The 57093-nt window shown below is 46.5% G+C and carries 64 protein-coding genes (2 of these 64 running past the window's edge); 45 read left to right on the top strand and 19 right to left on the bottom strand.

The features are described 5' to 3' along the window. The 9 genes from AB447_RS13545 to rok form a co-directional block, all read left to right on the top strand. Positions 1-408, top strand: partial view of a flavodoxin gene (locus AB447_RS13545; protein WP_048353043.1) — the 3' portion only. Its footprint begins 69 nt before the window's first position; the window shows 408 of its 477 coding nt (coding positions 70-477); its start codon lies beyond the left edge, outside the window; the stop codon is at positions 406-408. After that, positions 398-1291, top strand: a complete 894-nt coding sequence (locus AB447_RS13540; protein WP_048353044.1) for a WD40/YVTN/BNR-like repeat-containing protein — start codon at positions 398-400, stop codon at positions 1289-1291. The genes AB447_RS13545 and AB447_RS13540 overlap by 11 nt, the downstream gene beginning before the upstream one ends. A 19-nt stretch (positions 1292-1310) precedes the next feature. Beyond that, the gene (locus AB447_RS13535; RefSeq protein ID WP_048353045.1) at positions 1311-1763 is read left to right on the top strand and encodes a flavodoxin; all 453 of its coding nucleotides are present in this window, start codon (positions 1311-1313) and stop codon (positions 1761-1763) included. A 108-nt stretch (positions 1764-1871) separates the two neighbouring features. Continuing rightward, the gene (gene dapD / locus AB447_RS13530) at positions 1872-2582 is read left to right on the top strand and encodes a 2,3,4,5-tetrahydropyridine-2,6-dicarboxylate N-acetyltransferase (RefSeq protein ID WP_057957607.1); all 711 of its coding nucleotides are present in this window, start codon (positions 1872-1874) and stop codon (positions 2580-2582) included. Positions 2583-2650: 68 nt separating this feature from the next. Further along, a complete protein-coding gene (locus tag AB447_RS13525) occupies positions 2651-3775 on the top strand; it encodes an N-acetyldiaminopimelate deacetylase (RefSeq protein ID WP_048353046.1) in 1125 nt (374 codons plus the stop codon). A 65-nt stretch (positions 3776-3840) separates the two neighbouring features. Beyond that, positions 3841-4086, top strand: coding sequence for a YkuS family protein (locus tag AB447_RS13520; protein WP_048353047.1), 246 nt, complete (start codon positions 3841-3843; stop codon positions 4084-4086). Positions 4087-4311: 225 nt separating this feature from the next. Further along, positions 4312-4854 (top strand): biofilm-specific peroxidase AhpA, encoded by a 543-nt coding sequence (gene ahpA / locus AB447_RS13515; protein ID WP_048353048.1) that lies wholly within the window; start codon positions 4312-4314, stop codon positions 4852-4854. 87 nt (positions 4855-4941) lie between these two features. Continuing rightward, a complete protein-coding gene (locus AB447_RS13510; protein ID WP_057957606.1) occupies positions 4942-5400 on the top strand; it encodes a TlpA family protein disulfide reductase in 459 nt (152 codons plus the stop codon). Between the two features lie 549 nt (positions 5401-5949). Further along, positions 5950-6534, top strand: coding sequence for a transcriptional regulator Rok (rok, locus tag AB447_RS13505; RefSeq protein ID WP_048353049.1), 585 nt, complete (start codon positions 5950-5952; stop codon positions 6532-6534). 134 nt (positions 6535-6668) lie between these two features. On the opposite strand, the gene AB447_RS13500 is transcribed toward rok, so the two are convergent. Then, positions 6669-7625: a coiled-coil domain-containing protein gene (locus AB447_RS13500; RefSeq protein ID WP_048353050.1), complete on the bottom strand. Its 957-nt coding sequence runs from the start codon at positions 7623-7625 to the stop codon at positions 6669-6671. A 152-nt stretch (positions 7626-7777) separates the two neighbouring features. Here AB447_RS13500 and AB447_RS13495 point away from each other — a divergent pair, with 152 nt between their 5' ends. The 6 genes from AB447_RS13495 to moaD all read left to right on the top strand — a co-directional run bounded on the left by AB447_RS13495 (position 7778) and on the right by moaD (position 12013). Next, complete coding sequence (locus AB447_RS13495; RefSeq protein ID WP_048353051.1) at positions 7778-8365, top strand: molybdenum cofactor guanylyltransferase; 588 nt, start codon at positions 7778-7780, stop codon at positions 8363-8365. A gap of 118 nt (positions 8366-8483) precedes the next feature. Beyond that, on the top strand, positions 8484-9497 hold the full coding sequence (locus tag AB447_RS13490; RefSeq protein WP_048353052.1) for a MoeB/ThiF family adenylyltransferase: 1014 nt from the start codon (positions 8484-8486) through the stop codon (positions 9495-9497). An 18-nt stretch (positions 9498-9515) separates the two neighbouring features. Continuing rightward, positions 9516-10808 carry a molybdopterin molybdotransferase MoeA gene (locus AB447_RS13485; protein ID WP_048353053.1) on the top strand — a complete coding sequence of 431 codons (1293 nt, stop codon included), beginning with the start codon at positions 9516-9518 and terminating at the stop codon, positions 10806-10808. Continuing rightward, the gene (gene mobB, locus AB447_RS13480; RefSeq protein WP_048353054.1) at positions 10775-11311 is read left to right on the top strand and encodes a molybdopterin-guanine dinucleotide biosynthesis protein B; all 537 of its coding nucleotides are present in this window, start codon (positions 10775-10777) and stop codon (positions 11309-11311) included. The genes AB447_RS13485 and mobB overlap by 34 nt, the downstream gene beginning before the upstream one ends. Then, complete coding sequence (locus tag AB447_RS13475) at positions 11290-11787, top strand: molybdenum cofactor biosynthesis protein MoaE (protein ID WP_048353055.1); 498 nt, start codon at positions 11290-11292, stop codon at positions 11785-11787. The genes mobB and AB447_RS13475 overlap by 22 nt, the downstream gene beginning before the upstream one ends. Continuing rightward, the gene (moaD, locus tag AB447_RS13470) at positions 11780-12013 is read left to right on the top strand and encodes a molybdopterin converting factor subunit 1 (RefSeq protein ID WP_048353056.1); all 234 of its coding nucleotides are present in this window, start codon (positions 11780-11782) and stop codon (positions 12011-12013) included. The genes AB447_RS13475 and moaD overlap by 8 nt, the downstream gene beginning before the upstream one ends. A 32-nt stretch (positions 12014-12045) precedes the next feature. Here moaD and AB447_RS13465 read toward each other — a convergent pair whose 3' ends face one another. Next, positions 12046-12426 (bottom strand): Rok-like winged helix domain-containing protein, encoded by a 381-nt coding sequence (locus AB447_RS13465; RefSeq protein ID WP_048353057.1) that lies wholly within the window; start codon positions 12424-12426, stop codon positions 12046-12048. A gap of 263 nt (positions 12427-12689) precedes the next feature. Between AB447_RS13465 and AB447_RS13460 the strand changes: the two genes are divergently transcribed. The 11 genes from AB447_RS13460 (at position 12690) to lepB (ending at position 25415) form a co-directional block, all read left to right on the top strand. After that, positions 12690-14447 (top strand): ABC transporter ATP-binding protein, encoded by a 1758-nt coding sequence (locus AB447_RS13460; RefSeq protein ID WP_048353058.1) that lies wholly within the window; start codon positions 12690-12692, stop codon positions 14445-14447. A gap of 42 nt (positions 14448-14489) precedes the next feature. Further along, positions 14490-16277: an ABC transporter ATP-binding protein gene (locus tag AB447_RS13455; RefSeq protein WP_048353135.1), complete on the top strand. Its 1788-nt coding sequence runs from the start codon at positions 14490-14492 to the stop codon at positions 16275-16277. A gap of 84 nt (positions 16278-16361) precedes the next feature. After that, positions 16362-17042, top strand: coding sequence for a YknW family membrane protein (yknW, locus tag AB447_RS13450; protein ID WP_048353059.1), 681 nt, complete (start codon positions 16362-16364; stop codon positions 17040-17042). Between the two features lie 3 nt (positions 17043-17045). Then, positions 17046-18176 carry an efflux RND transporter periplasmic adaptor subunit gene (locus AB447_RS13445; protein WP_048353060.1) on the top strand — a complete coding sequence of 377 codons (1131 nt, stop codon included), beginning with the start codon at positions 17046-17048 and terminating at the stop codon, positions 18174-18176. After that, entirely contained in the window at positions 18176-18865 is a 690-nt protein-coding gene (locus AB447_RS13440; RefSeq protein WP_048353061.1) for an ABC transporter ATP-binding protein, read from the top strand. The genes AB447_RS13445 and AB447_RS13440 overlap by 1 nt, the downstream gene beginning before the upstream one ends. Next, positions 18862-20052 carry an ABC transporter permease gene (locus tag AB447_RS13435; protein WP_048353062.1) on the top strand — a complete coding sequence of 397 codons (1191 nt, stop codon included), beginning with the start codon at positions 18862-18864 and terminating at the stop codon, positions 20050-20052. Before AB447_RS13440 ends, AB447_RS13435 begins: the two co-directional genes overlap by 4 nt. A gap of 143 nt (positions 20053-20195) precedes the next feature. Then, positions 20196-20849, top strand: a complete 654-nt coding sequence (gene yknW / locus AB447_RS13430; protein WP_048353063.1) for a YknW family membrane protein — start codon at positions 20196-20198, stop codon at positions 20847-20849. Positions 20850-21128: 279 nt separating this feature from the next. Continuing rightward, positions 21129-21884, top strand: coding sequence for a DeoR/GlpR family DNA-binding transcription regulator (locus tag AB447_RS13425; protein WP_046132248.1), 756 nt, complete (start codon positions 21129-21131; stop codon positions 21882-21884). After that, positions 21881-22792, top strand: a complete 912-nt coding sequence (gene pfkB / locus AB447_RS13420; RefSeq protein WP_048353064.1) for a 1-phosphofructokinase — start codon at positions 21881-21883, stop codon at positions 22790-22792. The genes AB447_RS13425 and pfkB overlap by 4 nt, the downstream gene beginning before the upstream one ends. A gap of 13 nt (positions 22793-22805) precedes the next feature. Beyond that, the gene (locus tag AB447_RS13415; protein WP_046132246.1) at positions 22806-24695 is read left to right on the top strand and encodes a PTS fructose transporter subunit IIABC; all 1890 of its coding nucleotides are present in this window, start codon (positions 22806-22808) and stop codon (positions 24693-24695) included. 159 nt (positions 24696-24854) lie between these two features. Then, entirely contained in the window at positions 24855-25415 is a 561-nt protein-coding gene (lepB, locus tag AB447_RS13410; protein ID WP_046132245.1) for a signal peptidase I, read from the top strand. Positions 25416-25458: 43 nt separating this feature from the next. Here the strand turns inward: lepB and AB447_RS13405 are convergent, their stop codons facing one another. Next, positions 25459-25728 carry a hypothetical protein gene (locus AB447_RS13405; protein WP_046132244.1) on the bottom strand — a complete coding sequence of 90 codons (270 nt, stop codon included), beginning with the start codon at positions 25726-25728 and terminating at the stop codon, positions 25459-25461. Positions 25729-25740: 12 nt separating this feature from the next. Then, a complete protein-coding gene (locus tag AB447_RS13400; RefSeq protein ID WP_057957605.1) occupies positions 25741-25983 on the bottom strand; it encodes a hypothetical protein in 243 nt (80 codons plus the stop codon). 161 nt (positions 25984-26144) lie between these two features. Here AB447_RS13400 and AB447_RS13395 point away from each other — a divergent pair, with 161 nt between their 5' ends. Next, positions 26145-27764: an ABC-F family ATP-binding cassette domain-containing protein gene (locus AB447_RS13395; RefSeq protein WP_046132242.1), complete on the top strand. Its 1620-nt coding sequence runs from the start codon at positions 26145-26147 to the stop codon at positions 27762-27764. Positions 27765-28207: 443 nt separating this feature from the next. On the opposite strand, the gene AB447_RS13390 is transcribed toward AB447_RS13395, so the two are convergent. From AB447_RS13390 to mreBH, 3 genes are all read right to left on the bottom strand, one after another. After that, positions 28208-29440 carry an aminopeptidase gene (locus tag AB447_RS13390; RefSeq protein ID WP_048353066.1) on the bottom strand — a complete coding sequence of 411 codons (1233 nt, stop codon included), beginning with the start codon at positions 29438-29440 and terminating at the stop codon, positions 28208-28210. A gap of 89 nt (positions 29441-29529) precedes the next feature. After that, positions 29530-29661 carry a protein YkpC gene (locus AB447_RS25835; protein WP_096891714.1) on the bottom strand — a complete coding sequence of 44 codons (132 nt, stop codon included), beginning with the start codon at positions 29659-29661 and terminating at the stop codon, positions 29530-29532. 73 nt (positions 29662-29734) lie between these two features. Next, positions 29735-30742 carry a rod-share determining protein MreBH gene (gene mreBH, locus AB447_RS13385; protein WP_048353067.1) on the bottom strand — a complete coding sequence of 336 codons (1008 nt, stop codon included), beginning with the start codon at positions 30740-30742 and terminating at the stop codon, positions 29735-29737. 308 nt (positions 30743-31050) lie between these two features. Here mreBH and AB447_RS13380 point away from each other — a divergent pair, with 308 nt between their 5' ends. The 4 genes from AB447_RS13380 (at position 31051) to ade (ending at position 35444) form a co-directional block, all read left to right on the top strand. Next, positions 31051-31338: an AbrB/MazE/SpoVT family DNA-binding domain-containing protein gene (locus tag AB447_RS13380; protein ID WP_048353068.1), complete on the top strand. Its 288-nt coding sequence runs from the start codon at positions 31051-31053 to the stop codon at positions 31336-31338. Between the two features lie 189 nt (positions 31339-31527). Continuing rightward, the gene (locus tag AB447_RS13375) at positions 31528-32850 is read left to right on the top strand and encodes an ATP-binding protein (RefSeq protein WP_048406291.1); all 1323 of its coding nucleotides are present in this window, start codon (positions 31528-31530) and stop codon (positions 32848-32850) included. 86 nt (positions 32851-32936) lie between these two features. Next, positions 32937-33602 carry a potassium channel family protein gene (locus AB447_RS13370; RefSeq protein ID WP_048353069.1) on the top strand — a complete coding sequence of 222 codons (666 nt, stop codon included), beginning with the start codon at positions 32937-32939 and terminating at the stop codon, positions 33600-33602. Positions 33603-33725: 123 nt separating this feature from the next. Next, the gene (gene ade, locus AB447_RS13365; RefSeq protein WP_048353070.1) at positions 33726-35444 is read left to right on the top strand and encodes an adenine deaminase; all 1719 of its coding nucleotides are present in this window, start codon (positions 33726-33728) and stop codon (positions 35442-35444) included. A gap of 48 nt (positions 35445-35492) precedes the next feature. Here the strand turns inward: ade and rnjA are convergent, their stop codons facing one another. Continuing rightward, on the bottom strand, positions 35493-37160 hold the full coding sequence (rnjA, locus tag AB447_RS13360; RefSeq protein WP_048353071.1) for a ribonuclease J1: 1668 nt from the start codon (positions 37158-37160) through the stop codon (positions 35493-35495). 4 nt (positions 37161-37164) lie between these two features. Beyond that, positions 37165-37374, bottom strand: coding sequence for a DNA-dependent RNA polymerase subunit epsilon (locus AB447_RS13355; protein ID WP_048353072.1), 210 nt, complete (start codon positions 37372-37374; stop codon positions 37165-37167). 399 nt (positions 37375-37773) lie between these two features. Between AB447_RS13355 and AB447_RS13350 the strand changes: the two genes are divergently transcribed. Next, entirely contained in the window at positions 37774-38547 is a 774-nt protein-coding gene (locus AB447_RS13350) for a Cof-type HAD-IIB family hydrolase (protein WP_048353073.1), read from the top strand. Between the two features lie 39 nt (positions 38548-38586). Here the strand turns inward: AB447_RS13350 and def are convergent, their stop codons facing one another. Together def and AB447_RS25255 are read right to left on the bottom strand one after the other, a co-directional pair. Then, on the bottom strand, positions 38587-39141 hold the full coding sequence (def, locus tag AB447_RS13345; RefSeq protein WP_048353074.1) for a peptide deformylase: 555 nt from the start codon (positions 39139-39141) through the stop codon (positions 38587-38589). Positions 39142-39260: 119 nt separating this feature from the next. Beyond that, positions 39261-39392: a YjcZ family sporulation protein gene (locus AB447_RS25255; RefSeq protein ID WP_082142453.1), complete on the bottom strand. Its 132-nt coding sequence runs from the start codon at positions 39390-39392 to the stop codon at positions 39261-39263. A gap of 260 nt (positions 39393-39652) precedes the next feature. Between AB447_RS25255 and AB447_RS13340 the strand changes: the two genes are divergently transcribed. The 5 genes from AB447_RS13340 (at position 39653) to lpdA (ending at position 45719) form a co-directional block, all read left to right on the top strand. After that, positions 39653-40324 (top strand): YkyA family protein, encoded by a 672-nt coding sequence (locus AB447_RS13340; protein WP_053071224.1) that lies wholly within the window; start codon positions 39653-39655, stop codon positions 40322-40324. A gap of 398 nt (positions 40325-40722) precedes the next feature. After that, the gene (gene pdhA / locus AB447_RS13335) at positions 40723-41838 is read left to right on the top strand and encodes a pyruvate dehydrogenase (acetyl-transferring) E1 component subunit alpha (RefSeq protein ID WP_046130602.1); all 1116 of its coding nucleotides are present in this window, start codon (positions 40723-40725) and stop codon (positions 41836-41838) included. A 3-nt stretch (positions 41839-41841) separates the two neighbouring features. Further along, positions 41842-42819, top strand: coding sequence for a pyruvate dehydrogenase complex E1 component subunit beta (gene pdhB, locus AB447_RS13330; protein WP_048353075.1), 978 nt, complete (start codon positions 41842-41844; stop codon positions 42817-42819). 154 nt (positions 42820-42973) lie between these two features. Next, the gene (locus AB447_RS13325) at positions 42974-44302 is read left to right on the top strand and encodes a dihydrolipoamide acetyltransferase family protein (protein WP_048353076.1); all 1329 of its coding nucleotides are present in this window, start codon (positions 42974-42976) and stop codon (positions 44300-44302) included. Positions 44303-44306: 4 nt separating this feature from the next. Next, a complete protein-coding gene (gene lpdA, locus AB447_RS13320; protein WP_046130605.1) occupies positions 44307-45719 on the top strand; it encodes a dihydrolipoyl dehydrogenase in 1413 nt (470 codons plus the stop codon). Between the two features lie 32 nt (positions 45720-45751). Here lpdA and AB447_RS26870 read toward each other — a convergent pair whose 3' ends face one another. Further along, entirely contained in the window at positions 45752-45982 is a 231-nt protein-coding gene (locus AB447_RS26870) for a hypothetical protein (protein WP_231592128.1), read from the bottom strand. A gap of 544 nt (positions 45983-46526) precedes the next feature. On the opposite strand from AB447_RS26870, the gene AB447_RS25250 reads away from it, so the two are divergent. Continuing rightward, the gene (locus tag AB447_RS25250; RefSeq protein ID WP_082634653.1) at positions 46527-46646 is read left to right on the top strand and encodes a GapA-binding peptide SR1P; all 120 of its coding nucleotides are present in this window, start codon (positions 46527-46529) and stop codon (positions 46644-46646) included. A gap of 50 nt (positions 46647-46696) precedes the next feature. On the opposite strand, the gene AB447_RS13310 is transcribed toward AB447_RS25250, so the two are convergent. Continuing rightward, on the bottom strand, positions 46697-48169 hold the full coding sequence (locus AB447_RS13310) for an aminotransferase class I/II-fold pyridoxal phosphate-dependent enzyme (RefSeq protein ID WP_048353078.1): 1473 nt from the start codon (positions 48167-48169) through the stop codon (positions 46697-46699). Between the two features lie 219 nt (positions 48170-48388). On the opposite strand from AB447_RS13310, the gene AB447_RS13305 reads away from it, so the two are divergent. Continuing rightward, entirely contained in the window at positions 48389-48664 is a 276-nt protein-coding gene (locus tag AB447_RS13305) for a UPF0223 family protein (RefSeq protein WP_046130610.1), read from the top strand. Positions 48665-48701: 37 nt separating this feature from the next. Here AB447_RS13305 and AB447_RS13300 read toward each other — a convergent pair whose 3' ends face one another. After that, on the bottom strand, positions 48702-49337 hold the full coding sequence (locus tag AB447_RS13300) for a YktB family protein (protein WP_048353079.1): 636 nt from the start codon (positions 49335-49337) through the stop codon (positions 48702-48704). A gap of 242 nt (positions 49338-49579) precedes the next feature. Here AB447_RS13300 and AB447_RS13295 point away from each other — a divergent pair, with 242 nt between their 5' ends. From AB447_RS13295 to AB447_RS26865, 4 genes are all read left to right on the top strand, one after another. Further along, positions 49580-49768 (top strand): hypothetical protein, encoded by a 189-nt coding sequence (locus AB447_RS13295; protein ID WP_048353080.1) that lies wholly within the window; start codon positions 49580-49582, stop codon positions 49766-49768. A gap of 142 nt (positions 49769-49910) precedes the next feature. Continuing rightward, entirely contained in the window at positions 49911-50705 is a 795-nt protein-coding gene (locus AB447_RS13290; protein WP_048353081.1) for an inositol monophosphatase family protein, read from the top strand. Beyond that, positions 50698-51159, top strand: a complete 462-nt coding sequence (locus AB447_RS13285; RefSeq protein WP_057957604.1) for a GNAT family N-acetyltransferase — start codon at positions 50698-50700, stop codon at positions 51157-51159. The genes AB447_RS13290 and AB447_RS13285 overlap by 8 nt, the downstream gene beginning before the upstream one ends. Before the next feature lie 101 nt (positions 51160-51260). After that, a complete protein-coding gene (locus AB447_RS26865) occupies positions 51261-51728 on the top strand; it encodes a zf-HC2 domain-containing protein (RefSeq protein ID WP_241494776.1) in 468 nt (155 codons plus the stop codon). Positions 51729-51765: 37 nt separating this feature from the next. Here AB447_RS26865 and AB447_RS13275 read toward each other — a convergent pair whose 3' ends face one another. Further along, a complete protein-coding gene (locus AB447_RS13275; RefSeq protein ID WP_048353082.1) occupies positions 51766-51954 on the bottom strand; it encodes a YlaF family protein in 189 nt (62 codons plus the stop codon). Between the two features lie 155 nt (positions 51955-52109). Between AB447_RS13275 and typA the strand changes: the two genes are divergently transcribed. Next, on the top strand, positions 52110-53948 hold the full coding sequence (typA, locus tag AB447_RS13270) for a translational GTPase TypA (RefSeq protein WP_048353138.1): 1839 nt from the start codon (positions 52110-52112) through the stop codon (positions 53946-53948). Between the two features lie 57 nt (positions 53949-54005). Further along, positions 54006-54335, top strand: a complete 330-nt coding sequence (locus AB447_RS13265) for a YlaH-like family protein (protein ID WP_048353083.1) — start codon at positions 54006-54008, stop codon at positions 54333-54335. Positions 54336-54349: 14 nt separating this feature from the next. Here AB447_RS13265 and AB447_RS13260 read toward each other — a convergent pair whose 3' ends face one another. The 4 genes from AB447_RS13260 to AB447_RS13245 all read right to left on the bottom strand — a co-directional run. Beyond that, the gene (locus tag AB447_RS13260; protein ID WP_048353139.1) at positions 54350-54862 is read right to left on the bottom strand and encodes a MarR family transcriptional regulator; all 513 of its coding nucleotides are present in this window, start codon (positions 54860-54862) and stop codon (positions 54350-54352) included. 71 nt (positions 54863-54933) lie between these two features. Next, positions 54934-56430, bottom strand: a complete 1497-nt coding sequence (locus tag AB447_RS13255; protein ID WP_048353084.1) for a monooxygenase — start codon at positions 56428-56430, stop codon at positions 54934-54936. A gap of 143 nt (positions 56431-56573) precedes the next feature. Beyond that, the gene (locus AB447_RS13250) at positions 56574-56780 is read right to left on the bottom strand and encodes a YlaI family protein (protein WP_048353085.1); all 207 of its coding nucleotides are present in this window, start codon (positions 56778-56780) and stop codon (positions 56574-56576) included. A 117-nt stretch (positions 56781-56897) separates the two neighbouring features. Continuing rightward, positions 56898-57093 carry the final stretch of a YhcN/YlaJ family sporulation lipoprotein gene (locus AB447_RS13245; protein WP_057957603.1) on the bottom strand. Its footprint extends 419 nt past the window's final position, so only the last 196 of its 615 coding nucleotides appear in the window; its start codon lies off the right edge, out of view; it ends in the stop codon at positions 56898-56900.

Below are 57093 nucleotides of genomic sequence, written 5' to 3'. Positions count from 1 at the left end.
GATACATTGATCGAGCATTCCGTTGATGTCACATATTTGGAGATAGACGACGCAGACATCGATCTGCTGCCTGAATATGACTACATATTGATCGGCACATATACATGGGGCGACGGGGATCTTCCTTATGAAGCGGAACCGTTTTTTGAAGACGTCTCCTCGCTCGTTTTAAAAGGGAAAAAAGCGGCATGCTTCGGTTCGGGGGATTATGCGTATCCGCGGTTCTGCGAGGCGGTAAACACGTTTTGCGGCATGCTGGAAAAGACGGGGGCCGACCTTTTTCCTGAAACACTCAAAATCGAGCTGGCGCCTGAAACAGACGAGGATATCGAATGCTGCAAAGAATTTGCGCTAAGCTTTCTCAGATGGGCGAAACACGAGAGCGGGTTAGAGTCCCATGTTTCATAAAGGAGCAACAGCGGTCGCCTCTTCAAGGCGCTCAGGTTATTTTGTAGCCGTAAAGCGGGAAGGTATCTTTCATTACTCGTGTGAACAAGGCTGGAAAAAGCTATTTCAGCTAAAAAGTAAAATTTGTTCGATCGCATATGTCGGCCGCTATGTTTTCGGAGCGGGAGAATCAGGGGTCATCATCAGGTCGGCTGATGAGGGAAAAACGTGGACGATGTCGAGCTTTCCGACAAATGCAACGATATGGTCCATCACGGGCAGGAGCGACGGATTCGTATGTGCACACGGAAAGCATTGCATCTATACGTCAGATGATTTCGGCGCATCCTGGAACATCATCAAGCCGTTTTCGGACTTGGCCGCTCCGCCCGTTATCAGATCGCTGTGCATTCATGGGAACCGCCTGTACATCGGGACGCAAATTCATCATGAAAACGGCGGAATATGGGGTTGCGATTTGGAAAAAGGGACCGTTTATATGGTGAAAAAAGAAGCGGACCGCATGACGGCCTCCATGATTATTTTTGGCGGGGAATGGCTCGTTTGCGCGATGGGATCAAAAAAAGGGAAACGCGGCGCTGTCGAAATTCTGAACATCCATACAAACGCGGAACAGCGGATCTGTGCCGATATCGTCGAAAAAGAAGAATCCTTTCTCGATGTATCAGAGAACAACGGCGTCATTTATGTAACATCAGCACAGGATCATAACAAATATTCGAGAATCTATCAGCTCGATTTCTTCGAGCGGGAACTGAAATGGTTCGACACGATCAAAGGTCACGGTTTCGGAGTGGCCAATCAAAAGGAGCATTTCTTTTGCGCCGGCCTTTACGAATGCAAATGTGTCAAGCCTTTTGAACAGCCTGTAATCGCACACTAATATATCTGGAGGAATCAGAATGGGAAACGTTTTGCTTGTTTATGCCAGCATGTCGGGAAACACCGAAGCGATGGCGGACTTGATTGAAAAAGGCCTTTTGGAGGGCGGAGCCGAAGTCGACCGTCATGAAGCGATGGATATTGATGCATCGCTGTTCAACGATTACCGCCATATTGTATTAGGCGCATACACATGGGGAGACGGAGACCTTCCCGACGAATTTTTGGACCTTTATGAGGAAATGGAAGACCTTGATTTCAGCGGCCGGACATTTGCCGTTTTCGGTTCGGGTGACACGTCCTATGAGCATTTTTGCGGCGCCGTCGACATTCTTGAGAAAAAAATCGCAGAGCTCGGGGGAGAGATCGCACTCCCGTCCGTCAAAATCGAGATGAATCCGGAAGGCGAGGAAGAAGCGATGCTGCTCGAATTCGGCAGGGCTTTTGCAGGGAAGGCAGGGGTGAAACAATAGCGCCTGCCGCCGTTACAGCCGATTTTTCGACAGGCTCTTTTTTTTCTTGTCTTTAAATCTTACCTTTGATACAGTAATGGGGTAGACAAGAGAAGGAGGACGTACATAATGAAAATGATGGATGCAAATGAAATTATTTCATTTATTCAAAATAGTAAGAAATCAACGCCTGTCAAAGTGTATGTAAAAGGCGATCTTGAAGGAATCGACTTCGGCGCTTCGGCACAGCCTTTTATTACAGGAAACACCGGCGTTGTATTTGGAGAATGGGATGAAATCAAAGCGGCCCTTGAAGCGAACAAAAGCAAAATCGCAGACTATGTCGTCGAAAACGACCGTCGCAATTCCGCCATTCCGACACTTGATTTGAAAAACATCAAAGCGCGCATCGAACCGGGTGCCATTATCCGAGATCAAGTGGAAATCGGCGATAATGCCGTAATTATGATGGGAGCGTCCATCAACATCGGTTCTGTCATCGGAGAGGGAACGATGATCGACATGAACGCCGTGCTCGGCGGACGTGCAACGGTTGGGGAAAACTGCCACATCGGAGCGGGAGCTGTGCTTGCCGGCGTTATCGAGCCGCCTTCAGCAAAGCCTGTCGTGATTGAAGACGATGTTGTCATCGGCGCTAACGCCGTCGTTTTAGAAGGCGTAACAGTCGGAAAAGGAGCGGTCGTAGCCGCTGGAGCCATCGTAATCGAAGATGTCGCGCCTTACACGGTAGTCGCAGGAACGCCTGCGAAAAAAATCAAAGACATCGACGAAAAAACGAAAGGCAAAACGGAAATTAAACAGGAATTGCGTCAGCTGTAAGAAGCGGCATCAAAGCGTGCGTGGATGTAACAATCCACGCCTTTTCGTATATCTGGGAGGTTAAAAAGATGAACTTGGAGCATTTGACAGCCATTCGAAGGGATCTGCACCAAATTCCCGAGCTCGGATTCCAGGAATATAAAACTCAGGGCTATATTCTCGACCATTTACAAAAGCATCCCGAGAACAGGCTTGAGATCGAAAAGTGGCGGACAGGGCTGTTTGTTAAAGTGAAGGGTACGGCACCCGATAAGATTTTGGCTTACAGAGCCGATATGGACGGGCTTTCGATCCGCGAAGAAACAGGCTATTCCTTTTCTTCCGTCCATCAGGACAGGATGCACGCATGCGGCCACGATTTTCATATGACGATCGCGCTGGGGCTTATCGATCATTTCGTGCATCATCCCGTCAAGCAGGATCTTCTGTTTTTGTTCCAGCCGGCGGAAGAAGGTCCTGGGGGAGCCGAACCGATGCTTGAGAGCGGCGTTTTCAAAAAATGGGAGCCGAGCATGATCACCGCGCTGCACATCGCACCAGAGCTTCCGGTCGGCACGATTTCGACAAAAAGCGGACTCCTTTTTGCCAATACGTCGGAGCTTGTCATTGAGCTTGAAGGAAAAGGCGGGCATGCGGCATATCCGCACCTTGCCGAAGACATGGTAGTGGCGGCAAGCTCGCTGGTCACCCAGATGCAGTCGATAGTGGCCAGAAACGTCGATCCTCTTGACAGCGCGGTCATTACGATCGGCACAATCAGGGGAGGGTCTGCTCAAAACATCATCGCCCAGGAAGCGAAGCTTGAAGGCACCATCAGAACGCTGTCGCCTTCATCGATGGAGCGGGTGAAGACAAGAATTGAAGCGATGGTCAAAGGCTTGGAGACAGCTTATCATTGCAGAGGAAAGGTCAGCTACCCGGCGGCCTATCATCAGGTTTACAATTCCGGCGACTTAGTCGAAGACTTTATGCGTTTTGTAGCCGAAAAAGGGCTTGCCAAAGTCGTCCGTGCAAAAGAAGCGATGACGGGAGAAGACTTTGGCTATATGCTGAAAAAATATCCCGGATTTATGTTCTGGCTCGGCGTCGATTCCCCGTACGGACTTCATCATGCGAAGCTTACGCCGAAAGAGGAAGCGCTCGAAACGGCGGTCCGCGTCATGACAGCATATTTATCCGAGCAGGCCGATTAAATCCTTTAAAGACCGGTATAAAATCGCGGCAAAGGTGGCATCTTAGATGATGGAGGTGTTTCTTCATGTCGAAAAAAATCGGAATTGAACAATCTTTATCAGATGTCGAAGCCGCACTAAAGGAAAAAGGATATGATGTTGTATTAATGAAAACGGAAGATGATGCAAGGGGCTGTGACTGCTGTGTTGTAACTGGCCTGGATTCCGATATGCTCGGAATTTCTGACACGATGACCGGAGCTTCTGTCATTCAGGCATCAGGCTTAACCGCAGATGAGATCTGTGAGCAGGTTGACCGGAAGTTTCATTAATAGACGTTAAAACCGAAGTGTCATGCTTCGGTTTTAGCTTGTTTTTGCAGATGGGGAAGCCTGTGGTGCTAATTTAAATTCATTATCAATTAAAATTGACTAAAAAAACGGTTGACGCTATAATTGATTATGTGATGTTATTAACTAAATGAGAATGCATCATTTGCATTCTCATTTTGGATATGGGTAGCAGAACCCAAAAATATCATTGGAGGGATACATAAAATGGCAGAACGCATGGTAGGTAAACAGGCGCCCCGCTTTGAGATGGAGGCAGTGCTTCCTAACAAGGAATTCGGAAAGGTAAGCCTTGAGGAAAATATGAAAAACGACAAATGGACTGTCCTTTTCTTCTATCCAATGGACTTTACTTTCGTATGTCCGACGGAAATTACGGCAATGTCCGACCGCTATGACGAGTTCGAAGATCTTGATGCAGAAGTGATCGGTGTATCAACTGACACGATCCACACTCACCTTGCCTGGATCAACACAGACCGCAAGGAAAACGGACTTGGACAGCTGAAATATCCGCTTGCAGCTGATACAAATCACGAAGTGTCCCGCGAGTACGGCGTGCTTATCGAAGAAGAAGGCGTCGCTCTTCGCGGACTGTTCATCATCAACCCTGAAGGTGAAATGCAGTATCAAACGGTTTTCCATAACAACATCGGCCGCGATGTTGACGAAACATTGCGCGTTCTTCAAGCGCTGCAGACAGGCGGACTTTGCCCGGCAAACTGGAAGCCTGGCCAAAAAACACTTTAATGCCGTCTCCTGGAATGGAATCGGATTGGAAAGGTCTAACATTTGTTAGGCCTTTTTCATCGAACAAATGAAAATGGAGGAAAAAACATGAAATTACGTCAGCCTATGCCGGAGCTTACTGGCGCAACAGAATGGTTTAACGGAGAAGTGTCAAAAGAGGAGCTGATCGGCGAAAAGCCGACGCTGATTCATTTCTGGTCAATCAGCTGCCATTTATGCAAAGAAGCGATGCCGCAGGTCAACGAATTCCGCGACCGCTACAGCGATAAATTAAACGTAGTAGCCGTGCATATGCCGCGTTCCGAAGATGACCTTGATATCAATAAAATTAAAGAAGTGGCCGCTGAACACGATATTACACAGCCGATATTTGTCGACAGCGAACATAAATTAACGGATGCGTTTGAGAATGAATATGTGCCGGCTTATTATGTGTTTGACAAAACAGGACAGCTTCGCCATTTCCAGGCGGGAGGCAGCGGAATGAAAATGCTCGAAAAACGCGTGAACCGTGTTCTTGCCGAATCAGAGCAGGCTGCTGAATAAAAATAAAAAAACCCCGTTTTTTTTGGGGTTTTTTATTTATCCGGGTGCTTCCGAAAAAAATTTCAAAAAAAAATTCCGCATTCAGCCTCTCTTATCAAATGAATCATTAGCCTCTTTCAGTTGATTTCAATGAGTCTAATTACCTGTTTTTAATGAAGCGTTATATTGCCCGTCCCCTGTCCATTCATGTATGCCATTTCGACACGAAGTGTCAACCAATTTAGAATATTCTGGATTTATAAGCCCTATAGATCACTGTTTTCTCACACTTTCCAGTACGTGCGGATCGGTATATTCAGTTGCTTAATTATGTTCATCTCAAAAGTAATTTTCTAGGTTTCTTCATCATTTACCATATTTCGACATAAGAGGTGAGATAGGCCGATGTACTGCAAAAAACCCCATGGATTCAACCTTCACAGAAATTTAGTTCTATTTTCTTAACGGGAAACAACAGTAGAAAAACGAAAAAATAATTGATAAAATTAGTTTGGTAATCTAATATTTTTATTAGAGGGTTATTTATTCTGATAGGAGGGTAAAAACGGTATGTTTAACGAGAGGGAAGCATTGCGTTTACGATTGGAGCAGCTAAATGAAGCTGAGGTTAAGGTCATTAGGGAGTATCAAATTGAGCGTGACAATATATATGCAAAGCTGCGTGAATTGGATCGCCCATCCAGCTTTAATAACGATACAAAAAAAGATTTTCGCACAGAGCGAAAAACCGAATCGCTCCCTGTTTTAGCTGAATTAGCTGCACAGGAGATGAAAAGCTATCAGCAGCAACAAATGCAGACATCTCAAAAAACTCAGCAGCAGACTTCTCCGCAAGCCTCCGCACTGCCTGCCGGAATTCCAGACGGTACAACGCGGCGCAGAAGGGGGACGGCACGTCCGGGTTCAAAAGCTGCAAAACTGCGTGAAGCGGCGATTAAAACGTTGAAGCGTCACAATGCGGCGATCAAAAGCTCCGAACTTCAAAAAGAAATTGAAAAAGAAAGCGGGCTTGAAATTCCGAATATGACAACCTTCATGCAAAGTCTTATTAAAATGTATCCGGAAGTCAAAAAACCATACCGCGGTCAATATATATTAGAGGGAGACATCTCTACCGAAACAGAAAAGCAATAGTTTTATCCTTAATTTCTCAGATAGCGCTTGCATTGATAAGGATAAGGAGAGCGGCTAAACAGGCCGCCGTGTTCTTAAAACTGCTTGAGTCAATTCTCAAGCAGTTTTATCCATTTATTCCCTTAAAGTTTCGTTCAGTTTAAAGGATTCGTTTCTTTATCCTTACGTTTTATTTTATAGACCCACTTTTGAGGAGGGGTCTCTTCTTTATACTGTTTTTTCCATTCTTCAATTTTATGTTCCATGATGCTGTCGTTTTTATGAATGGTGCTCAGCTGCTTTTGCAGAATATCGACTTGTTCTGTCACGGATTGAAGAACCTCTTCAACCTGTTCTGAACGCTCAAACAATGCGCTGTCCTGCTGCGCTTCCTTCTTCGTTTGATGATATGCGTCAATATCGGCAAAATGAGAAGCGATCCACTTGTCGCTTTCATCAAGCTGCCTTTTGTACGAAACGATCGTTTCGTAAAACAGCGTTTCCTTCGTTTTTTCCGCCTCTGCAATCCGGTTTTTCATATCGATCATCCGCTCTTTTAATAAACTTACGTCAGCTTCGATTTGTTTGAGCTGAAAACTTTTGGCCTGAAGATCGTCTTTCAGGAGGGCATTTTCCTTTGCCAGTTTTCCGAGTTCTTCTTCCTTTTGAAGCCTCATCTTTTTTTCTGTTTCTGCATGATGCTTTTCGGCTTTGAATTGCCGATAGAGACTTTTGTTTTCCTCCGCGGCTTTGACATTTGTTAAATGAAGGCGGTGCTTTTCTTCTATTTCCTGCTTTCTCTTCAATGTTTCATTTTGAAGCAGCTCCTGCAGCGTCACGATTTTTTCGAGCAGTCCGCTTTTGATGCTGTACAGCTCTTCATCCGCCCCGTCCTGTTTGTTTGCCAAAACCCGCTGCAATTCCAATGTCAGCTGCTCAAGCTCCTGTTTCATCGCGTTGTTTTCTTTATTAAGCTTTCGGTTTTTTTGATAAAAATAGCTTGCTTCAAGCTCATGAATCAGCTGATGGCATCTGGCAACTTCCGCCTTTAAAAAAAGATTTTCCTGCGACAAATCATGGAAAAAAGGCAGCGAACCTGATGGTTTTTTCATGGTGACCCAGCCTCCTAAAGAAGTTACAACTACAATATGCAAAATTTGAACAGCTCATGCTTTCGAAAACTGTCTTTTACAGACTTGTTCCTTTTTCGTATGTTTTGCTATGATTTTCACTGAAACGTCTATCAGAACGAAGGAGGGAAGCGATGAAGCCCGTTCATGTCATATTGGCAGGAGGATTATCGAGCCGTTTTGGGGAACCGAAAGCATTTGCCTTATGGAAGAACAAACCCCTCTATCAGTGGTGCAAACAAGCTCTCGGGGGAGAAGCGCTCATATTGAGCCGTCCGGAGCTTACCGGGCGTTTTAAAGCCAGTGGAGAAACAGCGGTTCTTGAAGATGCTGAGCCGTTCAAAGGGAAAGGGCCCCTGGCCGGTATATATACGGCCATGTCGTGTGAAGAAGGGGATATTTATACCGTTTTAGCCTGTGACACGCCCCTTATCCGGAAAGAGACTGTCGCCGCTTTGAAACAGCTGATCGGTACAGGAGCAGATGCGGTTGTGCCTGTCGCCGGAGGAAGGGCGCAGCCGCTTGCAGCGGTCTATCATAAAAGAGTCAAACAAACGATCTATGAGCAGCTTTGTCGCGATCAGCTGAAAATCAGCGATTTCCTCTCGCAGATTTGTGTAGAGTACGTTGAAGCAGGCGAAATCGGGGCGAAGAAAGACGAATTTACAAATGTCAATAAAAAGTCGGATTTAGAAAGAATAGAACCGTTTCGCTTTGAATGAACCGCTTTTATCAAAGCTTTCAAGAAGCCTCCGGACGGTCAAGCGGTAAAATAGAAAGAGATTTTTACAGCGGAAAAGTGATATGATACTAAAAAAGACAGCAAAGGAGATTCCCCTGATGGATGAACGGTATTCAAGACAAATCAGATATCAAAACATCGGACAGGCAGGGCAGGACAGAATTAAAAAAAGTCATGTTTTGATAGTCGGCGCCGGAGCGCTCGGCACGTCTGCCGCTGAAGGGCTGGTGCGCGCAGGCGTCGGTGATTTGTCGATCATTGACCGCGATTACGTGGAATGGAGCAATCTGCAAAGGCAGCAGCTCTATACGGAAAAAGACGCGGAAAACCGCTTGCCGAAGGCGATCGCAGCCCAAAACCGCCTGGCACAAATTAATCGAGATGTCAACTTGCATACATATGTTGCAGAAGGCAACGCCGAAACGCTGAAGTCTCTCATTGAAGAGGCGGATGCCGTCATTGATGCGACTGACAATTTCGAGACGCGCATGATCATCAATGACCTCGCACAACAGACGGGCACTCCCTGGGTGTACGGCGCTTGCGTCAGCAGCCAGGGGATGTACATGACAATCGTTCCCGGGCGCACGCCCTGTCTCGCCTGCCTGTTTGAAGAAATTCCGGTCGGCGGGGCGACGTGCGATACATCGGGAATCATTTCGCCGGCCGTACAAATGGTCTCAGCTTATCAGCAGGCTGAAATATTAAAGATCTTGACCGGTAAGGAAGGAGCGCTTCAAACCGCTTTTGTGACCTTTGATTTATGGATGAACACCCATTTTGAGATGCGGATCAGCAGGAATGAAGAATGCCCGTCATGCGGTCATGCGCCGGTTTATCCCCACCTTTCGGATAGAAGCCAAAAGAAAGCGGACGTGCTGTGCGGAAGGGAAACGGTCCAGATCCGCAGCGAAGCGCTAAAACGCCTCCCGAAAGAGGAGCTCGCCGAAAAGCTCGCCGCGATCGGGAAAGTTGACATAAATGAGTATCTGCTTCATGTCGCATATGAAGCGTTCAGAATCGTCATTTTTAATGACGGGAGGGCGCTTGTTCACGGAACGAACGATATCAAGGAAGCCAATTCAGTATTAGCCAGACTGATCGGAATGTAGCAACAGGAGGTTTTTTGAATGATCGAAAAAAGAACGCCCATACCGGTTTATGAAGCTGCAGCGCTCGTGTCGCGGCACCATAAACACGGAGAAATAGAATGGGTTCATCTTGAAGAAAGTCTGCACAGATATTTAGCGGAGGATGTAACGGCTGATCACGATGTGCCGGCATTTGACCGTTCACCATATGACGGCTTCGCAGTCAGGGCGTCCGATACGGCCGGCGCCTCCCGGGAACATCCGGTGCGATTCGAAGTCATTGATCACATCGGTGCGGGTGCTGTTTCCGAAAAAACACTCGGGCCTTTTCAAGCGGTCAGGATCATGACAGGAGCGCAAATACCTGAAGGCGCAGATGCGGTTGTCATGCTGGAACTTGTGAAAACCTACAGTGAAGGCGAAAAACAGTATATGGAGCTGAAGCGTTCTTTTCAGCCTGGAGACAATATTTCAAAAAAAGGTGAAGACGCTGAAAAAGGCTCAGTCCTGTTAATGAAAGGAACGAGAATAACGTCCGGAGTGATCGCTTTGCTTGCGACTTTCGGCTATGCATCGGTACCGGTCGTGAAAAAGCCGGTGATCGGTATCATCGCCACCGGGACAGAGCTGTTGAATGTCAGCGATCCTCTCGTTCCCGGGAAAATCCGCAACAGCAATGCAAGCATGGTTATGGCGCAAGTCGAAGAAGCGGGAGGTACCCCCCTATATTTAGGGAAAATTTCGGATGATTTCGAGGAAAGCTTTGACGCTGTGAAAAAAGCGCTTGAAAAAGTTGACTTTCTCATTACAACCGGAGGAGTTTCCGTCGGGGATTTTGATTTTTTGCCCGCTATTTATGAGAAGCTCGGCGCAGAAGTGTTATTTAATAAAATCGCGATGCGTCCGGGAAGCGTGACGACTGTTGCTCATTTGGACGGAAAGCTGTTATTCGGGCTTTCAGGAAATCCGTCGGCGTGCTTTGTCGGATTTGAGCTGTTTGTAAAGCCTTCCGTCAGAACCTGGCTTCTCGATCAAAAGCCGTATGCCTTATGCGCTGTAGCCGTATTAAGCAGGGATTTTCCGAAGCCGAATCCGTTTACCCGCTTTGTGCGTTCTTTTGTTTCGGTCAAGGACGGAATGCTCCAGGCAGAGCCTGTCGGCTTGGATAAATCGAGTGCGGTCACCTCGCTGGCGGATGCCAATGCACTCGTCGTCCTGCCGGGAGGTACGAGGGGCTATGAAGCCGGAAGGCGTGTACATGTTCTTTTATATCGGGATGAGAACGGGAGTGAACAGCTGTGGCCGGAAATGTTCCAATTCTCCAGATCGTAGGCTACCAAAACAGCGGCAAGACGATGTTTATCGAACGGCTCACGGAAAAGCTGGAGCGGCTCGGCGTAAAGGCCGCATGCTTGAAGCATCACGGACACGGTGGAGAGCCCGACTCCTTTTCGGAAGGAAAGGACAGCGACCGTTATTTGCGTGCGGGAGCGGCGGTTTCCGGAGTTGAAGGCGCAGGTGTTTTTCAGCTGACAGCACGCGGAAGCTGGACGCTTGACAAGCTGATTTCTGTCTACCGTTTGCTGTCAATTGACTGCCTCTTAATCGAAGGTTTTAAAGAAGCGCCTTATCCAAAGATCGTGATGGCCAGACATGAAGAGGACCATCAATTGATCGAACAATTGGAAGGGGTACGCGCTGTTATTTATCAGCGCGGCGAACCGCCTGCACCAAAGCCGGACGTACAATCCTTCCATATCGAAGATCCGGCTGCCATATCATTCATATTACACCATTTAAAGGAGGAAGGCGTTTGTCTGAACGATTTATCATAACAGCGAAGCCGATCGTGATCGAAGATGTCGTAAAAAAAGTCGAAAAAAGGGAAGCGGGGGCGATTACGACGTTTATCGGCACTGTGAGGGAATGGACAAATGGAAAAAAAACACTTTATCTTGAATATGAAGCATACGTCCCGATGGCGGTTAAAATGCTTTCTCAAATAGGGGAAGAAATCAGCGGAAAATGGCCGGGAGCGACTGCGGCGATTACCCACAGGATCGGCAGGCTGGACATATCCGAAGCCGCGGTCGTCATCGCCGTCTCTTCTCCTCACCGTAAAGCGGCATATGAAGCGAACGAATATGCGATTGAACGGATCAAGCAGATCGTTCCGATTTGGAAAAAAGAGCATTGGGAAAACGGGGAATCCTGGATCGGCGATCAGCTTGAAACGACAGCTTATCCGGATGGCAAACCAGACATCGAAGCGGCGGCTTCGGCAAAGAAAGAGGTGTTAAAACATGATTAAAATTCTCCTGTTTGCCGGCCTTGCGGAACAAGCCGGGACGCAGAGCATCACGGTGGACGACGAGAAAACGACAACAGACCGCATCAAGGCATATTTAAAAGAAACATACCAGCTTCAGGGAATCGAACGGGCAATGATCGCCGTCAATGAAGAGTACAAGAGGGGTGAGAGCGACGTAATGTCAGGTGACACAGTCGCTTTTATTCCGCCGGTAAGCGGCGGGTGAAGAAACAGGTGCGGCAACCGGTTATGCATAAGCTATAACCGGTTGCCGTTTTTATCGGAGGAATTCCCAAGGTAAAGAAAACAGCCGCGCCGCTCTTTCGAAATGTTCGGTTCTAATTTTTGGATCAGCTCATAAAGCTCACTAATGCGGTGAACGTTAAAATTGGTCCGTTCTCTCAGCTTCATTTTAAGCTCTTTCGTCGTCACGATTTTTCCTTTCTGCTGTTTAATAATTTCCACGCAATGTGCTGCATAATACTCTTTATTGGAACGTCTATGTCGATGGATTTCCCTGTCAAGCTCACCGAGCCTGGCATAGATTCCTTCTCGTTCTTTTCTGAAGTCTTTCCAGATTTTTTGTTCCAATTCACCTAAGAGGAGAAGCCGATTTTTTAAAGCCTCTCGTTTCGACATTGCAATCAACTCCGTCATTTATTATTCGATAATATTTTCTACTATTTTACATCATTTTCCTCCATTCATCAAAAAATTTCCTTTCTCTTTTTATAAAAACTTGGAAAAATATATTTTTAGATACCGAGGGGATTTCCAGCATGAGAGGTAAAATGTTTACATAATAAGTCTGAATTTTTTAAAATCGGTGGAATTTCATTTCGGAAACCGATATATTAGATGATGTGTCCTTGTTTACATGAATTGGAAAGGAGCTGATGCGAATGGAGTCCCTAAAAAAACTAAAAGCCTTTTATTGGCCTTATAAAAAAATGTTTGTATGGTCGCTGTTTTCGATGCTTTTGCTGACAGCGATCACCGTCATCTATCCGATCATGCTTCAGATGACGATTGATGAAGTGATCCTCGGCGGCCGCTATGGCTTAGTGATTTGGATCAGCCTTGGCTTTATTGCCGTGATGGCGGTTAAGGGCGTTGCGACGTTTTTTCATCAATATCTCGGCGATATGTTCGGCATTCAATCTGTATACCGTTTGCGAAAAGAGCTGTATGCAAAGCTTCAGAGGCTGCCGTTTACGTATTATGACAGCGCAAAAACGGGTGATTTGATGTCCCGTCTCACAGCAGATGTCGAAGGTATCAGATTCTTTTTATCGTTTGGTTTTTCAGAAGCCATCAGGTTTGTGCTGCTCGTGACGCTCAGCTTATCCGTCATGTTTTCCTATTCTGTCCCGCTTTCGCTTGTCACCATTGCCTCTTTGCCGTTTTTGGGAGCAGCAGTCTATCGGTTCGACAAAAAAGTACACCCCGCATTTCGACATATCAGAAAATCCTTTGCCAGATTAAATACGAAAGTTCAGGAAAATATCAGCGGCATGAATACCGTCAAATCATTATCAAAAGAAGATTTTGAGATTCACAAATTTACCGATTCGAATGAACACTTTCAAACCAAAAGCTTGAATGCTTCATTGATCATGTCGAAATTCTTCCCTTTGATGGAGTTTATCGGAAATATTTGTCTCATAGCGCTTCTCTCATTCGGCGGCTGGCTTGTCATTCAAAACAGCCTGCAGCCGGGGGAGCTCGTCGCTTTTTTCAGCCTTGTCAATTACATGATGTGGCCGATTATGAACCTCGGTTATGTGATCAACTTGTTTTCACAGGCAAAAGCATCAGGAGAGCGTTTGTTAGAGATTCTTGACGCCGATGAGGATATAACCGACCGCGCTCACCCGAAGGAAACCGGCCGGCTTAATGGTGATGTCGTGTTCAGCGGCGTGACCCTCCAATATTCGGAAGGAAACGCTGACGCTTTGCACGAGGTGTCTTTTCAGGCTCCGCGCGGAACGACGATTGGATTAATCGGGGGTACCGGCTCGGGTAAGAGCAGCGTCGTACAGCTCTTAAGCCGTTTTTACGAGCCGACATCAGGAACGGTCACAATCGACGGAAAACCCCTTTCCCATTACTCCTTAAAGATGCTCCGTTCCAACATCGGGATTGTGCCCCAGGAATCGTTTTTATTTTCGTCGACCATACGGGCGAACATTTCTTATGGCAGACCGGATGCATCGATGGATGACATCATCGAAAGTGCGAAAAGGGCCCAGGCCCATGATTTTATCATGGAGCTTCCGGATCGGTATGACACCATGCTTGGCGAAAGGGGGCTCGGGCTGTCGGGAGGGCAGAAACAGCGGATTGCGATAGCGAGAGCGATCTGTCTCAATCCGAGCATTCTGATTCTTGATGACTCGACAAGCGCCGTCGATATGGAGACGGAGCACCGGATTCAGCTTGCGCTCCGGGATGTAATGCGCGACCGGACGACGTTTATTATCGCCCATCGGATTTCATCCTTGAAGCATGCTGATGAAATACTCGTCCTTGATAAAGGCGTTGTCAAAGAAAGGGGAACGCATGAAGAACTATTAAGACAAAACGGTTTGTACAAACGGATTTTCGATTTGCAGTATAAAGACCAAAATATTCTGAATGAACCGCATGTTGCGCGATAGGAGGTTTTGCCCTTGGAAAATCATGCGAAAAAACAAACGCTCATGAACCGGTTTTATTATTCCTCAGATCAAATCATTGAAAAGCCTTTTAACTGGTCGCAAATGTGGCGTTTGCTCAAATATTTAAAGCCTTACCGCAAAAACCTGCTCCCCTTGTCTTTTCTGACGGTGATGATCGCCGCCGCTGTCAGGCTGACGGTGCCGATTTTGATCGGCGTCTATGCGCTTGACAAAGCGATCGCAGGCAAGGACATGAATCTCTTATTGATCTTAATATGCGTCATCAGCCTGATGTACTTGATCAACTACGGAGCGAATGTCTTGAGAATCCGCTGGATGAACATGCTCGGGCAGCATGTCATTTACGATCTCAGGCAGCATTTGTTTACACATGTTCAGCGCCTTTCACACCGCTTTTTCGATGAACGTTCGGCAGGCTCCATTCTTGTCCGGATCATGAATGATATCAATTCCCTTCAGGAGCTGTTTACGAGCGGGGTCATCAATTTGCTGATGGATATCTTGCTTCTTCTTGGCATTATCGTCATTTTGTTTTCGCTCAGTCCCGAGCTGACGATTGCAATCATGATTACGCTGCCGGTCATGTTTTTTATCTCTACTAATCTGCGCAGAAAAATCAGGCGTTCATGGCAAAAAGTCCGCCTAAAGCAATCAAAGCTGAACTCCCATTTAAATGAAAGCATCCAAGGAATCCGTGTTACACAGGCTTTTACACAAGAAAAAGAAAACATGATGTATTTTGACGGCGTAAACGGCGAAAACCTTGAGTCCTGGCGGGAAGCAACGAAAAAAAATGCGACATTCCGACCGCTCGTGGAAATGACAAATGCGGTCGGAACGGCGATTTTAATTTGGTACGGTTCAAGTCTAATCATAAATGAAACGATAACGATCGGCGTCTTTGTGTCTTTTGCCTTTTACCTCGGGATGTTCTGGGAACCGATATCAAGGCTGGGGCAGGTGTACAACCAGCTTTTGATGGGGATGGCTTCATCCGAACGGATTTTTGAGTTTCTTGATGAAAAGCCGATTGTAGCTGATAAGGAAGATGCGGCCCAAATCAAGCAATTAAAAGGCGCCATATTATTTGAAAAGGTCGAATTCTCATACGACGGGAAACGAAAAGCGCTTCACAGCGTATCATTCGACATTCCGGCCGGAACGTCGCTGGCGCTTGTCGGGCATACGGGGTCAGGCAAGACGACGATCGCCAGCTTAATCAGCCGGTTTTACGACGCCACCGGGGGAACGGTGAAGGTGGACGGAATTCCGATAGCCGATATATCGCTGTCTGATCTTCGTTCACAAATCAGCGTCGTTCTTCAGGATACATTTATTTTCTCAGGAACGATCATGGAAAATATCCGGTTCGGCCGCCCAAACGCAACGGATGAAGAAGTCATCAAAGCGGCAAAAGCCGTCAGCGCTGACGCGTTCATTGCGGAGCTTCCGGAAGGGTATGCCACAGAGGTGGAAGAACGCGGCAATATGCTGTCGGCGGGCGAAAGGCAGCTAATTTCATTTGCGAGAGCGCTTTTGGCAGATCCGCGCATTCTCATTCTTGATGAGGCGACGGCCAGCATTGATACAGAGACGGAAGTGAAAATTCAGGCGGCGTTGAAAACCTTGTTAAAAGGGCGAACGGCGGTTATGATCGCCCACAGGCTTTCCACGATAAGAGACGCCGATAAAATCATCGTGCTTGATCATGGCAAAAAAATGGAGGAAGGCAGCAATTCGGAATTGATGGAAAAAAGGGGAATTTACTACGAGCTTGTCAAAGCACAATATCATTTGCTGAAAGTATGACAGTTGCGTATTAACGGAAAAAATGAAACTTTTGGCTGGAAGATTCGTACTCATATTCAGAAAAAACTATTGGAGGTATTGCGAATGGAAGCGAATTTGGAAAAAAATCCGGTTAAAAGTCCCTCGATATTTGGAATTCTTACGAGTCCCGGCGAACAATTTGAAAGAATCAAAACAAAGCCGGCAATATGGGGACCGCTGCTTCTCGTACTCGTTTTAACCGTAGTTGGTGCAGTGTATACGGCTGTGGGCACTAATTATGACGCGATTTTTAAAGAGTCCGGATTAACGGGTGAGGAACTTGAAATTGTCAGACCACTTGCGGTGGGCGGAGCCATATTCGGCACAATATTTATACAAATCGCAACCGTTTTTATTGCTCCGCTTATTTATTGGCTCTGCGTCAAAATATCCGGCGGTACGACAACTTACCGGAACATGCTGTCTTTAAACCTTTTCATTATGTTTATTTCCTGCATCGGCTTACTGATCAACGGACTGTTCTTATATTTTACCGACTCAACTTCACTGTACAATGTAACATCGCTTGCGAGCATCATTCCGGCTGAGCAGCCTCTTGCAAGTATTTTAAATATCTTTGAAGTATTCTCGCTTTGGGGGTATGTTTTGCTGGCTGTCGGCCTTGAAAAAGTAGGGGGAATCTCCAAAAAATCAGCGTGGATCAGCGTAGCTGTCTTGTTTGGAATTCTTTTGTTATTCTCAGTCGCATCCGGATTTTTTGATGCAATGTCGGCGGGTGCATAGAAGATGAAGAAAATATTGATCGGAAGCGGTATAGTTGTGATTGTCGCTCTATTTATCGGTTTTAATTTGTACCGGTCAGCTGCTCAAACCGGCGGCAGCGCCGGTGCCGAATTCAAAACCGGTAAGCTGGAGAAAAAGGAGATAGCGGCAACCGTTATGGTTCCCGGTAAGTTAAAGTTTGAAAATGAACAATTTGTTTTTTATGAGGCGGATAAGGGAGATCTCGATCAGATAAAAGTAAAAGAAGGGGACAAGGTCAAAAAAGGAGCGGTCCTCTTAACCTATACGAATGAACAGCTGAAGCTGGAAAAAGAAAAAAATGAATTGGCGATAGAATCTAGTCAGCTCAAACTCAAGCAAATCAACGAAAAGAAAAAAGCATTAAGCAAAAAAGAAAAAGAGGCCGGCGGGCAAGGAGCCGGCGAACAATTTGATTCTCAGCGATCTGAGCTTGATATGGAAGAAAAAACGGCGAAACTCGAGTTGCGGCAGTATAATCTGGAGAAGAAATCACTTGAGCGCCAATTGAGTGACCTTGAAGTCCGCAGCGAAATTGAAGGAACTGTCATTTCCGTCGAAAGGGAAGCGGCATCTAAAAAATCCGAGGTTCAGGAGCCGGTTATACATATTGGCAATACTGATCGTCTCATCGTTGAAGGTGCATTGTCTGAATACGATACGCTGAAGGTGAAAAAAGGCCAGAAAGTGGCGTTGACATCAGACGTCATTCAGGATCATGAATGGAGAGGAAGGGTTGCAGCTGTCGGTCTTGTGCCCGAAAGGCAAAACGAAACAGCGGCTGCGGGGGCTTCTGAAACGGAGCAAGCCGTACAGTATCCGCTCAAAGTTAAAATCGCCGGTCGGCTCCCTCAAGGAAAGCCCGGATTTAAATTGATCATGAATATTGAAACAGATAAGCGTAAAGCGAATACGCTGCCTGCAAAAGCTGTCAAAAAAGAAGACGATCAGTACTATGTCTATACGGTAAAAGACGGCAAGGCAACACGTGTCGACGTAAAGATCGGTGAAACGGTGGATAACCTCATCGAAATAAAGGAAGGCATTTCACCGGATGATCAAGTCATTTTAAATCCTTCAGACGATTTGACTGACGGAACGGATGTGAGAGTCTGATGATTCAGCTTTCCAATGTGACAAAAAGTTATCATATCGGGAAAGAGACATTTGATGTCCTTCATTCCATTGATGTCGCCATTGAACAGGGAGAGTATCTTTCGATCATGGGGCCGTCCGGTTCAGGAAAATCAACGCTCATGAACATCATTGGCTGTCTTGATCGCCCAACGTCAGGTATGTATAAGCTGGACGGAGAAGATATTTCTTCTTATAAAGATAAGGAACTGGCGGCGGTCAGAAATCGATCGATCGGCTTTGTGTTTCAGCAGTTTCAGCTTTTGCCAAGGCTTAACGCTAAAAAGAATGTAGAGCTTCCGATGATTTATGCAGGCATCGGCAAAAAAGAGAGGCAGGAACGGGCCGAAAGGGCTTTAGAAAAGGTTGGACTAAAAGACAGAATGCTTCACATGCCGAATGAACTATCCGGTGGGCAAAAACAGCGGGTGGCAATTGCCCGCGCCATTGTGAATGAACCAAAGCTGGTTTTGGCTGATGAACCAACCGGAGCTTTAGATACGAAAACGAGCATTTCGATCATGGAGCAATTTTCCGAATTGAATTCCGAAGGTACGACGATCGTATTGGTTACACACGAACCGGAAATAGCAAATTATACGAACCGTATGATTTTGGTGCGCGACGGCGAAATCGTCTCTCCTGAAGGACAAAGGAGAGTGGGGGAATGAGCCTTTTGGAAAATGTGCAGATGGCTCTAAGCTCTGTGTTGGCTCATAAAATGCGGTCAATCTTAACGATGCTCGGAATCATAATCGGCGTCGGTTCGGTTATCGTCGTTGTAGCCGTCGGACAAGGCGGGGAGCAGATGCTCAAACAGTCTATCAGCGGTCCCGGCAATACAGTGGAATTATATTATTCACCGAGCGAAGAAGAGCTTGCCAGCAATCCTGCCGCTTATGAAGCAAGCTTTACAGAAGCCGATATTAACAGTTTAAAAGAAATTGAAGGAGTTAAGCAGGTTGTCGCTTCAAAAACAGAAAGTATGTCTGCCCGCTATCGCGAAGAGGAAACCGATTCTTCAATCATCGGTATTAACAGCGGGTATATGGATGTCAACTCATTGGACATAAAAGAAGGCAGAGGGTTTACCGAAAATGATTTTCTATCGGGAAAACGGGCGGGGATCATTTCTGAAAAATTGGCAGAGGAACTGTTTGACAAAAAATCGCCGCTTGGTCAGGTCGTATGGGTAAACGGACAACCCGTTGAAGTGATCGGTATCCTAAAAAAAGAAACCGGACTGCTTTCGTTTGAGCAGAGCGAAATGTATTTGCCGTTTACGATGATGAAAATGTCATTTGGCACGAGCGACTACAGCAATGTGTCCCTTCAGGTGCAGTCCGCTGATGATATCAAGGCGGTCGGTGAAGAAGCCGTGCAGCTGATGAATGACCATCACGGAACTGAAGATTCTTATCAAGTCATGAACATGGAAGAAATCGCAAAAGGCATCGGCCAAGTCACAACCATTATGACGACGATCATTGGTTCAATTGCCGGCATCTCTCTGTTGGTCGGAGGGATCGGTGTCATGAATATCATGCTTGTATCCGTAACTGAACGCACCAGGGAAATCGGGATCAGAAAATCCCTTGGAGCAACGCGGGGACAGATCCTCACCCAGTTTTTGATTGAATCGGTTGTTTTGACCCTGATTGGGGGACTGATCGGAATCGGGCTCGGATACGGAGGAGCTTCACTCGTTTCTCTTTTGGCAGGGTGGCCGTCCCTCGTTTCTTGGCAGGTTGTTCTCGGCGGGGTCTTATTCAGCATGGTAATCGGCGTCATTTTTGGAATGCTTCCGGCAAACAAAGCAGCCAGATTAGATCCGATCGAGGCTTTGCGCTATGAATAAACGAAAAGACCGTTTGACGAGCGGTCTTTTTTTATTGGAATTTAAAACAAAATTAAGCTGATTTTAATAAAACTTAGTCTGATAAATGTTAGACTGGGTATTGTCTTTATTCATAAAAAGGAATTTTCAGGAGGAATTAGAAAGTGGAAGCAACGATAGAAACAGCAAAAGAAAAAAAGCCGTCTTTAATCGGCCTCATCACAAGTCCCGCCAAGCAATTTGAAAGAATGAGAGAACGGCCCGCCATCTGGCTGCCGATGATCATCGTAGCTGTATTATCAGCCTTGGCCGCCTATCTCGTCATCTCCAAAAGTGCCATATTCGGTCAAGAGGATTTAAACACTGTAAGAAGCACTGCAATTATCGTCCGTAATATTTTCCAATCGGTCATTTTCTTCGTGCTTGGTGCTTTAGTGCTATGGCTGCTTGCGAAAATCGGCGGAGGAAAAACAAATTTTATCACGATGCTTTCGTTAATCGTTTTTGTCAATTTCATCCCAGCCATTAGGGACATTATCATCAACGTCATTTATTATTTGACGGGTTCCGACATCGTCTTTTCGGTAACGGCGCTGGACGGATTGATTCCTGCCGAGGAACCGCTTGGGACCGTTTTAAACGCCTGCGACATCTTTACGATCTGGTCATTTGCCCTAACGGCGATCGGCCTGCAAAAAGCGGGCGGATCTTCAAAGCGGGCGGCATGGATCGGAGTGGCCGTTTTATTTATCCTTAAGCTTCTTTTGGCTTATTTATACGGGATGCTTCTTCTTTTATTAATAAATTCACCTAGTTAACGGAACCGGCCTTTGTCAGCCTCATGCCTTGTGCATGAGGTTCTATTGTTTATCCCGAATGAATGGAGCATGAATAGATCATAATAATGTCACATATTTTTGCGGATTTTTATCGCTTATACAGTTTACAAATGGTATATATCGCGTTAAGATGTTAAAATGTGAAGGATTTTGATGGTTATTGAATGAATTTGAAAGATTTTTGTTGAGTTATGTCGAAAAAGCGTTTACAATAGAATTGTAAGTGAAATGAAGGCGTTTTCAAAGAGGGGTGGTAATGTGTTGACTCCCGAACGGCATCAGCTGATCATCGACGAGATCAAAAAGCATGATGTCGTGAAAATCCAGTATTTAATGAACTTGACAAAAGCATCTGAGTCAACGATCAGAAGAGATTTGTCGACGCTGGAAGCCCGCGGATATTTAAAGCGCGTTCATGGAGGGGCATCAAGGCTGTCCGACATTCGGACGGAGCCTGATATGCTTGAGAAATCATCCAAAAACCTTCATGAAAAGAAAAACATCGCCAAGGAAGCGGCCTCTCTTCTTGAAGAAGGCGATTGCATTTATTTAGATGCCGGGACGACCACCTTGCAAATGATCGACTTTATAGATCAAGAGAAGGATATAATCGTCGTCACAAACGGAGTCATGCATATCGAGGCATTAATCCAAAAAGGCATTACATTCTACTTATTAGGCGGACAGGTAAAGCATAAAACCGGTGCGATCGTGGGCGGCTCCGCTCTTTCGGCCATCGGCCAGTACCGGTTTGACAAGAGCTTTATCGGCGTCAACGGCATTCATAAGGAAGCGGGATATACAACGCCCGATCCCGAGGAAGCACTCCTGAAAGCAAAAGCTGTCAAACAGGCGAAAAAAGCCTTCATTTTAGCCGATGCTTCCAAGTTTGGGGAAATGTCTTTTTCTGCCTTTGCAAGTTTAGACGAAGCAACGATCATTACAGCAGGATCTGCAAAGCATTCATTCGATAACTATCAAGAAAAAACTGTCGTAAAGGTAGTGAAAACATGATTTACACTGTAACTCTCAACCCATCAGTCGACTACATTGTTCACGTTGAAAACTTTTCCTTGGGCGGATTAAATCGTTCAGCTTATGATTCGAAATATCCGGGGGGCAAAGGCATCAACGTCTCAAGGGTATTAAACAGACACCATGTGCCATCAAAGGTTCTCGGTTTTGTCGGCGGTTTTACCGGGGGATATATCAAGTCATTTTTGGAAGAAGAAAAGCTTGAGACAGCCTTTCATGAGGTAAATGGCGATACCCGGATCAATGTAAAGCTGAAAACGGGCGACGAAACGGAAATCAATGGACAGGGCCCGTCGATCACCGACGAAGATTTTGCGGCGTTTTTAGATCAGTTTTCAGATATGCAGGAAGGGGATATCGTCGTATTGGCAGGCAGCATTCCCGCTTCACTTCCTCAAGACACGTATGAAAAGATTGCTGCAAAATGCAAGGAGAAAAACGTCAGGGTTGTTGTTGACATCTCTGGAGAAGCGCTTTTAAAGGCCCCGGAAATGAATCCGCTTTTAATGAAGCCGAATCACCATGAGCTCGGAGAAATGTTCCAGACGACGATTCACACAGCTGAGGAAGCGGTTCCTTACGGAAAAAAACTGATCGAACAAGGAGCGGAAAACGCCATCGTTTCCATGGCTGGAGAAGGAGCTCTGCTGTTTACGAAAGATCGGGTATATCACGCAACCGTTCCTAAAGGAAAACTCGTAAACTCTGTCGGCGCGGGAGATTCAGTGGTTGCCGGTTTTCTTGCCGGCATCGAAAAGCGGCTGGGCATCGAAGAGGCTTTTCGGTTAGGGGTCGCTTCAGGGAGCGCTACGGCTTTCTCAGAAGAACTCGGAACGGAAGAGCTGGTACACAAGCTGCTTCCTGAAGTTCAGGTCAAAGCCATCTAAAGGAGGAAAGGTTATGAAAATCACAGAGCTACTCACGAAGCATACGATCAAACTAAGCCTTGAGAGCAGCAAGAAAGAAAACGTTATTGAAGAAATGGTAACGGTTTTGGATCAAGCCGGAAAGTTAAATGATAAAGAAGGCTACAAAGAAGCGGTCATCAACCGTGAAAAACAAAGCTCCACAGGGATCGGCGAAGGCATTGCCATCCCCCATGCGAAAACGGCCAGCGTAAAAGAGCCGGCGATCGCTTTCGGACGTTCAAAAGAAGGCGTTGATTACGAATCTTTGGACGGACAGCCAAGCCATTTGGTATTCATGATCGCAGCAACTGAAGGGGCGAATAACACGCACCTCGAAGCGCTGTCAAGGCTGTCAACATTGCTCATGCGGGAAGAAATCCGCAAGCAGCTTCTTGAAGCAGCAACTGAAGACGAAATCATTGACATCATCAACATGCATGATAAAGATGATGAAGAAGAAGAGCAGGCTGAAGAGGCTCAAGCTCCTTCTGCAAAAGGAAAAATCCTCGCGGTTACGGCGTGTCCGACGGGAATCGCGCACACGTTCATGGCCGCTGACGCTTTGAAGGAAAAAGCAAAAGAAATGGGCGTTGACATCAAAGTTGAAACAAACGGCTCCAGCGGTGTGAAAAATAAATTGACAGCACAGGAAATCGAAGACGCAGTCGCGATCATCGTTGCTGCCGATAAACAGGTTGAGATGGAACGCTTCAACGGCAAACACGTCATCGAAGTGCCGGTGACAGCGGGGATCAGACGTCCAAAAGAACTGATTGAGCAGGCGCTCAAACAAGATGCGCCTATTTATCAAGGCGGCGGCGCTTCCCAAAATGATGAAGGTGAAGCAAAAGGAAAATCCGGCGCAGGAAATGCCTTCTACAAGCATTTGATGAGCGGTGTCAGCAACATGCTTCCGTTTGTCGTAGGCGGCGGGATTTTAGTTGCTATTTCGTTCTTCTGGGGCATTAACTCAGCGAAGCCTGGAGACCCTTCTTATAATGAATTTGCGGCTGCGTTAAATGCGATCGGCGGCGGAAACGCCTTGAAATTAATCGTTGCAGTATTGGCCGGATTTATTGCGATGAGCATTGCAGACCGCCCTGGTTTTGCGCCTGGTATGGTCGGCGGTTTTATGGCAACACAGGCTGATGCAGGATTCTTGGGCGGATTAATTGCCGGTTTCCTTGCCGGTTACATCGTCGTTCTCTTGAAAAAAGTATTTGCAGGTCTTCCGCAAGTGCTTGACGGATTGAAGCCTGTTTTAATCTACCCGTTATTCGGTATCTTCTTTACAGGAATTATCATGCATTATGTCGTCAATACGCCGGTCAAGATGATAATGGACGGATTGACGCACTGGCTTGAAGGCCTTGGAACAGGAAACCTTGTTTTAATGGGAATCATTTTGGGCGGTATGATGGCGATCGATATGGGAGGTCCGATCAACAAAGCGGCCTTTACGTTCGGGATTGCGATGATTGACGCCGGAAACTTCGGTCCTCACGCTGCTATTATGGCGGGCGGTATGGTTCCTCCGCTTGGCATCGCGCTGGCAACAACGATCTTTAAAAACAAATTTTCAAAACGCGACCGTGAAGCTGGTATTACTTGCTATTTCATGGGTGCGTCATTTATCACAGAAGGTGCGATTCCGTTTGCGGCAGCCGATCCGGCACGGGTTATCCCTGCTTGTGTAATCGGATCAGCAATCGGAGGCGGATTGTCTCAATTTTTCCGAGTCACGCTTCCTGCTCCGCACGGAGGAGTGTTCGTCTTCCTGACAACAAACCATCCGCTTCTCTATTTGGTGAGCGTCCTGATCGGAGCGGTTGTGACAGCTGTCTTGCTCGGCATCTTGAAAAAGCCGGTTCCAGCTGAATAATAAGTGCTAGAAAGTGCCGCTTTGTTCTCTCTGCGGCACTTTCTTTTTTACTGTTTTTTCCGGCAGAAGGCATGCGAATTAGGAAATATCCCATGACTTATGATAAAGTATAGGAAAAGCCGATATTTTGCGTGATAGACTGTTTTAGGAGGAAGCGTTTTGACTGAAGAAAAATCCGCCAAAAAGAAAAGTTCTCTCTTTGAATGGGTAAAAGCCATTGTCATTGCAGTCGCTCTGGCTCTATTGATCAGGACGTTTTTATTCGAGCCGTATTTAGTCGAAGGGACATCGATGGACCCGACGCTCCACGACGGGGAACGCTTGTTTGTTTATAAAACGGTGAAATACGCCGGGGAATTGAAGCGGGGAGACATCGTCATTATCGACGGCGATGAAAAAAATGTCCACTATGTCAAACGCCTGATCGGTCTGCCGGGAGATACTGTGCAAATGAAGGATGACACGCTTCTCATTAACGGGAAGAAAGTGGATGAGCCGTATCTTTCGCACAACAAAAAAGAAGCTGAGGAAGTCGGGGTGAAGCTGACCGGTGACTTCGGTCCTGTCAAAGTTCCTGAAGGCAAGTACTTCGTGATGGGCGACAACCGCCAGAGATCGATGGACAGCCGGAACGGCCTCGGGCTGATTGATAAAAAGCGGATAGCCGGGACATCGGAATTTGTGTTTTTCCCGTTTAATGAAATCCGAAAAACAGATTAAAAAAACGCCTGACGTCCGCATCGGACGCCAGGCGTTTTTTCTTTTATGATGAGAATGATGCCAGTACTATAATAAACAGCACGGTAATGAACACCGAAGCTGTAATAAGGAGCACGCTGTAGAAGAGCTTGATGTCGGCGGCTTCTTTTCCGTGCTTTGTCAGCATGCGCTTTGCTGCGATATGTACGAACGTATAAATGATGGCGATTCCGAGATAAAGGCCGAGATCGCGCGCTGTAAAACCGGTTACCGCCACATATACCCCGGTAAAAAAAATAAACATGCAGTATTCTGTCAGAGTGATAAGCTTCATGTTTTCCTCCGTCTAATTTTCCGTGTTTTCCCCGAACATTACTTTTTTATAATATATCTTTTGGAGCCAGCCTACAAGAAGGCCGAAAAAGGCTAAAAGGCACGAAAAAATAAGAAAGTCCGTCGTCCACATATCATAGCCTTTAAAAAATCCGATCGACATCGTGGAAATCACCATCGCGAGCGAGACGAACAGCGCATGCCACGGCCTCATGTTTATCCATCTTTTAATTTCAGGATCATCTTTTATATTCATATTCCATCCCCCAATCCACATTAATTGTAACATATTGTAACAACATAGATGCAAGTGTTCATATTGCTTTAAAACTTTATTGTAAAAAAGCAAAGCATTTCTCTTAAAGACTATTCGTGTTATACTCTTTTTAATGAAGTATTAGTGATGGAGGATATTACATGATAGCTGTGAGTAATGTCAGCTTGCGGTTTGCGGACCGGAAGCTGTTTGAAGATGTAAACATTAAATTTACGCCTGGAAATTGCTACGGGTTAATCGGAGCAAACGGAGCGGGGAAATCTACCTTTTTGAAGATATTATCAGGGGAGATCGAGCCGCAGACCGGAGACGTTCACATGAGCCCGGGAGAGCGCCTCGCCGTGCTGAAGCAGAACCACTTTGAATACGAGGAACACGAAGTGCTGAAAGTCGTCATCATGGGCCATAAGCGCCTGTACGAAGTCATGCAGGAAAAAGATGCTATTTACATGAAGCCGGATTTTTCCGATGAAGACGGCATTCGCGCTGCAGAGCTTGAAGGTGAATTTGCCGAGCTGAACGGCTGGGAAGCTGAAGGGGAAGCGGCGATTCTGCTGAAAGGACTCGGTATTCCTGAAGAGCTTCATACGAAGAAAATGGCCGATCTCGGCGGATCTGACAAAGTGAAAGTTCTGCTTGCACAAGCGCTATTCGGCAAGCCTGACGTACTTCTTTTGGATGAGCCGACAAACCACCTTGATATTCAGGCGATCCAGTGGCTTGAAGAGTTTCTGATCAACTTTGAGAATACGGTTATCGTCGTATCGCATGACCGCCACTTTTTAAATAAAGTATGTACGCATATCGCCGACCTCGATTTCAACAAAATCCAAATTTACGTCGGCAACTATGATTTCTGGTATGAATCAAGCCAGCTTGCGCTTAAAATGGCCCAGGAAGCCAATAAGAAGAAAGAAGAACAGATCAAACAGCTTCAAGAGTTCGTTGCCAGATTCAGCGCAAATGCTTCCAAATCGAAGCAGGCGACTTCCAGAAAAAAACTGCTTGAAAAAATTACGCTCGATGACATTAAACCGTCATCGCGGAAATATCCGTATGTCAACTTCACGCCGGAACGCGAAATTGGCAATGACGTGCTTGTTGTTCAGGATCTTTCCAAAACAATCGACGGCGTGAAAGTGCTTGATTCGGTGAGCTTTATGATGAACAAAGACGATAAAATCGCTTTTACGGGCCGGAATGAGCTTGCCGCCACGACGCTGTTTAAAATTTTGGCGGGGGAAATGGAGCCTGACAGCGGAACCTTTAAATGGGGCGTGACAACATCGCAGGCCTTTTTCCCGAAGGACAACAGCGAGTTTTTCGAGAACAGCGATATGAACCTTGTCGACTGGCTTCGCCAATTTTCGCCGAACGATCAGAGCGAAAGCTTTTTGCGCGGATTTTTAGGCCGGATGCTGTTCTCCGGGGAAGAAGTGCTCAAAAAGGCAAGCGTCTTGTCAGGGGGAGAAAAAGTCCGCTGCATGCTGTCAAAAATGATGCTTTCAGGAGCGAACGTGCTTGTGCTTGATGAGCCGACAAACCACTTGGACCTTGAGTCGATTACCGCGCTGAACAACGGCTTAATCAGCTTTAAAGGCGCCATGCTGTTTACGTCCCACGACCATCAGTTCGTTCAGACGATTGCCAACCGGATCATCGAAATTACGCCAAACGGCATCGTTGATAAGCAAATGACCTATGATGAGTTTTTAGAAGACAAAACGGTTCAAAGCAAATTGGCCGAGTTATACGCATAACACGAAAGCCCGCCTCTTCGGCGGGCTTTCAGCGTGTCGACAAACCCTTGCATTCGTTGCCAGGCCTGCTAAGTCGGTGCTCACGAATAAGAAAGGAACGGCGGCTAAACGCTCAGGCGCCCTGCCTGAACGCCGCCGTCATCACATCCTTAGATAGGGAACGACGGTTAAGTGCCCGGACGTCCTGTCCGAACACCGTCGTCATCACGTCCTGTGAAAGTCCGATGCTCAGCCTTCCTAGACTATAAGGGTTTCGGGTCACGCTGAAAGGATGACAAAATCTTAAAACCTTAAACCGTTTTAGAATTTTGTAAATGAATGGAAGCGTCAGGATAATTGCGCCGGTTGGAAACATTCTGTACAAAAACGGACAGTTTCCGGGCGGAACATCATAAAAAGGGCTTCCATTTGAAGCCCTTCTCGCATATGCGGATGTGTCAGCCTTATAAAGCCCAATTGCCGTTGCGGAAGATCGGTTCTCTTTTTCCGTCGGCCGTGATTCCGTCGATGTCCATTTCGCCGGAGCCGATCATAAAATCGACATGGGTGATGCTTTCGTTCAATCCTTCCTTTGCCAGCTGTTCGCGCGTCATTTCTTTGCCGCCTTCGATGTTGAACGCATATCCGCTTCCTATGGCAAGGTGATTTGAAGCATTTTCGTCAAACAGCGTGTTATAAAACAGGATATTTGATTTTGAGATCGGCGAATCGTGGGCGACCAGTGCGACTTCGCCCAGGTAGTGCGAGCCTTCGTCCGTCTCGACCAGCTCTTTTAAAATATCCTCGCCCTGCTCTGCTTTGACATCGGTAATCCGTCCGTTTTCAAATGTCAGCGTAAAGCCGTCGATGATGTTTCCTCCGTAGCTCAGCGGTTTTGTGCTCGAAACGGTTCCGTTCACCCCGTCTTTTTTCGGAGCGGTAAACACCTCTTCCGTCGGCATGTTGGCCATGAATTCATCGCCCTTTTCATTGACGCTTCCGGCCCCGACCCAGACGTGTTTTTCAGGAAGTTCAATCGTGAGGTCCGTGCCTTTCGCTTTATAATGAAGGGCCTGATAATGCCTTTCGTTTAAAACGCTCACTTTATCACGAAGCGTCTGGTCGTGCTCTTTCCATGCTTTGACCGGGTCTTCGCGGTCGACGCGGGTCGTCTTGAAAATTTCGTCCCAAAGCATTTGCACCGCTTTTTCTTCGCTGCTTTCAGGGAACACTTTTTTCGCCCATGCAGGAGAGGGGGCTGCCACGACAGTCCAGCTCACTTTATCGGACTGAATCATTTGTCTGTATGTATGCAAAGCTTTTCCGGCCGCTTTTTGCTGTGTCGCAATCCGTTTTGAATCGATTCCTTTCAAAAGGTCGGGGCCTGATGAGACAATCGAAATAAATGCTGCACCCTCATTGGCGAGCGTTTCCATGCCTTTTGCTTCCCATTCCGGATACTCTTCGAACGCTTCTGTTGGCGCAAGCTCAAATTTCAGTCTGGTGACGACGTCATCCTGCCAGCGGACTGTCACATGTTTTGCTCCTCTTTCATATGCGCTTTTTACGAGCAGGCGGACGAAGTCGCGATTCTCTGTCGAAGCGTTGATCACGACATGCTGTCCCTTTTGGACGTTGACGCCTACTTCTGCGACAAGCTGGGCGTATTTACTAAGTTTATCGGTAAATGAACTCATGTTTGCAAAAACCTCCTTTATTGTCCATAACATCATAACAAATTTTGACTCAAAATAAAAAGTTCGCAGCGGGCAGGCTGCGAACTTTTTCAGCGGTTTATTTTGGCTGTCTGGCCGGGGGGAGAGCTCGGCATGTTGCTGAGCGAAACACTGATCCCGCCTAAAATGATGCCGCTTAAGATAGCGGTAATGGCCACGCGTCTTCCCAAATCCTTGAGCATGTTCTTCCTCCTTATCGTTACTCCATTTCCCACGATATGAAGGAAGTCTGCAAAAAAGACGTCAAAAATAAAATTATTTAGCGGCTTTTTGCAATTTGTGAATCACTTCAAGAGAACGGCCGGTCCCGATGGCTACGGATTCAAGCGGATTTGCAGCAACGTGGACAGGAACGACGATTTCCTGGGAGAGCCATTCTTTGATGCCGTTCAAGAGGGCGCCGCCACCCGTTAAAATGACGCCGCGGTCGACGATGTCTCCGCTCAGTTCCGGAGGGCAGTCCTCAAGCGTCGCTCTGATCGCTTCGATAATGTGAAGAAGGGACTCGCGCATCGCTGCCTGGATTTCGTTTGATTCAAGCGTAATCGTTTTTGGCAGGCCTGTGACAAGATCGCGTCCCCTGACTTCCATCGTCTTCGTTTCATGTTCAATCAAAGCATAGCCGATTTCGATTTTGACTTCCTCGGCCGTCCGTTCCCCGATCAGCAGGTTGTATTTTTTTCGTACGAATGAAACGATGTCTTCATCAAGCTGATCGCCGCCGATTCGGATCGAGTGGCAGGATACGACGCCTCCGAACGAAATAATCGCCACTTCAGTCGTGCCCCCGCCGATATCGACGACGACGTTGGCAACGGGTTCATCGACAGGCAGGTCTGCACCGATTGCCGCTGCTACAGGCTCTTCGATCAAATGGACCTGTTTGGCGCCGCAGTTTTTGACGGCGTCGCTGATGGCCCGTCTTTCGACAGCGGTCGAACCGGAAGGCGTGCAGACGACGACGCTCGGTTTTCTGAATGTAAAGCCGATGTTTTTCCCGGCTTTTTTCATAATCTGTTTTAAAAGGTCTGTCGTCATGTCGTAGTCGGCAATAACCCCGTCTTTCAGCGGGCGGACTGCGACGATTTTTCCAGGTGTCTTTCCGATCATGTTTTTCGCTTCGATTCCGACGGCCAAAACGCTTTTTGATTCCGTATCAACGGCAACGACGGAAGGTTCGTTTAAAATGATCCCTTTGTTTTTACTGTAAACCAGTATGTTCGCTGTTCCTAGATCAATTCCGATCTCGGTTGTTTGAAACATATTTTCACCCAATCTCTATTTAAAATTTTTTGATAAACGAAATGTTTTTTCTTCGCGTTGAGAAAAAGATATTCATTCCATTTAAATTTTCTCTGAAAAACATCGATTTTTGGGGGTCTGTGACGACATTGAAAAAAACCTGTAAAATGATGACCTCATATTGGCATCATGAGAAAATTATTTCATTTTTATTGCGCGGATTTTTTGTCTGAAAGGGGGAAACTTTTTGCCTCTATTGTACGTCTATCGTTATACTAAGACAATATCTTAGAAAAATAGAAACATATTGAGGAAGAAGGCGAAAGACGTTGAAATCCATAGGAGTTGTGAGAAAAGTAGATGAACTCGGCCGCATTGTGATGCCGATTGAATTGAGAAGGGCGCTCGATATCTCAATTAAGGACAGCATTGAATTCTTCGTTGACAAGGATAAAATCGTTTTGAAAAAATATAAACCTTACGGCGTTTGTCTGATAACCGGAGAGATTACATCGGAAAACCGCGAATACGGAAACGGAAACATTACGCTCAGCCCGGATGGCGCCAAATTGCTTTTGGAAGAACTCAAAAGCGCGCTGCACCAGGCCAAATCGTAACATTGAGCCGCCCTGCCTGTTCACCCGGGCAGGGCTTTTTTTGCCAGAAATCGGTTTCCGAGAAGATGACCGACATCCCCGTCACTGGAAAATTCGGCAGTGCAGACGATAAATACTTCGAACAATCCTCTCAAAGATGGTGTAAAGAATGTTACAATTAACAGAGAAATACAAGTGGCAGGTGGGGTCATGAAAAGATATCAAGGACGGATCATTGCGACCGCTTTGGCAATGACTTTTATTATGTTTTGGAATTATTTATTTTACGGGATATTGGGAAATCAAATTAACTGGACGGTTGATCTGCTGTTTACACTTGTGACATTGGTCAGCGTATGGTGGCTGACGCTGTACATTGATGAATCCAATCAGCTTGTTTATAAGCTGAAGGAAAGCGAAAAACAATATAAAGAGCTTTCGGCGGCAACGAACCGGATTATGGACAACCTTCAGGAAATCGTGTTTCAAACCGACCGGAAAGGTAACATTACCTTCTTGAACCAGGCGTGGACTACCCTGACCGGCTTCAGTGTCGAAGAAAGCCTCGGAACGATGTACAATGATTATTTTGATCATGAAGAGCGCATCTCGAATCATTTGATGAGCCGGTTGAAGAACAGGGAGCAGGAAGGAAGAATCGAAGTTCTGTACCACCGCAAAGACGGAAGCAAGTTTTGGGGTGAAGTACACTATAAGCTTTATTATACGAACGGCCAATTTACGGGAAGCTTAGGTACGCTGACAGATGTTACAGAGAGAAAGAACACGGAAATGGAGCTTTTGAAATCAAATCAGCGCCTTGCCATGCAGTCTCAAAAGCTGGCGATGGCCGGTCAGCTTGCCGCGGGAATCGCACACGAGGTAAGAAATCCGCTCACATCTGTAAATGGGTTCCTGCAATTGATGAAATCGGAATACCCTGACAGAACCGAGTATTTTGACATTATCTTTTCTGAAATCAAACGGATTGATTCCGTGCTCGGGGAGCTGCTCGTATTGGCAAAGCCCCATCAGGTTCAGTTTAAAAAAATCAAGATCAATTCCGTTTTGCAGCAGGTCACGACCTTGCTTGAAACAAATGCGGTATTGTCCCATATCGAAATCGAAAAAGCCTTTCAAAAGGAAGGAAAAGAGTGGGAAATAAACGGCGACGAAAATCAAATCAAGCAAGTGTTCATCAACTTGATTAAAAACGGGATCGAAGCGATGCCTGACGGAGGAAAAATCAAGATTTCATCAGAGAAGGAAGAAAGCTTTGTGAAAATCAGCATCAAAGATGAAGGCGGAGGCATGTCAGAAGATGAACTGGCCAAGATCGGCGAACCTTTCTTTTCGACAAAACAGGAAGGCACAGGGCTCGGGCTTACGATCTGTTTAAATATCATCGGCGCCCATAACGGGGAACTAAAGGTAGACAGCGAATTGGGCGAAGGGAGCACATTCCACATTTTGCTGCCGCTTGATAAGGCCGCACACTGCGAAAAATCGCAGGAATTCAGTCATGCGACCTGAAATAAACATACATATGAAGAAAAAGAGGAAAAAACCTTTTTCATATGATAGAATTTGTAAAAGATTGACCCATGGAGGAATTTTCGATGAAAAAAGAATTTGCAGTAATCGGACTCGGCCGGTTTGGCGGCAGCATTTGCAAGACATTAAGTGAAGAAGGTCTTGAGGTGATGGCGATCGACAGGGACGAGGACCGTGTCAACGAATACGCGAAGATCGCTTCTCATGCCGTCATAGGCGACACGACAGACGAATCCGTACTGAAAAATCTTGGGCTGCGCAATTTTGACCATGTCATCGTGGCGATCGGAGAAGATATTCAAGCAAGCATTCTGACAACGCTCATGCTAAAAGAGCTGGGCGTTAAATCGATTACGGTCAAGGCGCAAAATGATTATCATGAAAAGGTATTATCGAAAATCGGAGCTGACCGGATCGTTCATCCGGAGCGTGATATGGGCAAAAGAATTGCTCATAACATCGTGTCCAACAATGTGCTTGATTATCTCGAACTGTCAGATGAGCACAGCCTTGTCGAAATTGTAGCAAACAGCAGGCTGGCGGGAAATACGCTGCTTGATCTTGATATCAGGGCGAGGTACGGAATCAATATCGTTGCGATAAAACGCGGAAAAGAAGTGATCGTGTCCCCGCTTGCCACAGAGGAGATTCAAAAGGACGATATTCTTATTGTCATCGGCTCCAACCCCGATATCGACCGATTTGAGAAAAAGGTTTTTCAGCAGACATAATGGACGGCTTATGCCGCAAGCATTTTTCGCTTGCGGTTTTTTTATCTTTTCATTGACTGTTTCAAACGATTCAGATACGATATTGGACAATATACATAACAAAACGAGAGGGGCTTTATACCTTTGGAGAAAGAGATGTTCATACACCGGCTTGGTGCTGCGGGACATCGCAGAAAAGCTGATATTGTGATCAAAAACGGAAAAATAATGGATGTTTTTAATCAGGAATGGATCGAGGAAGACATAGCCATCGCAGACGGAGCCATTGTCGGGTTAGGCGATTACGAGGGCGAAGAGGTCATCGACGCAGAGGGACAGATGATTGTTCCCGGCTTTATCGACGGCCATGTCCATATCGAGTCTTCTATGGTGACGCCGCCGGAGTTTGCAAAAGCGGTGATTCCCCATGGGGTGACGACCGTTATAACAGACCCTCATGAAATCGCGAATGTCTCAGGGGTAAAAGGTCTGCATTTCATGATGGAACAGGCCCGGCTGACCCCGCTGAACATCTATTTCATGCTCCCTTCATGCGTACCGGCGGCGGCGTTTGAAAAATCGGGCGCCGCTCTTTATGCCGATGATTTAAAACCGTTTTACAGCCGTGAAGATGTACTCGGCCTGGCGGAAGTGATGGATTACGTTTCCGTAGAATCTTTGGAGGCGGACATGACGCAAAAGCTGTTTGACGCGCACGCAGCGGGCAAACGGATCGACGGTCATTTAGCGGGGCTTACGGCTAAATACGTCAACATCTACCGGGCGGCGGGGGTTCTGACAGATCATGAGGTCACAACTCCTGGAGAAGCGCTTGAACGGATCAGACGGGGAATGTATGTCATGCTCAGGGAAGGGTCTGTGGCAAAGAATGTGCGCAGCGTACTGCCGGCCGTTAACGAAAAAAATGCAAGGCGCTTCTTTTTTTGTACGGATGATAAGCACTTGGACGAACTGATCGACGAAGGTAGCATTAATCACCAGGTGAAGCTTGCCATTCTGTCAGGGCTTGATCCCTTTCTTGCCTATCAAATGGGAAGCCTCAATGCCGCAGAATGCTACGGCTTAAAAACGAAAGGCGCGGTCGCTCCGGGCTATGATGCAGATCTCCTCTTTATCAGCGATTTAAAGAATGTACGCATCACAAAGACGATGATTAACGGGAAGGTGTACAGCGGATTGAATGAAGCGGACGCTGCCGGCTCTAAGCCTGAACAGGCGCTGCTCGAGACGGTGCATCTGCCTGATTTACAGGCGGAGGACCTCGGGATTCCCCTTGTTCGGGACAAGGACATTCGCGTCATCGAAATCATTCCCAACCAGCTTGAGACAAAGCTCGTCTTCGCTAAACCGAAAGACGGGGCGTTTTTCCGCGCAGATCCGGAAAGCGATTTGCTGAAGATCGCGGTGATTGAACGCCACCGGGGCATAAAGGAAATCGGCCTCGGGATTGTAAAGGGATTCGGACTGAAAGAGGGAGCAATCGCAGCGACGATATCGCATGATTCACACAATTTCATCGCCGTCGGCACGAATGATGAGGATATAATAAAAGCGGCTGGCATCTTGGGCAAGATCGGCGGGGGACTGACCGTCGCTAAAGGGGGAAAAGAGCTCCATTCCGTCGCACTGCGGATCGCAGGGCTTTTATCAGACAAACCGCTGGAAGAGGTCAACGAGAGCTTGAAATCGCTTCATGGTGCCTTGAAACAAACCGGTTTTTCAGGAAGCTTCAATCCGTTTTTAACGCTTTCCTTTTTGGCGCTGCCGGTCATTCCCGATGTGAAGATGACGACCGAAGGGCTGTTTGATGTTCAAGCGTTCACGCACATTTCCGTGCAATGAAAAAACGGATGCACTGTTAAGGTGCATCCGTTTTTTAGTGCGCTGCGATTATACTTCCATAATGATTGGAAGTATCATCGGACGGCGTTTTGTTTTTTCGTACAAGAAAGGTGCGAGCGTGTCTGTAATCTCGTTTTTGATTTCAGACCACTGTGTCGTTTTGCGCTCCATCACTTTTCTCAAGTGTGAGGCAATCAGTTCTTGAGCGTCATTGATAAGATCGCCGGATTCCCTCATGTAGACAAACCCTCTTGAAATTAAATCAGGTCCGGCGGAAATTTTGAATTCCTTCATGTTAATGCTGACGACGACGATGACGAGCCCTTCCTCAGAAAGGATTCTCCGGTCGCGCAGGACGATGTTGCCGATATCGCCGATGCCGCTTCCGTCAATATAAACGTTTCCGGAAGGGACTTTTCCGGCGACTGATGCTTCTTCGCTCGTCAGCGCCAGCACCTCGCCGTTGTCCATGATAAAGCAGTTTTCCTCAGGAATTCCGCAGTCGGTCGCCAATTTGACGTGCATTTTTTGCATTCTGTATTCACCGTGAATCGGCATGAAGAACTTCGGTTTGATCAAGCGGAGCATCAGCTTTTGCTCTTCCTGGCCTCCGTGTCCTGATGTATGGATGTTCGTTACGGCTCCGTGGATAACATCCGCTCCTGCACGGTACAGCTGGTTGATCGTGCGGCTGACGCTGATCGTATTGCCCGGGATCGGCGATGATGAAAATACGACCGTATCCCCCGGATTGATCGAAATTTGCCGGTGCGTGCCGTTTGCGATTCTGGAGAGAGCCGCCATCGGCTCGCCTTGGCTTCCCGTACAGAGAATCGTCACTTTTCCGGCCGGAAGCCTGTTGATTTCATTGGCTTCAACAAATGTGTTTTTAGGGCATTTAATATACCCGAGAGTTTGTCCGATTTCAATCGCCGATTCCATGCTTCGTCCGAATACGGCCACCTTCCGGCCGTTGGCAACCGCTGCTTCGATTACCTGCTGAAGACGGTGGATGTTTGAGGCAAAGGTGGCAAAGATGATTCTGCCTTCGACCTTGCGGAAAATGTCGTCAATGCTTTCCCCGACTTTGCGCTCCGACATCGTGAAATCCGGAATTTCGCTGTTTGTGCTGTCAGAAAGGAGGCAGAGAACGCCTTCCTTTCCGATTTCGGCCATTTTGGTCAAGTTGGCCGGCTCGCCAACCGGCGTAAAATCGAATTTAAAGTCGCCGGTATGTACGATATTTCCTTGCGGTGTTTTTACGACAATACCGTATGAGTCCGGAATGCTGTGTGTCGTTCTGAAGAAAGAAACCGCCGTTTTTCTGAACTTGACAATATCGTCCTCTTCAATAATATGAAGCTTTGTCTGGCGCAACAGGCCGTGTTCTTCAAGCTTCTTTCTTAAAAGGCCGATCGCAAGCTGCCCCCCGTAAACCGGTACGTTCACTTGTTTGAGCAGGTACGGAATGCCGCCGATGTGGTCTTCGTGTCCGTGCGTAATAAAAAGGCCTTTGATCTTTTCTTCGTTTTTGACCAGATAGGTGTAGTCAGGGATAACATAGTCGATTCCGAGAAGCTCGTCTTCCGGAAACTTAATCCCCGCGTCAATTAGCACGATCTCATCCTGAAATTGAACGCAGTACGTATTTTTGCCGATTTCCCCCAGTCCGCCCAAGGCAAAAACGGCCGTTTGATCGTTTTTAACAAATTTCATTCACTCATAACTCCAATACTTTAAATTTTTCGTTTTGTTTTTCATATTCTAAAAAAGCGCCTTCAACTTCCTGTATAAACTCAATGTTGTAGTTGTATGATTTTAATTTAGATCTGACATCACGTTCAGATTGAGCTTCCACAAAAATTGAATCTGTTTTTTCACGAACAGGTACTTCGTCATTGCTGCTCTGAAAAAATACCTTATAAATCATCCAAATCTCTCCTTAACTGCCGATTGTTAGACTCATCTTTCTATTATATGCGAAATCGCCTCATAAGAAAAGCATTGAGAAAAAAAGGACCTGTTCACCTGTGTGAAGGTCCTTTTTAAGCAATTGATTTTCTGCGCATCATGCCGTTTAATTGTTTTTTTAATTTTTTTCGAAGGCGGCGAAGCATGTCTTATTCCTCCTTTCGCTGACTTGTCCCAAACCGGCCTTGTTACCTTTAGTTCTATTATATGACGAATTTGCTCATTGTTACATGGATATTGTTGGAATGTAATTTTCTTTTGATTTTCGGGTTGCGAAGGTTTTCTGAATGCTTCAGTTTTTGTATGATGGAAAGAGGAATGATAAAATCATACAACTAAGGGAGAAGGATTCACAGTCATGGATAAAAAACTGATTTTCTTTGATATTGACGGAACGATTTATGACCACGATAAAACCATTCCCGCGAGTGCGAAAACGGCTATTTCCAATTTGAAGGAGCGCGGACACCACGTTTTTATCGCCACCGGACGGGCCCCCTTTATGGTCAGTCCCGTGCTTGAAGAGCTCGGCATCGACTCGTTTGTATCTTATAACGGCCAATATGTCGTATTTGAAGGGGAAGTCATCTATAAAAACCCTCTTTCCGGGCAATCCCTTGAAGCGTTGCTTGCGCATTCAGACCAATGCGGCCACCCCGTCGTTTTTATGGGAGAGGAAGACATGCGGTCTTCAGTCGATGATCATCCCTTTATTCATGAGGGAATCGGCAGCTTAAAAGTCGATCCGCCGCAATTTGACCGCTCTTATTATAAAGGCAGGGACATTTTCCAGGTGCTTTTGTTTTGTGAGGAGGCAGATGAACGCCAATACGGTCGCTTCAGCGAATTCGACCTCGTCCGCTGGCACGAGCGTTCGACAGATGTGCTGCCTGCGGGGGGATCAAAGGCCGAAGGGATTAAAAAAGTCATCGAAAAGCTTCCATTTGAAAGGGAGGATACATACGCGTTCGGAGACGGGCTGAACGATTTGCAAATGATCGAATTTGCAGGCACCGGAGTGGCGATGGGAAATGCCGTACCAGAGTTGAAAAAAGCCGCCGACTTTATTACAAAACCCGTCGATGAGGACGGAATTGCGTTTGCGGTTGAGGCGCTCGGCCTTCTGAAATAATCCAAAAAAAAGCGGATCAAGGCATGATCCGTTTTTTTGTTACCTGCCGATCGGTATCGCGTTATCCGGCTCTTTCAGCGGATTTTCTTTGTCGATGTGATCATAGAACATCACACCGTTCAAATGATCGATTTCGTGCTGAAAGACGATCGCGGGAAATCCTTTTAAGCGTATGTCAATGTTCTCGCCTTCAAGGGTCGTTCCTTTTACCCTGATCCGCGCGTATCTCGGCACATAGCCCGGGATCGGCTCATCGACGGAAAGGCAGCCTTCTCCGCTCGTCAAATAGCTTTTCTCGACCGAGTGACTGACGATCTTCGGATTGAAAAGCGCATAGCTGTATAATGTACCGTCCTCGCTTTCGGCATGAACGGCGATCATTCGTTTATTGACGTTAATTTGCGGAGCGGCAAGGCCTACTCCTGGACGAAGGTTGTATTTTTTAGCAATTTCGGGGTCCTGACTGTTCTTGACGAATTCGATCATTTCAGTCAGTTGTTTGATTTCTGTTTCGTTTGCCGGCAATTGAACTTCTTCGGCGACGGTCCTTAATGCGGGATGACCGTCGCGGACAATGTTTTCCATGGTGATCAACATCTTCACTCCCAATGATTAATATGTAAAGTATAGCGGATCATTTGCATGCCGTGCAATGTTTGAAAAAGCGGGGTGGTAAAATGACCAGCCTGTTTCGGCTGGTCATTGCACAGGTACTAGCAGCACCCTAAATAAGCGGCACCTACAATAATCAGCAATATAAATAGAACAACGATCAAAGCGAATGTGCGGCCGTGACCATAACCGCCATACCCGTATCCATATGAAGGGCAGCAATAACCGTACATATTCAGACCTCCTCCGTGAATTTACGCAAAGCCTTTTTCCTAGGTAGGCATAGCGTCTAATATAAATTATGTAAAAGCGTAAAGGTTGTATAGTCGAATGCCCACTTTCGCGCAAATTTCCGGGGCAGCTGTTCTAAATCGAAGAACGGATACATACCGATTTTGTATCAGCTTGTCCGAAAGAGACCGGGACTTCGGTTGTCAAACAAACGAAGACGCTTTATAGTTGAATTTGTGTTTAGATTGGGGGAAATACGAAAGTGAAATCTTTAAAAATGCGCGTGCCGACCGGCATTGCCGTCTTTTGCGCAGCGGCCTTTCTGCTTGCGGGATGCTGGTGGGAAGATCCGGTGGACTCGCTGCACGCCGCGTTCGAAAAGGTCGTAGATCTGGAAAAGCCGTTTCAAAAGGAGCAGAAATCTCTGAAAAGCCTGGAGCAAACCGAATCAAAGCTTTATGACAAGATGATGAAGCTCAATATGGATGATTTTGCCCAAGTCGTTGCCCTCTCAGAAAAAGCGCTCACATCAGCAGATAAACGGGAGCGGCATTTGAAATCGGAAAAAGAAAGCATCGATAAGGCCAAAAAGGAGTTTGAGGCGCACAAAGCTTCCGTCGAAAAAATCGACGATCAGAAAGTCAGGAAGAAAGCGGAAAGCGCGGCTTCCTATATGGAAAAGCGCTACCTGGCGTATGACAATCTCTACAAGTCCTATCAGAATGCGCTCGGGCTGGATAAAGAGCTGTACAAGCTGCTCCAGAATAAAGGCGCCGGACTTAACGAGCTTGAAGCACAGCTGAATAAAATCAACAAATCATACGATGAAGTGTTAAAGCAAAACGAACGCTTTAATACCTACACGACAGACTACAACAAAGCGAAAAAAGATTTTTACAGGGCCGCAGGGTTTGATGTCAAGGAGAGCCGTTGATTCGGCCCTCCTTTTTTCGACAAAATCTGCAAAGCTATTGTAATACAGTTTGAGGATTATACTAAAACAGTTTTATAACAGGGTGAAGACCGTGAAAACAGTGTTTTAGTAAAGCGAATACATTTATTGAAATTCGGGAATGAAATCGATTGACGAGTATCATCGACTGGTGTAAACTTAGCGGTGGTGGAACTTGTTGTATTAGTTTGTAGCAAGCGATAAATGATACAGTTTTAGAACGCGTCGGGCTGTCCTTACATAAAATGTTTCGACAACAAGTACAGCGGCTAATATCAAATAAATATGAGTTGCGCCTGACAATTTAGGACACCCTAATTCTGTATGTATAAGGATTACACGTCTATCACTGTCAAAAGAAAGGAAGAGGTGACTTTAATATGGCTGCAAAAACGAAAAAAGCAATCGTTGATAGCAAAAAGCAATTTGATGCCATTAAAAAGCAGTTCGAAACGTTTCAAATTTTGAATGAAGAAGGCAAAGTCGTAAACGAAGCGGCAATGCCGGATTTATCTGATGATCAATTAAAAGAATTAATGCGCCGCATGGTGTATACGCGTATTTTAGACCAGCGTTCCATTTCTTTAAACAGACAAGGCCGCCTCGGTTTCTATGCGCCGACTGCAGGTCAGGAAGCTTCTCAAATTGCTACGCATTTTGCGCTTGAGAAAGAAGACTTCGTCCTTCCTGGCTATCGTGACGTTCCGCAGCTGATCTGGCACGGTCTTCCGCTTTATCAGGCGTTCCTGTTCTCACGCGGACACTTCCGTGGAAACCAAATGCCTGACGATGTTAATGCGCTTTCACCGCAAATCATCATCGGTGCGCAGTACATTCAGACAGCCGGTGTGGCTCTCGGTCTGAAAAAGCGCGGCAAACAGGCGGTTGCGATTACTTATACAGGTGACGGAGGCGCTTCTCAAGGGGATTTCTACGAAGGAATCAACTTCGCGGGTGCTTACAAAGCTCCGGCTATCTTCGTTGTCCAAAATAACCGTTATGCGATTTCAACGCCTGTCGAAAAGCAGTCAGCTGCTGAGACGATTGCTCAAAAAGCTGCAGCCGCAGGTATCGTCGGCGTTCAAGTAGACGGAATGGATGCGCTTGCTGTATACGCCGCTACACGCGAAGCTCGTGAACGCGCGATCAACGGCGAAGGCCCTACCCTGATTGAAACGCTTTGCTTCCGTTACGGTCCTCATACAATGGCCGGAGACGATCCGACAAAATACCGCACAAAAGAAATCGAGAATGAGTGGGAGCAGAAAGATCCGCTTGTCCGTTTCCGCAAGTTCTTGGAAGCTAAAGGCCTATGGTCTGAAGAAGAAGAAAACAAGGTAATCGAAGAAGCGAAAGAAGAGATCAAACAGGCAATCAAAAAAGCCGACGAAGAGCCGAAGCAAAAAGTGACTGACCTGATCGACATCATGTATGAAGAGCTTCCTTACAACCTTGCAGAACAAAAGGAAATTTATAAAGAGAAGGAGTCGAAGTAAGCCATGGCGCAAATGACAATGATTCAAGCAATCACTGATGCGTTACGCACAGAACTGAAAAATGACGAAAATGTCTTAGTTTTCGGAGAAGACGTCGGTGTTAACGGTGGCGTATTCCGTGCGACTGAAGGATTGCAAAAAGAGTTTGGTGAGGATCGCGTATTTGATACTCCTCTTGCTGAATCTGGTATCGGCGGTCTTGCGCTCGGTCTGGGCTTACAAGGCTACCGTCCGGTAATGGAAATTCAGTTTTTCGGTTTCGTTTATGAAGTAATGGATTCCGTTTCCGGCCAAATGGCGCGGATGCGCTACCGTTCCGGCGGACGCTGGACTTCCCCTGTGACGATCCGTTCTCCGTTCGGCGGCGGCGTTCACACGCCTGAGCTTCATGCCGACAGCCTTGAAGGGCTTGTAGCGCAGCAGCCTGGTCTTAAAGTAGTAATTCCTTCAACTCCGTACGATGCAAAAGGACTTTTGATTTCCGCGATCCGTGACAACGATCCGGTTGTTTTCCTTGAGCACATGAAGCTTTACCGTTCATTCCGCCAGGAGGTTCCTGAGGAAGAGTACACGATCGAAATCGGCAAAGCCGATGTGAAGCGTGAAGGTACAGATCTTTCCATCATCACATACGGAGCGATGGTTCACGAATCATTGAAAGCTGCTAAAGAACTTGAAAAAGAAGGCGTATCTGCTGAGGTTATTGACCTTCGCACTGTCAGCCCGCTTGATATTGAAACGATCATCGCGTCAGTTGAAAAAACAGGCCGTGCAATCGTCGTTCAAGAGGCGCAAAAACAAGCAGGCGTCGGGGCTAACGTCGTAGCCGAAATCAACGACCGCGCAATTCTTAGCCTTGAAGCGCCTGTGCTTCGCGTCGCTGCGCCTGACACTGTATTCCCGTTCTCTCAAGCTGAAGGCGTTTGGCTTCCAAACCATAAAGACGTGCTCGAGACTGCGAAAAAAGTGTTGGAATTTTAATCTGACAACCGGAAAGGGAAAAGATGTCATACATCTTTTTCCCTCATGCATTTCCACAGTCAGACGGAAAAATTTAGCCGTGTAACTGACGGTCGGCCGGACGCCCGGCTGACGGATTTATCAACTACGTAAATATCTTAGGAGGTCGAGAACTGTGGCATTTGAATTTAAACTTCCAGATATCGGGGAAGGAATCCACGAAGGCGAAATCGTAAAATGGTTCGTCAAGCCAAACGATGAGGTAAACGAAGACGACGTTTTGGCAGAGGTTCAAAACGACAAAGCTGTTGTAGAAATTCCTTCACCTGTTAAAGGAAAAGTATTAGAATTAAAAGTTGAAGAGGGAACAGTCGCAACTGTCGGGCAGACGATTATCACATTTGATGCACCGGGTTACGAAGATCTTCAATTTAAAGGCGACGACTCTGGCGACGCTAAAACAGAAGAACAGGTTCAGTCTTCAGCCGAAGGCGGTCAAGATCTGGACAAAGCAAAGAGTCCTGAACAGCCGGCACAAGAAACGGGCGAAGGCAAGCAGGACCAAGCGGATGCAGATCCGAATAAACGCGTTATCGCGATGCCTTCCGTACGTAAATACGCTCGCGAAAAAGGCGTTGAGATCGCGAAAGTTGCCGGATCCGGCAAAAACGGCCGCGTTCTCAAAGAAGATATCGACAGCTTCTTAAGCGGCGGAAATGCGGAAGCTCCGGCTGCACAAGCAGACAAAAAAGCGGATACAGCCGCACAACCTGCAGCTGCAGCTCAAGCTCCGGAAGGCGAATTCCCGGAAACACGCGAAAAAATGAGCGGAATCCGCAAAGCAATCGCAAAAGCAATGGTAAATTCAAAACATACGGCTCCACACGTTACATTAATGGACGAAGTCGATGTTACAAACCTTGTGGCACACCGCAAGCAGTTTAAGCAAGTTGCGGCTGACCAAGGCATTAAGCTTACTTACCTCCCTTATGTGGTGAAAGCTTTAACATCAGCTCTTAAAAAGTATCCAGTATTGAACACATCAATTGACGATAACACTGATGAAGTTATTCAGAAGCACTACTACAACATCGGAATCGCAGCAGACACAGATAAAGGCCTGCTTGTACCGGTTGTTAAACACGCGGATCGCAAAGCGATTTTTGAGATTTCAAACGAAATCAACGAACTTGCTACAAAAGCACGCGATGGAAAGCTTGCTCCTGCTGAAATGAAAGGCGCTTCTTGCACGATCACAAACATCGGTTCTGCGGGCGGACAATGGTTCACGCCGGTTATCAACCATCCTGAGGTTGCGATCCTTGGAATCGGCCGCATCGCTGAGAAAGCCGTTGTTCGTGACGGTGAAATTGTCGTTGCACCTGTTCTTGCTCTTTCCTTGAGCTTTGACCACCGTATGATCGACGGAGCAACTGCACAAAACGCGTTGAATCACATCAAGCGTTTACTGAACGATCCACAATTAATTTTAATGGAGGCGTAATGTCATGGTAGTAGGAGATTTCCCTATTGAAACAGATACTCTTGTCATCGGTGCGGGACCTGGCGGCTATGTAGCTGCCATCCGTGCTGCCCAGCTTGGACAAAAAGTAACAATCGTTGAAAAAGGCAATCTTGGAGGCGTATGTCTGAATGTCGGATGTATTCCTTCTAAAGCTCTGATCAATGCAGGCCACCGTTATGAGAATGCAAAGCATTCTGAAGATATGGGGATCACTGCTGAAAACGTAACAGTGGACTTTACAAAAGTTCAAGAATGGAAAGCCTCTGTCGTGAACAAGCTTACCGGCGGTGTTGAAGGCCTTCTGAAAGGCAACAAAGTCGATATCGTAAAAGGTGAAGCGTATTTTGTAGACAGCAACTCTGTTCGTGTAATGGATGAGAATTCAGCTCAGACTTACACGTTCAAAAATGCGATCATCGCTACGGGTTCCCGCCCTATTGAATTGCCAAACTTCAAATATAGCGACCGTGTACTGAATTCAACCGGCGCTTTGGCTCTTAAAGAAATTCCTAAGAAGCTTGTCGTAATCGGCGGCGGATATATCGGAACAGAGCTTGGAACAGCGTATGCAAACTTCGGAACTGAACTTGTTATTTTAGAAGGCGGAGACGAAATTCTTCCTGGCTTTGAAAAACAAATGAGTTCTCTTGTCAAACGCAACCTTAAGAAAAAAGGCAATGTTGAGATCCATACAAATGCGATGGCAAAAGGCGTTGAAGAAAAAGCTGACGGCGTAACAGTCACTTTTGAAGTAAAAGGTGAAGAAAAAACCGTTGATGCTGATTACGTACTGATCACTGTCGGACGCCGTCCAAATACGGATGAGCTTGGCCTTGAGCAAGTAGGCGTGGAAATGACAGACCGCGGCATCATCAAAACAGATAAGCAATGCCGTACAAACATTCCAAACATTTACGCAATCGGTGATATCATCGAAGGCCCGCCGCTTGCACACAAAGCGTCTTACGAAGGTAAAATTGCCGCAGAAGCCATTTCCGGTGAAGCTGCTGAAATCGACTATCTCGGAATTCCTGCAGTTGTCTTCTCTGAGCCTGAGCTTGCATCAGTCGGCTATACTGAAGCACAAGCGAAAGAGGAAGGCATTGAAATCACTGCTGCGAAATTCCCGTTTGCTGCAAACGGACGCGCGCTGTCACTCAATCAAACTGACGGTTTCCTTAAACTTGTGACACGCAAAGAAGACGGTCTCGTTATCGGTGCACAAATCGCCGGCGCGAGCGCTTCTGATATGATTTCTGAGCTGAGCCTGGCAATCGAAGCAGGAATGACTGCCGAAGATATCGCGATGACGATCCACGCTCATCCAACATTGGGAGAAATCACTATGGAAGCTGCCGAAGTAGCGATCGGCCTGCCAATCCATATCGTAAAATAAAAAATAAGAAATCCCCGGAAAAAGGGGATTTCTTATTTTTTTAATTGTTTTCGAAGAAGCTCCACGATTTTTGCTTTGTCTTTTATTTTTCCCTCTATCTTGACCAGTACTTTTTTATCATGGACAAGCAGCAAGCTTGGAAATGTGTGTACGTCCTTTTTCCAATCTCCCTTATCGTGCAAGATTTCCATACCGGAAACCTGCTTTGGAAACTCCTGTTTTAAATCCATTAGAGCATCATAGTATGCGACTTCCTGTTCCATATGCTCGTCATCGGAAAAAAAGAGAAGCTTGACGCGATGTGTATTGTCATTTTGCTCATTCTGATCTGCCGAGATGTGAGATAAAGAACATCCACTCGCAAAAAAAAGGATACAAACAGCGGTGATAACAGCCCGACACAGCATCCGTCCTTTCACCTCTCTTAAAAATGCAAGTCAATTTACCTGTTTTTACATAACTGTTCAATTAGTAAACAATTCCTATTTTATCATGATAATAGGAAAATCCATTCGTTGTTACCGATTTGTTATCAAATTGATAACTCGTGTTTCATTCGCGGAATGTTTCTTAATGACAGGATGAATTAGGAAAAATGACATAGTCCGTAAAAAACCGTTCTGCACATGCTTAAAGTGTGAATAAACATGAAATACCGGATTGTTAAATTGTCCCGCTTCGCTAAAAATGCATAAAAATAATAAAAATGTGTTATACAATTTATCATTGACAATGTTAATGTGACATCATATTATAAGGGTAACAAAATTAAACGCTTCCATTTTGAAATGAAAAGGGGAATGAAAGATGGGAACGATCGTTTGTCAAGACTGCAATGAAACCATTCAGCATTTTGAGGATGAAAAGGTGACGGTTCTTTACGGAACATGCGGACATTGCAACTGCTGTCACGAAGAGGAGAAATAGACAAAAAAAGCATGCGGCCGATTTGATCTAAAGCCGCATGCTTTCGTATTTTAAAGGATTGCCTGCTGTTCTTTAATGACCCGGATCATATGGAGCGTGTCATCTTCAGGCCCTTGAACAGGAAGTCCTGCTTCAAGGTTTTTTTCAATGTAGGTGATGTTTTCTTCTGTGATGATCTCGCCCGGTATGAAGATCGGTATGCCGGGAGGATAAACCATGACAAACTCTGCGATAATCCGTCCTGCCGCTTGTTTAAACGGGACGACTTCCGTATTTGCGTAAAATGCATCACGTGGTGTCATTGCAAGGGCAGGGATATCAGGAAGTAGCACTTCAGGCTTTGTTTTGCTTAGTCCGGATGAAACAGCCTGGCGGGCGATTTCCGTCAGCGCTTTGATCAGCGCTTCTGCATCCTCGCTGCGGTCTCCCGGCGTAAAGATGCAAAGGATGTTGTACAAGTCAGAAAGCTCAACTTCGATATGATAGGATTCGCGAAGCCATTTTTCTACATCATGCCCCGTCAAACCGAGGTTTTTCACAGAGATAATCAGCTTTGTCGGGTCATAGTCATAGGCTGCTTTTGAACCGAGGATGTCCCTGCCGGCGCAAAAGAGCCCTTTAATGTGATTGATGCGCTCCCGCGTTTGGTTGGCGAGTTGAATCGTTTGTCCGATCAATTTATGCCCTTCTGTTGCCAGGCGTTTTCTGGCGACATCGAGGGAAGCAAGCAGCAAGTAGGATGTCGACGTCGTCGTCAACATGCTCAAAATCGACTGCACCCTCTCTTTTGAGACGAGTCCTTCTTTCATATTGAGCACTGAGCTTTGCGTCAGTGACCCGCCGAGTTTATGAACGCTTGTTGCCGCCATATCAGCTCCCGCCTGCATGGCTGAAACAGGCAGGTCCTCATGGAAGTGGATATGAACGCCGTGCGCTTCATCCACAAGGACAGGGACGTTGAACGAATGCGCCACATCGACGATGCTTTTTAAATCGGCCGCAATGCCGAAATACGTCGGATTGATTACGAGAAGCCCTTTTGCATCTGGATGCTCAAGCAGCGCTTTTTTTGCTGATTCAGGCGTAATACCGTGAGAAATCCCGAACTCATCGTCGATTTCAGGGTGAACGAAGATCGGCACAGCACCGGAAAATACGATTGCCGACATAACCGATTTATGAACGTTTCTCGGAACGATGATCTTGTCTCCCGGCCCGCAGACTGCCATGACCATCGTCATGATGGCCCCGCTTGTTCCTTGAACGGAAAAGAACGTGTAGTCGGCGCCGAACGCTTCAGCCGCCAAGTCCTGCGCCTCTTTGATGATCCCTTTTGGAGCGTGGAGATCATCAAGCGGCTCAATATTGATTAAATCTATACTTAACGCATTTTCGCCGATGAACTGTCTGAATTCAGGATCCATTCCAGACCCTTTTTTGTGCCCGGGAATATGGAATTGAATCGGCTGCTTTTCAGCGTGTTTTTTTAAACCGGTAAATAAGGGTGTTTCGTGCTGCAACAATTGTATTCCCACCTTCATGTAGATGCCTACTGCTTATTGTTAGTCAAAAATCGATTTATTTTCCTTGATGGCATAAAACAAATGAATTATATTATGTTCTTGAAAGAATGTAAAGAACAATTTAAGATCTTTCTAAGGGGATGGAACATGCCCTTGGATAGACGCAAAAAAGAAAACGAATACTACATAGAACAAAGCCGTTACAAGGAGATGAAGAAAATGGAAGAAGAATATCAATATCCGATGGATGAAGACTGGAGCACCGAGGAAGCGATCGATGTCATTTCGTTTTTCCAGGCTGTCGAGCTCGCTTACGAAAAGGGCGTAAAGCGCGATGTATTAATGAGCGCATACCGGCGATTTAAAGAGATCGTGCCTGGAAAGGCCGAGGAAAAAAAGCTGTGCAGCCAATTTGAAGAGGTGAGTGATTATTCTCCGTACCGGGTGGTGAAAAAGGCAAAAGAACTGACAGAAGACGATAAAATCAAAATGTAAAAAGGGATGCATGTACTCATCCCTTTTTTACAAATCGTCAGAGCGCGACTTTCTGGGTTAACCGGTAAAGAGAGGCGAGCTTTTCAAAAGACGATTCGATTTCAGATAAAAATTCTTGTTCGCTCATCTTGAGCACTTGTTCTTTTGAAAGCTGAATGCCGCACAGAGCCTCGGCTTTTTTCACATTCTCGAGCTGGTCAAACAGCGTTTCGAGCCCTTCTTTCCCCAAGTCGGATTGTTTGCTGGCTTCAGGCTTCGTATGGTCGGCTGACCAGAAAAATCCGTCAGGTATCGTGCTTTTGATCTCTGACAGATGCTCTTTAAACAGCTTTCCGTATTCTTGTTTAAGGGGAGATTCGTAAATCAAGGCAAACCAGACGAAAACATGGGTTTCCCAAAGGCCGATTTGAAAATGGGGCAGCTTTTTATAGCCGCGCTTATTATTTGCAAACGCAACCCAGCTGTCATCAGGCGGATTAACCGAACGGCGGGCATGCTTCGCAACGTGTACGAACATTTCGTCTCCGGCCAAGGCGGAAAGAACGGGCGCAAAATGTTCGCCAAGCCCCTGGAGCTTCGGCCGTACGGTTTCTTTCAAAACGTCCATCCGCGCATCTAAACCTTCTATTGTAAATGTGTGAAAATCCTCTTCTGTGAAACGCAGATTGTTCATTTTTTTCCTCCTTGTCCAATCGGTAATGATATTTTACCACAGCCTGCTTTCCAAACAAAAAATAACGTTTGAAACTTTCTTGTTGTGGGAAACGGTAGGTAAACACACAATTTTTAGAATGACGTTGCGAAAGCACCAGCGATTCATACGATATGAATAAGAAAATATCATAAATGCCGCGAGAAGCTATGACCAGAAGGATGACTTTTCAAATCAATTTTCTCTGGAAGGGGCGTAGGGCGATGAAACCAATTGTAAAACAAGGGATTAAGGAAGAAAAAGACAATCGGGCCGCCGTGTGGAGGCTTGAGGTCGATTATGAATTAGCAACACTTTATGAAGCGATGGAGAAAAAGGATGAAACCCAAATCGAAATGAGCAAGCGAAAACTGGAGCAGCTCAGAAAAGAATGGATCAGATTGTATGGATGAAACCATAATAAAAACGAACCTGGCAGACGGTTCGTTTTTATCTGGGCGACGCGATTCTTCTTTCATTTTTCTTGCTTTTTTGAGATCAATATCAGTATGCTATGAATAAAACAACACGTATACATAGAAAAGAGGTTGTGCGATGACAAACTGGAAGGAAATCGACCGGCTTGCAAAAAGCTGGGTAAAGGAAGCTGGACAAAGAATTCAGGAATCGATGAAAAAGAAGATGACGATCGAAACAAAATCGAATCCCAATGACCTTGTCACGAATATCGATAAGGAAACTGAGCGCTTTTTCATTGAAAAAATCCAATCGGCTTTTCCCGACCATCACATTCTCGGCGAAGAAGGCCAAGGGGACAAGCTTACATCGCTCGATGGAATCGTCTGGATTATCGACCCGATCGACGGGACGATGAACTTTGTTCATCAAAAACGAAACTTCGCGATTTCAATCGGCATTTTTGAAAACGGAAAAGGCAAAATCGGGCTTATTTATGATGTAACCCATGATGAATTGTACCACGCGTTTCGCGGAGAGGGTGCATATATGAATGACATCAAGCTTGAAAAGATGAAAGAGGTGCCGCTTGAAGAAGCCATTCTGGCGATCAATGCCACATGGATAACGGAAAATAGACGGATCGATCCAAGCGTTTTATCCCCTCTCGTCAAACGGGTCAGAGGAACGCGTTCTTACGGCTCGGCGGCCCTGGAGCTTGCATATGTTGCGGCGGGCAGAATGGACGTCTATGTGACGATGCGTCTCGCCCCTTGGGATTATGCGGCCGGCTGCATCCTGCTTGACGAGGTTGGAGGTACATATACGACGATTGACGGAAAACCGCTCAATTTTCTTGAAAACAACAGCATTATAGCCGGCAATCCTGCCGCTCATCGAACGATATTCACAGACTATCTGCCGCATGAATAGCAGATCTTTTTCTGCGTCTGACCTTGCGTTTTTCGAAGAGCTGATACGTTTCAGTCCCGAATGGGCTGAAGAAGAGTTGAACGGGGAACCGGTAAAAAGCTATATGTTGTCCTATGCGATGTACAACGGAAGCTGGCTCGTGTGGGAGGATGGCGGCCGGCCGGCGGCGGTCAGCTTTCACCTTGAGTGGGCCCCCTCAAACGGCAAACCGTGGCTCGGCACATTGCTCGTTCATCCCGGTTTTCGAAGGAAAGGCCGCGGCAAAACAATCATTGGGAAAATCGGGAGCAGACTGAAAAACGCAGGGCATAAAGCGCTCTTTGCCGCCGTCCCTTTCGATCGGGATGAATGGCAGCAGACGCTCGCACATTGCGGTTTTGAACAGCTGAAAACGGAAAAGGATGAAAAGGGGAACCGATATTTGATCATGGTATATCCGCTGACGCACACGTGAACTTGTTTCGCGTGTGCGTTTTTTTGTTTTTTCTGAAACTTTTGGGAGATCTGTTTGTCTAAGGTTGCGAGGCCTTAATTTGTTGCAAAGGATTGTGTGGAATGATTGAGTTAATTAGTGACTACGCTTTACATTTTGAACGCTATTTTCTTTTAAGCAGGCAGGGCATATCGATCATCGAATGGTGTTTGACGGGGCTTGCGCTTCTTTACGCCGTTTCGTTTCATCCGAAAGTGAACAGGCGGAATGCTTTTTTTTATGCCGGCATTATGGAATGTTTTCTTGTGCGGGATTTATTGCCTCTTTACATAGAAGGCGATTGCGGAAAAGAAACCGAGCGGCTGCTTGCAGCCCATTTAAAAACGTGCAACGAATGTAAGGGGATCTACGACATGATGCAGAGCCCCCTCATGATCCAAAAAGATGACCGGATGATTCAAGAAATAGCGGAAGTAAAAGAGGAACGAAGATTCAAGGAAAGATACTACAGGCGGCTGATCCTGACCGGAACCGCGCTGTTTTGCGGCGGGTATGTTTTGATGATGGCATTATACCTTTTGTTATTCTAGAAAACCGGCGGTACGAGACCGCCGGTTTATGCTTTTGTCATTCGAGTATCCCTTTTTCGCGCATTCTCTTTTTGAGCGTAAATCCGCCACCCATGATAACGATGAGAGCTGCTATAGCGACTAATACCCCGAGCAGGCTTTTTTCGGCGATCGCGACCCCGATCAGCATGATGCTGGCGACGGCGGCGAATGCGAACAATAAAAACATCCATTTCACTTGCTTCATCTGTTTTCCATCCCCTTTTTCAGTCTACTGTTAGTTTACAGAAAAATGTTTAAAATATAAAGAGGGAAGCGCTTTATCTTGCTAAACAAATTGAAATGCCTGCAATTCTCATGTATAATATGAAAGGTTATCTGACTTTTTTAGGAGATGAAAATGTGAAACTTCGAGAAGATCTTCGCAATATTGCTATTATCGCCCACGTTGACCATGGAAAAACGACGCTGGTGGACCAGCTTCTCCATCAAGCCGGTACATTCCGGGCAAATGAAAACGTGGCTGAACGCGCAATGGATTCCAACGATTTGGAAAGAGAGCGCGGCATCACGATTTTAGCAAAAAATACGGCGATTAATTATAAAGATACACGCATTAATATTTTGGACACTCCTGGACACGCGGACTTTGGCGGCGAAGTTGAACGGATTATGAAAATGGTTGACGGCGTATTGCTCGTTGTCGACGCTTATGAAGGCTGCATGCCGCAGACCCGCTTTGTGTTGAAAAAAGCGCTCGAGCAAAACTTGACGCCGATCGTTGTCGTCAATAAAATCGACCGCGATTTTGCCCGTCCTGAAGAGGTCGTTGACGAAGTGCTTGATCTGTTCATCGAGCTCGATGCAAACGAAGATCAACTGGAATTCCCGGTTGTATATGCTTCAGCGATCAACGGTACCGCTTCAACGGATCCGAATCAGCAGGATGAAAACATGGAAGCTTTATTTGAAGCGATTGTCAGCCATATTCCAAGTCCTGTCGACAACCGCGAAGAGCCGCTTCAATTCCAGGTGGCGCTGCTTGACTACAACGATTATGTCGGCCGTATCGGCATCGGCCGCGTCTTCAGAGGCACGATGAAGGTTGGGCAGCAGGTGGCATTAATGAAGCTTGACGGCACTGTTAAGCCGTTCCGCGTAACGAAAATCTTCGGCTTCCAAGGGCTGAAGAGAGTCGAGATCGAAGAAGCGAAAGCCGGCGATCTCGTTGCGGTATCCGGAATGGAAGACATTAACGTCGGGGAAACCGTCTGCCCGATCGATCAGCAGGAAGCGCTGCCGGTTCTCCGCATTGATGAGCCGACGCTTCAGATGACGTTTGCGGTCAACAACAGTCCTTTTGCCGGACGCGAGGGCAAATATGTCACCGCAAGAAAAATCGAAGAGCGCCTCGAACAGCAGCTGCAAACAGATGTCAGTCTCAGGGTCGATCCGACTCCTTCGCCTGATGCCTGGATCGTCTCAGGACGCGGTGAGCTTCATCTTTCTATTTTGATAGAGAACATGCGCCGTGAAGGCTTCGAATTGCAAGTGTCAAAACCTGAAGTCATCATCAAAGAAATCGACGGTGTCCGCTGCGAGCCTGTTGAGCGCGTTCAAATCGATGTTCCTGAAGAACACACAGGCTCCGTGATGGAATCAATGGGCGCCCGCAAAGGCGAAATGATCGACATGATCAATAACGGAAACGGGCAGGTCCGCCTGATTTTCAATGTGCCTTCACGCGGTTTAATCGGGTATTCGACAGAGTTTCTTTCATTGACGCGCGGCTTCGGTATTTTGAACCACACGTTTGACAGTTATCAGCCGGTCGAGCCGGGCCAAGTCGGCGGACGCCGTCAGGGCGTTCTCGTTTCAATGGATACCGGAAAAGCTTCAGCTTACGGTATTCAAGGTGTTGAAGAGCGGGGCGTGATTTTCGTTGAGCCGGGTACGGAAGTGTACGAAGGCATGATCGTCGGCGAACACAACCGTGAAAACGACCTTGTTGTCAACATTAACAAAATGAAACAGCAGACAAACGTGCGTTCAGCTACAAAAGATCAGACGGTCAGCATGAAAAAACCTCGCATCATGTCTCTCGAAGAATCGCTCGAATATTTGAATGAGGACGAGTATTGTGAGGTAACGCCTGAATCGATCAGATTGAGAAAGAAAATTCTCGATAAAAACGAACGCGAAAAAGCAGCGAAAAAGAAGAAGCTGGCAGGATTGTCTTAAGGTTACGCAGAATTGAAAAAAGAGGCACCCAACTAAGCAAAGGGGAGGGGAATCTTTTTGACTGAAGTAAGTGAACGGCTTTCGTTTTTTGCCGCTCTTTATAAAGTGGACGAAAATCCCGGGGCAGGGATGTGGTGGCTTTATTTTACCATCTTCATCCTGTCCGCCGTCGTTTTTCAATTGGGGTTTGCCAAACGGCTGCCCCTGTTAAAAACAGCGATTATTTATTTCTTTCTTGCTTTGGGATGTACGTTTCTCACGTTTTTCGGCGTGTTTTTGCCGGTTGGAGAAGGATTGATCGTCGCAGCTCTTATTTTGACGATCTACAAAATCCGGCTGCACCGCTCGAAAAAGGACAGGAGACAGGGACATAAGCGTTCAGCATGAAAAAGACACAGCTCTTAGCTGTGTCTTTTTTGCGGTTCTGCCAAAAAGTCATTCATGAGCAAGTCGCTGAACAGCCGTCTGGCAAAAAGGATTTCCTCCGCTGAGTAGCGGTCTAAAAAGCCTTTAAACCGCTGTTCGATTTTCTCGTGTTCCCGCTGATGAATAGCATGCACTTTTTTTCCTTTCCCGGCTAAGCGAAAATAGACCTCTTTTTTATTGTCGCTTAGCTGGGTTTTGCCGATGAGGCCTTTTTTCATCAGCTTCGCCGTAATTCTTGAAACGGTTGCTTTTGACAAACCCATTTTCCCTGCGATAGAGGTGACATTAATCGGTTCGTGATCCCCAATACAGGCAATTGTGTGAATGTCGGACATGGTCAGATTCAGCTCTGAGCCCAATTCCTGCTCCATGCTTTCGAGTTCTGCCGATATTCGCTCCTTCATTGCGCTTTCCTGCTGTTCTTGCTGGTGGATAAGTGCAATGTACATGTCAAAAATCTCTTGTTTAGCGTGTGTCAAATGTTCCATGCAGAAAAAAGTCTCCTTTTGATCGATTTCCTGCTTTATTATATCATTTTGTTTCAGGTGAAACAAAATGATTATAAGGATGGCATTGGAACATTTCCGCACCAGCGGCGAATGCCTTCTGAAATGAGATGTTTCGGGTGTTGATGCGATTTGCTGACAGCCCATGCAACATGGCCGTCAGGACGGATCAGGACTGATTTGACATCCCCCCATTCCGGCCGGTCCAACACAGCTTTTGCAATTACCGTTTTCAGATGAGGAAGGCAAGGGGTTTGCATCGGATCATCTTCAAATGCGATATACAAAAAGTGTCCGGAATGAAGAAACGAATAGAGGCGCTTGGCAGAGCCGTCTTTCAGCGTGATATCCAGGTCGGGCAGCCGTTTTCCATTCAGCTGATGCTGCGGCATCGTTTCATCTGATGGGTAATTGACGCTGAGAGCCGCGATTTGTTCTGCCAGATAGCGATTGACCTCAGGGAATGTGAGAATGTCTGAAAGCAGCTCGCGCAAATAGAGTCCCTCCCTGGTAAAATCAAACAGCTTTGTTTGAATTTGCGTATTCCGGAGAAGCTCTTTCCCGACAGGATGCCTTTCCGTGTGATAGCTGTCCAGGAGCCGCTCGGAAGCCTTGCCTTTGACGGCAGAAGCAAGCTTCCAGCCGAGGTTCATTGCGTCCTGAAGCCCGACATTCAGCCCTTGTCCGCCGGCTGGAAAATGAATGTGCGCTGCATCTCCCGCCAGGAAAATCCTTTTTGATCTGTAGCGTTCCGCCAATCGGCTGGCATTGCCGAACCGCGACATCCAAACCGGGTTGCTGGCGCCGAAATCGCTGCCGCATATCTGCACGAGGCCTTTTTGTATTTCTTCCAGTGTCACCGGTTCGTGCAATAGGCGCTGAGGTTTGTGCGGCGACACGATGAGCACGCGGTAAACGCCTGGTGACAATGGGATGATGACGACGGCGCCTTCTTCATTGATGTGCGTATAGAAACTGGAATTTGGCGGCGATTGAAGCGCTACATCCCCCAGCACGGCGGTCAGGCTTGCATCGCTTCCGTGAAACGCGATCCCAGCCTGTTTGCGGACGGTGCTTCCCGCCCCATCGGCACCGACAATGTAAGCTGCCGTTAAAAATGACAAACCGTCAGGGCCCTGGACGACGAGCTCTGCATGTTCATCGTTTTGCCGGACGGCAAGGACGTCATGACCGCGAAGGATAGAGACGCCTAAGCTGCGGGCGTGTTCATCAAGCAATTCCTCGGTATCAGTCTGAGGAAGAAACAGCGTATAATCGGTGCGAGTGTCAAGTTCAGAAAAGTCCAATGCCGTGTCAAGACCGGCAAAATGTCCGTGCGGCAGCGGCTTTCCTCTTTCTTTAAACCGCTCAAACAGGCCGCGCATTTCCAATATTTCGATTGACCGCGGATGAAGCGTCAGCGCTTTTGAATGAGGGGAAGGCTGAGTCAGGCGTTCGACGATACATGTGCGCACGCCGGCCAGTGCCAATTCGGAAGCCGTCATCAGGCCAACAGGGCCGCCTCCAACGATAATAACATCAAAATCCATAATATATCACTCCTTTTTGTTACGTATGAAACAATTTAAATATACTATTTATGAAATTGTTTTTCAATAATTTTTTAAAAAATGTTTCATGTGAAACAAAAATATAAAAAAGACATGAATCGTGTTCATGTCCCAGGCGGCTTTTATGACTTTACCTGTTCTTTGTCTTTTCTGTGCGGATATAATTTAAAACGGCCGGTTTTCGTCCGGTTCTCGGTTTTGATTTTGATTCGTTCATAGCATTCATTGCACATATACGTATGTATAGGCCGGTTTCGAAGACGCTTGGCAATCAGTGTGTCATCATCGATTTGATCAATTTTGTCACACAATGAACACTTTACCCTCACATTGTTTCACCTCGCTCGTGATTCATTATATCACCAATTTCACCGGACAAAAATGTTCTGCAGAAGAAAAAAGGAAAGCTTGTGCCGCGAGAGAAGGTAAAGGCACAAGCTTTTTCGTTATTGCTGTCTGTTTTTCATGTATTTATTCGCTTGGTCGTTCTGCTCTTTTTCAAGATTTTTTTGCCGCTCTCCGTTCAGCTGGTCATTGTTTGATTTTGTCGGATTTGTGTTTTGATTGTCTGTTGCATCATTCGGCACTTCCGGAAGAACGCGTCCGACAATCGCCGCCAGCTCGTCAAGGATGCCTTTTGCG

The organism is Bacillus glycinifermentans, assembly GCF_001042475.2.
Taxonomy (GTDB): domain Bacteria; phylum Bacillota; class Bacilli; order Bacillales; family Bacillaceae; genus Bacillus; species Bacillus glycinifermentans.
The sequence above is the reverse complement of the archived record's forward strand: the minus strand, read 5'-3'. Positions and strand labels throughout refer to the sequence as shown.

Coding starts and splice junctions, on each gene's coding strand:
- AB447_RS13540 (WP_048353044.1), top strand. CDS start 398: ATGTTTCATAAAGGAGCAACAGCGGTCGCCTCTTCAAGGCGCTCAGGT.
- AB447_RS13535 (WP_048353045.1), top strand. CDS start 1,311: ATGGGAAACGTTTTGCTTGTTTATGCCAGCATGTCGGGAAACACCGAA.
- dapD (WP_057957607.1), top strand. CDS start 1,872: ATGAAAATGATGGATGCAAATGAAATTATTTCATTTATTCAAAATAGT.
- AB447_RS13525 (WP_048353046.1), top strand. CDS start 2,651: ATGAACTTGGAGCATTTGACAGCCATTCGAAGGGATCTGCACCAAATT.
- AB447_RS13520 (WP_048353047.1), top strand. CDS start 3,841: ATGTCGAAAAAAATCGGAATTGAACAATCTTTATCAGATGTCGAAGCC.
- ahpA (WP_048353048.1), top strand. CDS start 4,312: ATGGCAGAACGCATGGTAGGTAAACAGGCGCCCCGCTTTGAGATGGAG.
- AB447_RS13510 (WP_057957606.1), top strand. CDS start 4,942: ATGAAATTACGTCAGCCTATGCCGGAGCTTACTGGCGCAACAGAATGG.
- rok (WP_048353049.1), top strand. CDS start 5,950: ATGTTTAACGAGAGGGAAGCATTGCGTTTACGATTGGAGCAGCTAAAT.
- AB447_RS13500 (WP_048353050.1), bottom strand. CDS start 7,625: ATGAAAAAACCATCAGGTTCGCTGCCTTTTTTCCATGATTTGTCGCAG.
- AB447_RS13495 (WP_048353051.1), top strand. CDS start 7,778: ATGAAGCCCGTTCATGTCATATTGGCAGGAGGATTATCGAGCCGTTTT.
- AB447_RS13490 (WP_048353052.1), top strand. CDS start 8,484: ATGGATGAACGGTATTCAAGACAAATCAGATATCAAAACATCGGACAG.
- AB447_RS13485 (WP_048353053.1), top strand. CDS start 9,516: ATGATCGAAAAAAGAACGCCCATACCGGTTTATGAAGCTGCAGCGCTC.
- moaD (WP_048353056.1), top strand. CDS start 11,780: ATGATTAAAATTCTCCTGTTTGCCGGCCTTGCGGAACAAGCCGGGACG.
- AB447_RS13465 (WP_048353057.1), bottom strand. CDS start 12,426: ATGTCGAAACGAGAGGCTTTAAAAAATCGGCTTCTCCTCTTAGGTGAA.
- AB447_RS13460 (WP_048353058.1), top strand. CDS start 12,690: ATGGAGTCCCTAAAAAAACTAAAAGCCTTTTATTGGCCTTATAAAAAA.
- AB447_RS13455 (WP_048353135.1), top strand. CDS start 14,490: ATGAACCGGTTTTATTATTCCTCAGATCAAATCATTGAAAAGCCTTTT.
- yknW (WP_048353059.1), top strand. CDS start 16,362: ATGGAAGCGAATTTGGAAAAAAATCCGGTTAAAAGTCCCTCGATATTT.
- AB447_RS13445 (WP_048353060.1), top strand. CDS start 17,046: ATGAAGAAAATATTGATCGGAAGCGGTATAGTTGTGATTGTCGCTCTA.
- AB447_RS13440 (WP_048353061.1), top strand. CDS start 18,176: ATGATTCAGCTTTCCAATGTGACAAAAAGTTATCATATCGGGAAAGAG.
- AB447_RS13435 (WP_048353062.1), top strand. CDS start 18,862: ATGAGCCTTTTGGAAAATGTGCAGATGGCTCTAAGCTCTGTGTTGGCT.
- pfkB (WP_048353064.1), top strand. CDS start 21,881: ATGATTTACACTGTAACTCTCAACCCATCAGTCGACTACATTGTTCAC.
- AB447_RS13415 (WP_046132246.1), top strand. CDS start 22,806: ATGAAAATCACAGAGCTACTCACGAAGCATACGATCAAACTAAGCCTT.
- AB447_RS13405 (WP_046132244.1), bottom strand. CDS start 25,728: ATGAAGCTTATCACTCTGACAGAATACTGCATGTTTATTTTTTTTACC.
- AB447_RS13400 (WP_057957605.1), bottom strand. CDS start 25,983: ATGAATATAAAAGATGATCCTGAAATTAAAAGATGGATAAACATGAGG.
- AB447_RS13395 (WP_046132242.1), top strand. CDS start 26,145: ATGATAGCTGTGAGTAATGTCAGCTTGCGGTTTGCGGACCGGAAGCTG.
- AB447_RS13390 (WP_048353066.1), bottom strand. CDS start 29,440: ATGAGTTCATTTACCGATAAACTTAGTAAATACGCCCAGCTTGTCGCA.
- AB447_RS25835 (WP_096891714.1), bottom strand. CDS start 29,661: ATGCTCAAGGATTTGGGAAGACGCGTGGCCATTACCGCTATCTTAAGC.
- mreBH (WP_048353067.1), bottom strand. CDS start 30,742: ATGTTTCAAACAACCGAGATCGGAATTGATCTAGGAACAGCGAACATA.
- AB447_RS13375 (WP_048406291.1), top strand. CDS start 31,528: ATGAAAAGATATCAAGGACGGATCATTGCGACCGCTTTGGCAATGACT.
- AB447_RS13370 (WP_048353069.1), top strand. CDS start 32,937: ATGAAAAAAGAATTTGCAGTAATCGGACTCGGCCGGTTTGGCGGCAGC.
- rnjA (WP_048353071.1), bottom strand. CDS start 37,160: ATGAAATTTGTTAAAAACGATCAAACGGCCGTTTTTGCCTTGGGCGGA.
- AB447_RS13355 (WP_048353072.1), bottom strand. CDS start 37,374: ATGATTTATAAGGTATTTTTTCAGAGCAGCAATGACGAAGTACCTGTT.
- AB447_RS13350 (WP_048353073.1), top strand. CDS start 37,774: ATGGATAAAAAACTGATTTTCTTTGATATTGACGGAACGATTTATGAC.
- AB447_RS25255 (WP_082142453.1), bottom strand. CDS start 39,392: ATGTACGGTTATTGCTGCCCTTCATATGGATACGGGTATGGCGGTTAT.
- pdhA (WP_046130602.1), top strand. CDS start 40,723: ATGGCTGCAAAAACGAAAAAAGCAATCGTTGATAGCAAAAAGCAATTT.
- pdhB (WP_048353075.1), top strand. CDS start 41,842: ATGGCGCAAATGACAATGATTCAAGCAATCACTGATGCGTTACGCACA.
- lpdA (WP_046130605.1), top strand. CDS start 44,307: ATGGTAGTAGGAGATTTCCCTATTGAAACAGATACTCTTGTCATCGGT.
- AB447_RS26870 (WP_231592128.1), bottom strand. CDS start 45,982: ATGGAACAGGAAGTCGCATACTATGATGCTCTAATGGATTTAAAACAG.
- AB447_RS25250 (WP_082634653.1), top strand. CDS start 46,527: ATGGGAACGATCGTTTGTCAAGACTGCAATGAAACCATTCAGCATTTT.
- AB447_RS13305 (WP_046130610.1), top strand. CDS start 48,389: ATGGAAGAAGAATATCAATATCCGATGGATGAAGACTGGAGCACCGAG.
- AB447_RS13300 (WP_048353079.1), bottom strand. CDS start 49,337: ATGAACAATCTGCGTTTCACAGAAGAGGATTTTCACACATTTACAATA.
- AB447_RS13295 (WP_048353080.1), top strand. CDS start 49,580: ATGAAACCAATTGTAAAACAAGGGATTAAGGAAGAAAAAGACAATCGG.
- AB447_RS13290 (WP_048353081.1), top strand. CDS start 49,911: ATGACAAACTGGAAGGAAATCGACCGGCTTGCAAAAAGCTGGGTAAAG.
- AB447_RS13285 (WP_057957604.1), top strand. CDS start 50,698: ATGAATAGCAGATCTTTTTCTGCGTCTGACCTTGCGTTTTTCGAAGAG.
- AB447_RS26865 (WP_241494776.1), top strand. CDS start 51,261: ATGATTGAGTTAATTAGTGACTACGCTTTACATTTTGAACGCTATTTT.
- AB447_RS13275 (WP_048353082.1), bottom strand. CDS start 51,954: ATGAAGCAAGTGAAATGGATGTTTTTATTGTTCGCATTCGCCGCCGTC.
- AB447_RS13260 (WP_048353139.1), bottom strand. CDS start 54,862: ATGGAACATTTGACACACGCTAAACAAGAGATTTTTGACATGTACATT.
- AB447_RS13255 (WP_048353084.1), bottom strand. CDS start 56,430: ATGGATTTTGATGTTATTATCGTTGGAGGCGGCCCTGTTGGCCTGATG.